Origin of the sequence: Nissabacter archeti, assembly GCF_018257325.1 — a bacterium.
Taxonomy (GTDB): domain Bacteria; phylum Pseudomonadota; class Gammaproteobacteria; order Enterobacterales; family Enterobacteriaceae; genus Chimaeribacter; species Chimaeribacter arupi.
The window spans coordinates 1-57671 of the sequence record NZ_JAERKB010000014.1; the positions used below are offsets into that span (position 1 = coordinate 1).

General features: G+C 59.6%; 49 protein-coding genes (1 of these 49 running past the window's edge). 27 read left to right on the top strand and 22 right to left on the bottom strand.

Annotated elements, in window-relative coordinates; genetic code table 11:
- The first annotated feature begins 285 nt into the window (after positions 1-285).
- Together fadD and rnd are read left to right on the top strand one after the other, a co-directional pair.
- Positions 286-1974 carry a long-chain-fatty-acid--CoA ligase FadD gene (gene fadD, locus JK232_RS18350; RefSeq protein WP_072930033.1) on the top strand — a complete coding sequence of 563 codons (1689 nt, stop codon included), beginning with the start codon at positions 286-288 and terminating at the stop codon, positions 1972-1974.
- Positions 1975-2055: 81 nt separating this feature from the next.
- Positions 2056-3177: a ribonuclease D gene (rnd, locus tag JK232_RS18355; RefSeq protein ID WP_072930031.1), complete on the top strand. Its 1122-nt coding sequence runs from the start codon at positions 2056-2058 to the stop codon at positions 3175-3177.
- A gap of 271 nt (positions 3178-3448) precedes the next feature.
- Here rnd and minE read toward each other — a convergent pair whose 3' ends face one another.
- Genes minE through minC form a run of 3 tightly spaced genes read right to left on the bottom strand, consistent with a single transcriptional unit; the run spans position 3449 to position 5244 of the window.
- The gene (gene minE, locus JK232_RS18360) at positions 3449-3718 is read right to left on the bottom strand and encodes a cell division topological specificity factor MinE (protein ID WP_072930029.1); all 270 of its coding nucleotides are present in this window, start codon (positions 3716-3718) and stop codon (positions 3449-3451) included.
- A 3-nt stretch (positions 3719-3721) separates the two neighbouring features.
- A complete protein-coding gene (gene minD / locus JK232_RS18365) occupies positions 3722-4534 on the bottom strand; it encodes a septum site-determining protein MinD (protein WP_072930027.1) in 813 nt (270 codons plus the stop codon).
- 23 nt (positions 4535-4557) lie between these two features.
- Positions 4558-5244, bottom strand: coding sequence for a septum site-determining protein MinC (gene minC / locus JK232_RS18370; RefSeq protein WP_072930025.1), 687 nt, complete (start codon positions 5242-5244; stop codon positions 4558-4560).
- Between the two features lie 135 nt (positions 5245-5379).
- Between minC and JK232_RS18375 the strand changes: the two genes are divergently transcribed.
- The 11 genes from JK232_RS18375 (at position 5380) to JK232_RS18425 (ending at position 14046) form a co-directional block, all read left to right on the top strand.
- Positions 5380-5652 carry a YcgL domain-containing protein gene (locus JK232_RS18375; RefSeq protein ID WP_072930023.1) on the top strand — a complete coding sequence of 91 codons (273 nt, stop codon included), beginning with the start codon at positions 5380-5382 and terminating at the stop codon, positions 5650-5652.
- Between the two features lie 140 nt (positions 5653-5792).
- Positions 5793-6884, top strand: a complete 1092-nt coding sequence (locus JK232_RS18380) for a lytic murein transglycosylase (RefSeq protein ID WP_072930021.1) — start codon at positions 5793-5795, stop codon at positions 6882-6884.
- Positions 6885-6951: 67 nt separating this feature from the next.
- Positions 6952-7608, top strand: coding sequence for a fumarylacetoacetate hydrolase family protein (locus JK232_RS18385; RefSeq protein ID WP_072930019.1), 657 nt, complete (start codon positions 6952-6954; stop codon positions 7606-7608).
- Between the two features lie 92 nt (positions 7609-7700).
- Entirely contained in the window at positions 7701-8147 is a 447-nt protein-coding gene (locus tag JK232_RS18390) for a YcgN family cysteine cluster protein (RefSeq protein WP_072930017.1), read from the top strand.
- 430 nt (positions 8148-8577) lie between these two features.
- A complete protein-coding gene (locus JK232_RS18395; RefSeq protein ID WP_072929916.1) occupies positions 8578-9066 on the top strand; it encodes a hypothetical protein in 489 nt (162 codons plus the stop codon).
- 479 nt (positions 9067-9545) lie between these two features.
- The gene (locus JK232_RS18400) at positions 9546-10322 is read left to right on the top strand and encodes a glycosyl hydrolase (RefSeq protein WP_212589562.1); all 777 of its coding nucleotides are present in this window, start codon (positions 9546-9548) and stop codon (positions 10320-10322) included.
- 352 nt (positions 10323-10674) lie between these two features.
- Positions 10675-11190 carry a hypothetical protein gene (locus tag JK232_RS18405; protein ID WP_072929911.1) on the top strand — a complete coding sequence of 172 codons (516 nt, stop codon included), beginning with the start codon at positions 10675-10677 and terminating at the stop codon, positions 11188-11190.
- 192 nt (positions 11191-11382) lie between these two features.
- Complete coding sequence (locus JK232_RS18410; protein WP_101828437.1) at positions 11383-11613, top strand: YebO family protein; 231 nt, start codon at positions 11383-11385, stop codon at positions 11611-11613.
- Between the two features lie 277 nt (positions 11614-11890).
- A complete protein-coding gene (locus JK232_RS18415) occupies positions 11891-12055 on the top strand; it encodes a hypothetical protein (RefSeq protein WP_165698441.1) in 165 nt (54 codons plus the stop codon).
- A gap of 300 nt (positions 12056-12355) precedes the next feature.
- On the top strand, positions 12356-13213 hold the full coding sequence (locus tag JK232_RS18420) for a manganese catalase family protein (protein ID WP_072929907.1): 858 nt from the start codon (positions 12356-12358) through the stop codon (positions 13211-13213).
- Positions 13214-13614: 401 nt separating this feature from the next.
- A complete protein-coding gene (locus tag JK232_RS18425; protein ID WP_072929905.1) occupies positions 13615-14046 on the top strand; it encodes an OsmC family protein in 432 nt (143 codons plus the stop codon).
- 63 nt (positions 14047-14109) lie between these two features.
- Here JK232_RS18425 and JK232_RS18430 read toward each other — a convergent pair whose 3' ends face one another.
- From JK232_RS18430 to dsbB, 3 genes are all read right to left on the bottom strand, one after another.
- A complete protein-coding gene (locus tag JK232_RS18430; protein WP_072929903.1) occupies positions 14110-14358 on the bottom strand; it encodes a hypothetical protein in 249 nt (82 codons plus the stop codon).
- A gap of 213 nt (positions 14359-14571) precedes the next feature.
- Positions 14572-16530, bottom strand: a complete 1959-nt coding sequence (locus JK232_RS18435; RefSeq protein ID WP_101854448.1) for a methyl-accepting chemotaxis protein — start codon at positions 16528-16530, stop codon at positions 14572-14574.
- 918 nt (positions 16531-17448) lie between these two features.
- Positions 17449-17979: a disulfide bond formation protein DsbB gene (dsbB, locus tag JK232_RS18440; protein WP_072929899.1), complete on the bottom strand. Its 531-nt coding sequence runs from the start codon at positions 17977-17979 to the stop codon at positions 17449-17451.
- 281 nt (positions 17980-18260) lie between these two features.
- Here dsbB and fadR point away from each other — a divergent pair, with 281 nt between their 5' ends.
- Positions 18261-18983 (top strand): fatty acid metabolism transcriptional regulator FadR, encoded by a 723-nt coding sequence (gene fadR, locus JK232_RS18445; protein WP_072929897.1) that lies wholly within the window; start codon positions 18261-18263, stop codon positions 18981-18983.
- 69 nt (positions 18984-19052) lie between these two features.
- Here fadR and JK232_RS18450 read toward each other — a convergent pair whose 3' ends face one another.
- Positions 19053-20582: a SpoVR family protein gene (locus JK232_RS18450; RefSeq protein ID WP_394853970.1), complete on the bottom strand. Its 1530-nt coding sequence runs from the start codon at positions 20580-20582 to the stop codon at positions 19053-19055.
- A 109-nt stretch (positions 20583-20691) separates the two neighbouring features.
- Between JK232_RS18450 and JK232_RS18455 the strand changes: the two genes are divergently transcribed.
- From JK232_RS18455 to dadX, 3 genes are all read left to right on the top strand, one after another.
- On the top strand, positions 20692-21060 hold the full coding sequence (locus JK232_RS18455) for a hypothetical protein (RefSeq protein WP_212589563.1): 369 nt from the start codon (positions 20692-20694) through the stop codon (positions 21058-21060).
- A gap of 103 nt (positions 21061-21163) precedes the next feature.
- The gene (locus tag JK232_RS18460; protein ID WP_072929891.1) at positions 21164-22468 is read left to right on the top strand and encodes a D-amino acid dehydrogenase; all 1305 of its coding nucleotides are present in this window, start codon (positions 21164-21166) and stop codon (positions 22466-22468) included.
- 81 nt (positions 22469-22549) lie between these two features.
- Complete coding sequence (gene dadX / locus JK232_RS18465; protein ID WP_072929889.1) at positions 22550-23623, top strand: catabolic alanine racemase DadX; 1074 nt, start codon at positions 22550-22552, stop codon at positions 23621-23623.
- Between the two features lie 30 nt (positions 23624-23653).
- On the opposite strand, the gene JK232_RS18470 is transcribed toward dadX, so the two are convergent.
- Positions 23654-24874, bottom strand: coding sequence for a multidrug effflux MFS transporter (locus tag JK232_RS18470; protein WP_212589564.1), 1221 nt, complete (start codon positions 24872-24874; stop codon positions 23654-23656).
- Positions 24875-24991: 117 nt separating this feature from the next.
- Complete coding sequence (gene nadE / locus JK232_RS18475; protein WP_072929886.1) at positions 24992-25822, bottom strand: ammonia-dependent NAD(+) synthetase; 831 nt, start codon at positions 25820-25822, stop codon at positions 24992-24994.
- Between the two features lie 392 nt (positions 25823-26214).
- Between nadE and JK232_RS18480 the strand changes: the two genes are divergently transcribed.
- Entirely contained in the window at positions 26215-27021 is an 807-nt protein-coding gene (locus tag JK232_RS18480; RefSeq protein ID WP_072929884.1) for a hypothetical protein, read from the top strand.
- A gap of 67 nt (positions 27022-27088) precedes the next feature.
- On the opposite strand, the gene JK232_RS18485 is transcribed toward JK232_RS18480, so the two are convergent.
- The 3 genes from JK232_RS18485 to JK232_RS22960 form a co-directional block, all read right to left on the bottom strand.
- Positions 27089-27943, bottom strand: coding sequence for an SDR family oxidoreductase (locus tag JK232_RS18485; protein ID WP_072929882.1), 855 nt, complete (start codon positions 27941-27943; stop codon positions 27089-27091).
- 50 nt (positions 27944-27993) lie between these two features.
- A complete protein-coding gene (gene katE, locus JK232_RS18490) occupies positions 27994-30270 on the bottom strand; it encodes a catalase HPII (RefSeq protein ID WP_101834133.1) in 2277 nt (758 codons plus the stop codon).
- Between the two features lie 153 nt (positions 30271-30423).
- Complete coding sequence (locus JK232_RS22960) at positions 30424-30552, bottom strand: hypothetical protein (RefSeq protein WP_276327358.1); 129 nt, start codon at positions 30550-30552, stop codon at positions 30424-30426.
- A 74-nt stretch (positions 30553-30626) separates the two neighbouring features.
- Between JK232_RS22960 and JK232_RS18495 the strand changes: the two genes are divergently transcribed.
- Positions 30627-39203 carry a glycoside hydrolase family 94 protein gene (locus JK232_RS18495; protein ID WP_212589565.1) on the top strand — a complete coding sequence of 2859 codons (8577 nt, stop codon included), beginning with the start codon at positions 30627-30629 and terminating at the stop codon, positions 39201-39203.
- 321 nt (positions 39204-39524) lie between these two features.
- Entirely contained in the window at positions 39525-40292 is a 768-nt protein-coding gene (locus tag JK232_RS18500; protein WP_072930056.1) for a DUF481 domain-containing protein, read from the top strand.
- A 170-nt stretch (positions 40293-40462) separates the two neighbouring features.
- Here JK232_RS18500 and JK232_RS18505 read toward each other — a convergent pair whose 3' ends face one another.
- Positions 40463-41740: a YeaH/YhbH family protein gene (locus tag JK232_RS18505; protein ID WP_072929878.1), complete on the bottom strand. Its 1278-nt coding sequence runs from the start codon at positions 41738-41740 to the stop codon at positions 40463-40465.
- Positions 41741-41793: 53 nt separating this feature from the next.
- A complete protein-coding gene (gene yeaG, locus JK232_RS18510) occupies positions 41794-43728 on the bottom strand; it encodes a protein kinase YeaG (RefSeq protein ID WP_072929876.1) in 1935 nt (644 codons plus the stop codon).
- Positions 43729-44370: 642 nt separating this feature from the next.
- On the opposite strand from yeaG, the gene JK232_RS18515 reads away from it, so the two are divergent.
- Positions 44371-45084, top strand: coding sequence for a MipA/OmpV family protein (locus tag JK232_RS18515; RefSeq protein WP_072929874.1), 714 nt, complete (start codon positions 44371-44373; stop codon positions 45082-45084).
- A gap of 124 nt (positions 45085-45208) precedes the next feature.
- Positions 45209-46060 (top strand): aldo/keto reductase, encoded by an 852-nt coding sequence (locus JK232_RS18520; RefSeq protein WP_072929872.1) that lies wholly within the window; start codon positions 45209-45211, stop codon positions 46058-46060.
- A 62-nt stretch (positions 46061-46122) separates the two neighbouring features.
- Here the strand turns inward: JK232_RS18520 and JK232_RS18525 are convergent, their stop codons facing one another.
- Both JK232_RS18525 and gapA read right to left on the bottom strand, forming a co-directional pair.
- Positions 46123-47004 carry a D-hexose-6-phosphate mutarotase gene (locus tag JK232_RS18525; RefSeq protein ID WP_101828441.1) on the bottom strand — a complete coding sequence of 294 codons (882 nt, stop codon included), beginning with the start codon at positions 47002-47004 and terminating at the stop codon, positions 46123-46125.
- Between the two features lie 100 nt (positions 47005-47104).
- Complete coding sequence (gene gapA, locus JK232_RS18530; protein ID WP_072929868.1) at positions 47105-48100, bottom strand: glyceraldehyde-3-phosphate dehydrogenase; 996 nt, start codon at positions 48098-48100, stop codon at positions 47105-47107.
- Positions 48101-48447: 347 nt separating this feature from the next.
- Here gapA and msrB point away from each other — a divergent pair, with 347 nt between their 5' ends.
- Positions 48448-48861 (top strand): peptide-methionine (R)-S-oxide reductase MsrB, encoded by a 414-nt coding sequence (gene msrB, locus JK232_RS18535; protein WP_072929865.1) that lies wholly within the window; start codon positions 48448-48450, stop codon positions 48859-48861.
- 70 nt (positions 48862-48931) lie between these two features.
- Positions 48932-49207, top strand: coding sequence for a YeaC family protein (locus JK232_RS18540; protein WP_072929863.1), 276 nt, complete (start codon positions 48932-48934; stop codon positions 49205-49207).
- A gap of 80 nt (positions 49208-49287) precedes the next feature.
- Here the strand turns inward: JK232_RS18540 and pncA are convergent, their stop codons facing one another.
- From pncA to sppA, 3 genes are all read right to left on the bottom strand, one after another.
- The gene (gene pncA / locus JK232_RS18545) at positions 49288-49926 is read right to left on the bottom strand and encodes a bifunctional nicotinamidase/pyrazinamidase (RefSeq protein WP_072929861.1); all 639 of its coding nucleotides are present in this window, start codon (positions 49924-49926) and stop codon (positions 49288-49290) included.
- Positions 49927-49992: 66 nt separating this feature from the next.
- Positions 49993-51009, bottom strand: a complete 1017-nt coding sequence (ansA, locus tag JK232_RS18550; protein WP_072929859.1) for an asparaginase — start codon at positions 51007-51009, stop codon at positions 49993-49995.
- Between the two features lie 101 nt (positions 51010-51110).
- The gene (sppA, locus tag JK232_RS18555) at positions 51111-52967 is read right to left on the bottom strand and encodes a signal peptide peptidase SppA (RefSeq protein ID WP_101857688.1); all 1857 of its coding nucleotides are present in this window, start codon (positions 52965-52967) and stop codon (positions 51111-51113) included.
- Positions 52968-53139: 172 nt separating this feature from the next.
- Here sppA and JK232_RS18560 point away from each other — a divergent pair, with 172 nt between their 5' ends.
- The 3 genes from JK232_RS18560 to JK232_RS18570 all read left to right on the top strand — a co-directional run bounded on the left by JK232_RS18560 (position 53140) and on the right by JK232_RS18570 (position 56161).
- A complete protein-coding gene (locus JK232_RS18560) occupies positions 53140-53691 on the top strand; it encodes an NAD(P)H nitroreductase (RefSeq protein ID WP_072929854.1) in 552 nt (183 codons plus the stop codon).
- Positions 53692-53915: 224 nt separating this feature from the next.
- Positions 53916-55844, top strand: coding sequence for a DNA topoisomerase III (locus tag JK232_RS18565; protein WP_072929852.1), 1929 nt, complete (start codon positions 53916-53918; stop codon positions 55842-55844).
- A 77-nt stretch (positions 55845-55921) separates the two neighbouring features.
- Entirely contained in the window at positions 55922-56161 is a 240-nt protein-coding gene (locus tag JK232_RS18570; RefSeq protein ID WP_079205272.1) for a DUF1496 domain-containing protein, read from the top strand.
- A 15-nt stretch (positions 56162-56176) separates the two neighbouring features.
- Here the strand turns inward: JK232_RS18570 and JK232_RS18575 are convergent, their stop codons facing one another.
- The 3 genes from JK232_RS18575 to JK232_RS18585 all read right to left on the bottom strand — a co-directional run.
- Positions 56177-56575, bottom strand: coding sequence for a pyrimidine (deoxy)nucleoside triphosphate diphosphatase (locus JK232_RS18575; RefSeq protein ID WP_101828445.1), 399 nt, complete (start codon positions 56573-56575; stop codon positions 56177-56179).
- A 45-nt stretch (positions 56576-56620) separates the two neighbouring features.
- Positions 56621-57427, bottom strand: coding sequence for an exodeoxyribonuclease III (gene xthA, locus JK232_RS18580; RefSeq protein ID WP_101828446.1), 807 nt, complete (start codon positions 57425-57427; stop codon positions 56621-56623).
- An 80-nt stretch (positions 57428-57507) separates the two neighbouring features.
- On the bottom strand, positions 57508-57671 hold the 3' portion of the coding sequence (locus tag JK232_RS18585; RefSeq protein WP_072929844.1) for an LOG family protein. It continues 409 nt past the right edge of the window; 164 of the gene's 573 nt are visible here — the last part of the coding sequence; the start codon falls outside the window, past its right edge; it ends in the stop codon at positions 57508-57510.

The window sequence follows — 57671 nt, forward strand, 5'->3', positions numbered from 1 at the left end:
GTAGAAGCCCGGCCCCGGCTGGGGGCCGGGCTTCTACGGCGGCGGAGGCTGGTACTCCCCGGCACCTGCCCAGGTGCAGACGGTAGTCACTGAATAGAGAACAGACTTTCAGGCGGCGCAAGCCGCCTTCTTTTTTGCCCCGGCGGGGGGCCTCAGCAAATTAGTGACCCGGTTCGCAACATGGAAATTGTTTAAAAACTAACTGGTAAGCTGAGTTAAAATATTGTTAAACCGACGATTCAGATCGGCAGACACGACGACACATAATGATTCAGGAGTAATACCTTGGAAAAGGTTTGGCTAACACGGTATCCCTCTGACGTTCCGGCCGAGATTGACCCGGATCGCCACGGCTCATTGATTGAGATGTTTGAAAACGCAGTGCTTCGCTACGCTGACCAACCGGCGTTTATCAATATGGGGGAGGTGATGACCTTCCGCAAACTGGAGGAGCGCAGCCGCGATTTTGCTGCCTATCTGCAACATGACCTGAAGCTGAAAAAAGGCGACCGCGTCGCCCTGATGATGCCCAACCTGCTGCAATACCCGATCGCCCTGTTCGGCGTACTGCGGGCCGGGATGGTCGTGGTCAACGTTAACCCGCTCTACACCCCGCGCGAACTGGAACACCAGCTCAATGACAGCGGTGCCAGCGCCATTGTGATTGTCTCCAACTTCGCCCATACGCTGGAAAAAGTGGTCTACAACACCCAGGTGCGGCATGTGATCCTGACCCGGCTGGGCGACCAGCTCTCGGCGGCCAAAGGCACGCTGGTCAACTTCGTGGTGAAATACATCAAACGGCTGGTGCCGAAATACCACCTGCCGGATGCCATCTCGTTCCGCACGGCGCTCCAGCGCGGCCGCCGGCTCGAGTATGTCAAACCGGACATCACCAACGACGATCTGGCGTTCCTGCAATATACCGGCGGCACCACCGGCGTGGCGAAAGGCGCGATGCTGACCCACCGCAATATGCAGGCCAACCTGGAGCAGTCGAAAGCCGCCTACGCGCCGCTGTTGCGCGCCGGGCATGAACTGGTGGTGACGGCGCTGCCGCTGTACCACATTTTCGCCCTGACGGTGAATTGCCTGCTGTTTATTGAGCGCGGCGGCAGCAATCTGCTGATCACCAACCCGCGTGACATTAACGGGCTGGTCAAAGAGCTGGCGAAATACCCGTTCACGGCGCTGACCGGCGTCAATACGCTCTACAATGCGCTGCTGAATAACCCGGAGTTCCAGACGCTCGACTTTTCCACGCTGCGGCTCTCGGTCGGCGGCGGCATGGCGGTGCAGCGCGCGGTGGCGGAGAAGTGGGAGAAACTCACCGGCAAGCACCTGCTTGAAGGCTATGGCCTCACCGAGTGTGCCCCGCTGGTGACCGGCAACCCTTATGACCTCAAACACTACAGCGGCAGCATCGGCCTGCCGGTGCCCTCTACGGACATCCGGCTGGTGGATGACCAGGGGCGGGATGTGCCGATGGGCGAGCCGGGCGAGCTGCTGATCCGTGGCCCGCAGGTGATGCGCGGTTACTGGCAACGGCCTGATGCCACAGCAGAAGTGCTGAAAGAGGGCTGGCTCTCGACCGGTGATATCGTTACAGTGGATGAGCAGGGCTTTTTGCGGATTGTGGATCGCAAAAAAGATATGATCCTGGTCTCCGGGTTCAATGTGTACCCGAATGAGATTGAGGATGTGCTGATGCAGCACCCGAAAGTGCTGGAAGCCGCTGCCATCGGCGTGCCCAGCGAGGCCTCCGGTGAAGCGGTGAAAGTCTGTGTGGTGCGCAAAGAGCCGTCCCTGACGCAAGAGGAGCTGCTGGCCCACTGCCGCCGCCACCTGACCGGCTATAAAGTGCCGAGAATTATTGAATTCCGTGATGAGCTGCCGAAATCGAATGTCGGTAAGATCCTGCGCCGTGAACTGCGCGACGAACATGTGAAAGCCAGGCAGAATGCCGCCGCCTGAACGGGTTTGTCATCCATCCCACAACGCCGGCCTGTGCCGGCGTTGTCACGTATCATCCTTTAGCCGTAAGAGAGTGACGTTTTGAATTATCAGTTGATCACCACCAATTCTGAGCTGGAAGAAGTCTGCCTTCATGCCCGCCAACATGCGCGCATCGCCCTGGATACGGAGTTTATCCGTACCCGCACCTACTATCCGCAACTGGGCCTGATCCAGCTGTTTGACGGTGAGCGGCTCTCCCTGATTGATCCACTGACCATTACCGGGTGGCAACCCTTCCGTGACCTGCTGCAAGATGAGCAGGTGATTAAATTCCTGCACGCCGGCAGTGAGGATCTGGAGGTGTTCCTGAACGCCTTTAACGCCCTGCCGACGCCGATGATCGACACCCAAATTCTGGCGGCCTTCACCGGGCGCCCGCTCTCCTGCGGCTTTGCCAAGCTGGTGGCGGAGTACATGGGCGTGGAGCTGGACAAGAGCGAGTCCCGCACCGACTGGCTGGCACGGCCGCTGAGCAGCCGCCAGTGTGATTACGCGGCGGCCGATGTGTTCTATTTACTGCCGATGGCGCTGCGTCTGGAGCAGGAGGCAAAAGACGCGGGCTGGCTGGAGGCGGCGCTGGACGAGTGCCGCGCACTCTGCCGCCGCCGCAGTGAGGTGCTGGCGCCGGAACTGGCGTACCGTGAAATCAGCAATGCCTGGCAGCTGCGTACCCGCCAGCTGGCGTGCCTGCAAAAACTGGCAGCCTGGCGCCTGCAACAGGCCCGCCAGCGCGATTTAGCCGTCAACTTTGTGGTGCGTGAGGAGAACCTCTGGCAGGTAGCGCGTTACCAGCCCACCTCGCTGGCCGAGCTGGATACCCTGGGGCTGAGCGGCCCGGAGATCCGTTACCACGGGCGGACGCTGCTTTCCCTGGTGGAAGAGGGCAATGCTGTGCCGGATGAGGCATTACCGCCGCCGGTCACGAACCTTATCGATCAGCCGGGCTATAAGCGGGCCTTTAAAGAGCTGAAAGCGGTGATTCAGGAAGCGAGTGAAACCAGTGGCCTGAGTGTGGAATTGCTTGCGTCGCGGCGGCAAATTAACCAGTTGCTGAATTGGCATTGGGGCTTAAAACAAGGTGACAATCAACCTGAATTAATGTCCGGCTGGCGGGGCGCATTATTGGCTGAAAAATTATCAGCGGTATTAAAAGATTTTTAATAATTAAGCAGGCTGAAAGGGAAGGAGACTTTTTGGCCGCTGAAAAAGGGCTCACGGAATAAATTTATTCTGAATAGGCGGCGAAGGTAAGAATAACGCAGCAGGATGCCAGCGTATTTGAGATAAGTCTTAATGGGTCGCCGCCCTATTATTAAGGGTCGTTATCACCGGATGCTGTTATTTGCTGGATGTCCGTACAGTAATATAACAGGATAAGCCAGACGGGTGACCGCCCCCTGCATCAACACAGGGGGAGATTAACCCGCTTCACTCATTTCGGTGGTTCTTCTGTATCCGGCAGAGTGACGTTTAATTCCAATACCGAAATATCGTCGCCTTTTTGCTCAAACTGAACGTGCAGCATCTCAGGGTCGATTTGGATATATTTACAAATCACCGCCAGAATATCGCGCTTGAGATCCGGTAAATACGGGGGCTCAGAGTCCCCGCGGCGGCGTTCAGCAACGATGATTTGCAGCCGTTCCTTGGCTATATTGGCTGTCGATTTTTTGCGGGACAGAAAAAAGTCTAACAATGCCATGATTTATCCCCCAAAAAGGCGTTTCAGGAAGCCCTTCTTCTCTTCTTCAACGAAACGGAAAGGACGCTCCTCGCCCAGCAGGCGCGCCACGGTGTCATCATATGCCTTACCGGCGTCCGATTCCTGGTCAAGGATCACCGGTTCGCCCTGGTTGGACGCACGCAGCACGGACTGGTCTTCCGGGATAACGCCCACCAGCGGAATACGCAGGATCTCCAGCACGTCTTCCATGCTCAGCATGTCACCGCGGTTCACCCGCCCTGGGTTATAGCGCGTCAGCAGCAGGTGCTCCTTGATCGGCCCCTGGCCCTGTTCGGCACGGCGGGATTTGGAGGAGAGAATGCCCAGGATGCGGTCGGAGTCACGCACGGAAGAGACTTCCGGGTTAGTGGTGATGATCGCCTCATCCGCGAAGTAAAGCGCCATCAGCGCACCGGTTTCGATACCGGCCGGTGAGTCACAGATGATGAACTCAAAGTCCATTGCCACCAGGTCGTTAAGGATTTTTTCCACGCCTTCGCGGGTCAGGGCATCTTTGTCGCGGGTCTGTGAAGCAGGCAGGATGTAGAGCTGTTCGGTGCGCTTGTCTTTGATCAGCGCCTGGTTCAGCGTCGCATCGCCCTGGATAACATTGACAAAATCATAGACCACGCGGCGCTCACACCCCATGATCAAATCAAGATTACGCAGCCCGATGTCAAAGTCGATGACAACGGTCTTTTTCCCTTTCTGGGCTAAGCCGGTAGCAATGGCCGCGCTTGATGTAGTCTTGCCAACGCCCCCTTTACCCGATGTAACAACAATAATGCGTGCCATGAAAAGATTCCTTGTAAAAGGGCTTAGTTTAAAGGTTGTATGGTTAACACGTTCTCTATCAGGCTGAGGCGCGCTGCCTGGCCGGCATATTCCGGCGGGATCTGGTCACTCAGCCAGTACTGCCCGGCAATAGACACGAGCTCAGCACTCAGATGCGTGCAGAAAATCTGGCATTGCGCGTCGCCTGACGCGCCCGCCAGTGCGCGGCCGCGCATCATTCCATAAACATGGATGTTGCCGTCGGCGATAAGTTCAGCCCCGGCACTGACGCTGCTGGTGACGATTAAATCACTGTTACGTGCGTAAATCTGTTGCCCGGAGCGGACAGGGGTATTAATGATGCGCGTTTTTGCCGGCACATTCTCCGGCACGGCGGGGGCCGGTGGCGGCGCGGCTTTCTGGCCCTTGCCTTCACTCAGTAGCGGCAACCCGGCGCGCGTGATGGCGCGTTTTAACTGCTCATCTTTACAGCCGCTGATGCCGACAACACGCAGACCTGCAGAAGCAACAGCCTGTTGAATCTCTCTCCAGTTAACCTCACCGCTCAGGGAGGCCACGTTGATGACAACAGGGGCATCCTTGAGGAAAGCCGGGGCCTGATCGACTTTATCCTGTAGTGCCTGACGAATAACCTCAGGCTGCGAATGGTGTAAGTGAACCACCGACAGGGTAAAACTGCTGCCTTTTAGCTCAATGGGCGATTGTGACATCTATCCTGACTCAGTTTCAGCAACGTAAATCCCCGGAACAGCACCCGGGGGGCGATATTCCGATGTACGCTAAGCATGTTATAGTCACCGGTATATCTAGGCAAGACACCGCCCCCATTAAAAAGAGTTAAAAAAATGCTTTGCATGATTTATAGAAGTTCAAAACGCGACCAAACTTATCTTTACATCGAAAAAAGAGACGATTTCTCCCGTGTGCCGGAGGAGTTGATGAAAAGTTTTGGCCAACCTCAGTTTGCGATGACCATCAATCTGGCGAATCGTCAAAAATTAGCCAACGCGGATATTGAAAAAGTCCGCGAGGCATTGGCAGAGCAGGGCTATTATTTGCAGTTGCCGCCGCCGGTTGAATCATTATTGAAACAGCCCCTGGATAATAAGCCGGAATAATGGGCAATAAGCAGCTTGCAGTGTAATTTCTGCGGAAAATGTGAACGGTGACGCATTGAGCGATCGCACGCGGCACATTTCCGCAGGGCCGGCACTGGTCTATCCTGAAGGATCAGATTGGCATAAAAAGGACGACACGTATGAAACAGAGAGCTGTGGCCGCGCTTATCGGCGCACTGACCCTGGCCGGTTGCGCCGGTAAGAACCACGCTGCCCCGGCCGCTGCTCCGGCGGCAACACCGGCCGCCCAGCCGGCTGCCCCCTCAGACAGGATGCTGGCCCCGAAAGCGGCCACGCAGACCACGCTGGCCGCCCAGGGGCGTGACCCGGCAGAATTCCCGGCCTATGTCGAACAGCTGAAACAGCAGGCACGGGCGCAGGGCATCAGTGAAGCCACCCTTGAGAGCGCCTTTGCCAACATCCATTTTGTTGACCGGGTGATAAAATCCGATCGCAATCAGCTGGAGAAAAAAGTCACCCTGGATGATTACCTGGCCCGCGTGCTGCCGGCCTGGAAAATTGAGCAGGGCAAAACCCAGTACCATGACCACCAGGCGCAACTTGATGCCGCCGCGCAACGCTACGGCGTGCAGGCGAACTATATTGTGGCGCTGTGGGGCATGGAGAGCAGCTTCGGCAAAATCCAGGGCAAAGAGGATGTGATCTCCGCCCTTGCCACCCTGGCCTTTGAGGGGCGGCGCGAAGCCTTCTTTACCAAAGAGCTGATGGCCGCGCTGAACATTATCCAGCAGGGCCACATTGCCGCCGATCAGATGAAAGGATCCTGGGCCGGGGCGATGGGGCAGTCACAGTTTATGCCGACCTCGTTTTTGAATTACGGCGCGGACGGCGACGGCGACGGCCGCATCGACATCTGGAATGACCCAAGTGATGTGTTTGCCTCGGCCGCCAATTACCTGGCGACCGAAGGGTGGAAACCGGGGCAAAGCTGGGGCCAGGAGGTGCGCCTGCCGGCGGGCTTCAGCGCCGATCTGGCCGGGACAAAAACGAACCAGGCCAAAAGCGTGGCACAGTGGCAGCAACTGGGCGTCACCCCGGCGGACAGCAAAGCGTTACCGGGCAACACCACCCGCGCCTGGATTATCACCCCGGATGACCTGCAGGGCCGGGCATTTATGGTTTACGATAATTTCCGCACCATTATGCACTGGAACCGCTCGTACTACTTTGCCATCAGCATCGGCATGATGGCCGACGGCGTGGCCGGGTAAATCCGGAACTGTCTGCCCGGTGGGCCGGGCGGGCCTCATCATGAACGCGTTTACGCAGGAGAAGGGCATGTATCAACATCGTGACTGGCAGGGTTGCCTGCTGGACTACCCGGTCAGCAAAGTAGTCTGTGTTGGCAGTAACTATGCGAAACATATCAAGGAGATGGGTAATCAGGTGTCGGCTGAGCCGGTGGTGTTTATCAAGCCGGAAACTGCGTTGTGTGACCTGCGCCAGCCGTTGTCGATCCCGAAAGAGTTCGGCTCGGTGCATCATGAGGTTGAGCTGGCGGTGCTGATTGGTTCGCCGCTGAAGCAGGCGAGTGAGGAGCGGGTCGCCAATGCTGTCGCCGGTTATGGCGTTGCGCTGGATCTGACCCTGCGCGATCTGCAGGCGGAGTTCAAGAAAGCGGGCCAGCCCTGGGAGAAAGCCAAAGGGTTTGATAACTCCTGCCCGGTCTCCGGTTTCATTCCGGTGGCGGAATTTGGCGATCCGCAGCAGGCGCAACTGAAACTGACCGTCAATGGCGAGGTACGCCAGCACGGCAGCACCGCCGATATGATCACCCCGATCCTGCCGCTTATCAGCTATATGAGCAAATTCTTCACCCTGCGCCCCGGCGATATCATCCTGACCGGCACGCCGGAAGGGGTCGGGCCGATGGCCGGCGGCGACACGCTGGAGATTTCCCTGAACGGCCAGACACTGACCACCCGCGTCCTGTAACCCGCCTCCGCCCGGTGACCGGGCGGAAAACTTGCATCTGCCGGGTAAAAGGTCTATACAGGCTGCGTCTTTTTACTTATCAGGTATCGCATATGTCCCAACTTCCCTTTTGGCAGCAAAAATCCTTGTCTGAAATGTCGGACGACGAATGGGAATCGTTGTGTGACGGCTGCGGGCAATGCTGCCTGCACAAGCTGATTGATGAAGACACGGACGAAATCTATTTCACCAATGTGGCCTGTAACCAGCTCAATATTAAATCCTGCCAGTGCCGTAACTATGACCGGCGTTTTTCCCTGGAAGAGGACTGCATCAAACTGACGCGGGAAAACCTCACCACCTTTGACTGGTTACCGCCCACCTGCGCCTATCGCCTGATTGGTGAAGGCAAAAAGCTGTTGCCGTGGCACCCGCTGTTAACCGGCTCTAAATCAGCCATGCATGGCGAACGTATCTCGGTGCGGAATATTGCCGTGCGCGAAAGCGATGTGGTGGACTGGCAGGACCATATTTTAAATAAACCGGATTGGGCGCAGTAAGCGACGCACCTTGTCAGGGGTGCGCCTCTTCTTCTCCGGCGGCAGCGGTGCGGATACGCTGTCAATATGCCCCACGATAAACGGCCTCTTTACCTGAGGCCGTTTTGCTTTCTGGGAAATATTCGCCAAAAAAATAATGAATTTATATAAATACGTTTTATAAATGATTCCCTACAGCACGCGATGACATACAGGCAACATTTGCATGATGTTGTCTTATTTTATGGCTGACATCAGCCCGATTTTCTTTTTTATCATCCCATTTGGTACAGAACTTTCTTATCTCTCTGCACCTGACCGCTGCCAAAAACTTTTTTAAGTCTGAATTATTTTTACCGGCGAGTGAGAGTGGTAAATTAACCGGCAGTTTTTTAGTGAGCAGGTTGCATAACGGGTATCGGATAAACAGAGTCAGAACAAGGAGGGAAATATGTCAACCAAAGCGCGTTTTTTTAAAAAGGTGCAACAAAACAGCACGATTACCGTGTCGGATGAGCGCTCTGTAGAAGCAGATATTCAGGCGTTTTGCCGGCGGATGGACGCGCTGGCCCGGCAAGTGCGCCAATGGTTTGAAGGCTCCGCGATTGAAGTGATTGTCTCGCAGAAATATCTGCATGACCTGAGCACCATTGGATTCAGCCTTAACAGCGGCTCTGTCTGTTATGAAATCACCACGATCACACTGCGGCATGGGCTGCGGAGCGTCACCATTATGCCGGAACAGCTCTGGCGGGCGGGGGACAAAGGCTGTGTGACACTGACCATTGACACCGCCGCAGGCGCAGCCGGTAAGCAGAAATTCTGTTTACGCATGGCGCCTGAGAGCGGCTGGCTTATCCGTGATGCGTCCCAGGCTTCAGCCGACAGTATCCCCCTGACGGAAGAGGTATTCTTCCAGACCATCGAAACGCTGGCCTGAAAAGCCAGGTGCTGATAAAGGCCGGCAGGCCATTGCCATTGGCTGTGGCGGCGTCATCTGATACCGCCGGGCACTATAAAACGGCAACGGACGGGATGCCGGCCTTTGTCATCAGGGTAACCGCCATAACACCGCGCCCTTATACCCGCAGGCCCTTATAGATTCCTGTCTCTTTCCCCCTGACCCTGTACCCCACCCGTAAGCCGCACTGTCAGATAATACCCCCGGCCAGGGGGTAATTGATTAAGCCTCCGGCAGGGTTTTTCTTTTTTAAAAACGTCGCTGGGACGCCTCAATAATGCTAAATGATACGGCTGAGGAAATATCATCTGCCGAAGACGTCACGGATGATAAATAGAGAATAAAAAAGATTAGGGATTATCCCGGCCATAACAAAATAATTTCCTCGCAGCCGGGTGATGACCGTCAGGGATAACCGTACATGATGGCCGCCCGTTTATCGCAGAAGGAGTTCCATTATGGTATCTAAAAGTCAAAAGCGCGGCATTGCTTACGATCTCTCATCAGTTAACGATCTCAAGGCTATTTCGGCGGGGATTTCCTGGTATTACAACTGGGGGGCCTCTCCCCATAGCAGCCTGCCATTTTCCCTCTCCGCCGTGCACGGCGTTGACTATATTCCGATGCTGTGGAATGAGAATTTCCATGAGGCATCGGTATTACGGTTCTTCAGGGAAAACCCCGGCATAAAATATATGCTGGTGCTGAACGAGCCTACCATCGGATTACAGGCCTATACTGAGCCGCAACGGGCGGCGGAGCTTTGGCCCCGGTTTGAGAATATCGCCCGCCAGGTGGGGGTGAGCATCGTTGGCCCGCAAGTGACCTGGGGAACCATGCCGGACTATCAGGCACCGGCTGACTGGCTGGACGCCTTTATCGCGGCCTATATCACCAACAACGGCAAACCGCCGCAAATCGATTTTCTGGGCTTCCACTGGTACGACTACGGGCTGGAAGACCAGCTGAACCTGCTCGCCCGGTTTGGGAAGCCGTTTTGGGTCACGGAATTTGCCAACGCCCACAGCCGGCAGGATGGGGCGCAGATCGACTCGCTGGAAAAACAGAAAGCCCAGATGAGTGAGATGGTCGCGTTATGTGAGCGGCGGGAGGATGTGTTTCGCTATGCGTGGTTCACCGGGCGGGTCAATCCCGATCCCCATTTTCAGCGCTTGTTTGAGGGCGACGGTGAGCTGTCTGCGCTGGGGCAGTACTATATTTCCTTACCCCACTAAAAACCGTGCCCTGCTGGCAACACGCCGCACCCGGCAAAAACATCGCCCTGCCGCTGGGTGAGAGCGGCAGGCCAGAGAATACCGGCAACGTGAATCACAAAAAGGCTGCCCCCGGCGGCCTTTTTTACGTGCTGAAAAGACACAGATCAGCAAACGCAGATTAACTGCTTGTTAACAGTAAAACGCACCCCTATTATCTTATGCACATTACGGTTAGGGATAAGCGACGGAAAAACGTCGATTAATTTCAAAAAAAGCGCTGTTAACTTCCATCGCCGGTGCAAAAGCGTGCCACACGGCGGGCCGTTAACAAAATCACTATACCGCCATTGCTGGTAAGGAAGACGTGACGATGAAATGCTCTTTTGTCAGGCTCATATCGCTCGCTGCTGTTTTTTGCCCCGTATCAACCTCGTTTGCCGACGATCTGGATCTTTACTCCATCCATACTGCCTCCTTTGTGTATCACGCCTTTGCCCCCAAAGATCGTTATGAGCAATTTTTCAAAAATGAGCTGTTCGCCGTTGAACGGCGCATGGACAGCACCTCAGACTACAGCCTCTACGCCGGCACCATGATCAACAGTGAAGGTGACCGCTGCGTTTTGCTCGGGGTCGATAAAAAGTGGGCGGAATACAATAACTGGACGGTTGAGGGAATTTACCTGTATGCCGGGGAGTTCTTCTTTAAATCCTTCTCACACTGCGGCGATTCCGGTGCCTATCACGATATACAAAAGGTCACGGGCGTCGGCTTTGCCCCCTACATTTATCACGGGGTTAAATACAACGTTAACCGTTATGTCGGCCTGCGGGCCGGGTTTATCCTGCCGGTAATTACCGTGCTGAGCGTACAGATTAATTTCTAAGGCAGAAAGGGGCAGGGCAGCGCCCCGCTTTTCCGCTGACGGCGCAGTCACAGGCCATCATGCCGCGGTGGCTGAGGCCACGCAGCCCTAAAAAATCTCATAAAGAGAATATGGCCGTTTGTGATGTACCAAAAATAGCGCCTGGTTACCCGCTTGCTATCATCAGGTTGTCTTATATAAGCAGGGGGTTTTATGACTGGAAACGGCTTTTTAACGGTACTTTCATGGGTGGCACTTCTTTTCACGGTATTTTATTTGATTCGCGCGGCAGTGCGTGCCAATCAACATATGGAATTACTGAAACAGATGGTGGAAAACCAGGAGACGCTTATTTTCATGCTCTCCAAAACACCCAATGTTTACCCTTTCACCACGGCATCGGTGGCGAAGAAAAGGGGCGAGACGCTTAAGGACGAGAAATAACGCTGTACAGCGAACCGCTATTAACCCGCTCCGGCGGGTTTTTTATCGCCGCAACGCGGCCTGGGCCGGCCATTTAAGGGTGTGCGGGGCGGTGTATCACCAGAATAATTCATGTGTTTTCGGGATGATGCCGCTATTTTTTATAATAAGAAAACTCAACGAGACTGCCTATAAAATATCAAGGATAAATACGGTGAAATAATGAGGTTTTTTATATTGCTGAGTTTATTGGCGTTGCTACGCTATCAATGCGTTCGCGATATTATCAGGAGGTCTTATGACAAGTTTCTTAGTAACGGCAATCATCTCCTGGCTTATCTCCTCAGCGGTTATTTATCAGGTCGTTAAAGGGGTAGCCGGTGAAAGCGGTACAGCATTCTGGATAACGACGCTTATTTCCTGGGGGTTTGGGGCCTTTATTCTTTTCAATGCCGTTCTATGATCCCTGTCGGGCGGAAACATGAATAAAGGGTAATGTGATTCAGGCTGAAAACATCAAATGGAATAACCTATCAGGAGGGCTTCTGTTTCCCCGTGTTGCCGGCGCTGCGTTGGCGGCGTAACAAGCGGCCTGCCTCTCAGTCTGCAAAGCCGCCCATCCCTGTTTTTCTTGTCAGAACAAGGCGCTGGCATCACATAATAAATCTCAATGAGAATCTTTCTCTTTTATTTTTGCGTTTTTTCACATCCGCTTCCATGCTTGTTGTGCAACATTCAATCAACGCAACGAGAGGAGGTTGGTATGTTTCACCATTCATCGAAGCTGCAATATCCGGTACGCGTAGAAAAGCCCGATCCTGAGTTTGCCATGCTGCTGCAACAGGCTATTGGCGGGGTGGAGGGGGAAATCCGCGTGGCGATGCAGTATTTCTTCCAGGCGATGGGTGCCCGTGGCGACGCCAGAATCAAAGATTTATTGATTTCGACAGCAACCGAGGAGTTAGCCCACATTGAAATGCTTGGCTACGCTGTCGCATTAAATCTTGAAGGCGCGCCGCTCTCTTATCAGGAAGCCTCAGCCCAGGACCCGGTGGTTAACGCCATTCTGGGCGGCATGAACCCGCGCCATATCCTGTCTTCCGGGCTGTCAGCCATGCCGGTTAACGCCAATGGCGTTCCTTTTGATATGAGCCATATCTATGCGTCAGGCAACGTGGCGGCTGACATGCTGGCCAACGTTACCGCTGAGGCCACCGGGCGGGTACTGGCGACCCGGTTGTATAACATGACGGAAGATAAAGGGATGAAGGATTTCCTCTCGTTCCTGATTGCCCGTGACACCATGCACCAGCAGCAGTGGCTGGCGGTGATTGAGGATATGGGCGGCATTGGCGCGTCATTGCCGATCCCGAACAGTTTCCCGCAGGAAGGGGAGGCCACCGAGCACTCTTACTACTGCCTGAATACCTCGCTGGACAAACCTCTGCCGGAAGGCCGCTGGAGCCAGGGGCCGTCTTACGATGGGCGTGGCCAGTTCACGGCCAAACAGGAACCGGAACTGCTGGGCGACGAGCCGCTGCTGGGCAATGCCCGGCCGGGTTCCGGCGCACAACAGGAGCAGATGAGCACCACCGGCCTGCCGCCGGACCAGCCGGTATAAGGCGGCGGTGTGCCGCTCCCGCCTCAGGCCGCGCGATAGCGTGGCCTTTTTTATTTCCGGCGTTTTGCCATAAAAAAAACCGGCGCGAAGACCGGTCAGGTGGTTGCTATCATCATTTTATAATTAGACGAGGCGCCGTAGCGCTGCGGCAGAATAGGCACTGTGCATGACAGCCTGATGACAAGCTGCAAAAAAGTGCGCATCACGTCTGGGCGGTGGGCTGTTTACGTCTTGTTGCATTCTTATTCTACCCGGCGCAGGGCGCGCCGGCCGCGGCATACCGGGCGCTGAACCGGGCAGGGGCCGCGCTTTTTTGCCGTGCTTCCGGTACAAAGGGGAAAATTAACTATACTTATCACCTGTATACACTTTATTTGCGTATCACACACCGGAGGATAACGATGACGATTCATAAGAAAGGTCAGGCACACTGGGAAGGCGATATCAAACAGGGTAAGGGGCACATCTCCACGGAGAGCGGGGCGCTGAATCAGCAACCCTACGGCTTCAATACCCGTTTTGAAGGAAAAGCCGGGACCAATCCGGAAGAGCTGATCGGCGCAGCACACGCGGCCTGTTTCTCAATGGCGCTGTCACTGATGCTGGGGGAAGAGGGGTATACGCCAAAGAGCATTGATACCACCGCAGACGTCTCCCTGGACAAAGTGGGCGGCGGCTATGCGATTACCAAAGTGGCGCTCAACAGCAACGTGACGCTGCCGGGGATTGAAAAAGAGACATTCGATAAAATCATCAACAAAGCCAAAGCGGGCTGCCCGGTTTCCCAGTTAATCAGCGCCGAGATTACGCTGGATTACCAACTGCAAAACTGAGTAGCGTGAACCCCGCCCGCCGGGCGGGGTGTTCAGCCGGCCCTATTTACGCCTTTCCCCGCGTTACCACGACGCCGTTAACTTATCGACAACCACCCGCCCCTGGGCATCATGCTGGGTAATCCGGCAATCTGCCGGGTAAGAGCGGCGCGTATTCAGCTTATCAAACACAGACACTTTCCCTTTCACAACGCCATGCCGATCGGTTATCTGGTAGACCCGGATCTCTTCCTGGCCCTGGTTCGCCAGCCGGACATAATCAATTTGTTCAAGGGTATCGCTATCGGTTAATTGCAGGTGATCTCTTAACATTTTTATTACCTCTTGTTAGGTAGGGGGGAAGTATATGCCTGATATTTATGGTTTCAATCGAATATTTGATTTGATCAATCCGGCAGGCAGGCGTAAAGGCTTGGAAAGATAAACTTTGAAATTCAATGGGTTAAGAGTAAAGGCTTAAAAAGCACCGGGCGGGGAAGGCGGGCATAAAAAAACCGCCGGAGGGCGGTTTTGGAAAGGTCATGCTTAGCTGGAAGCCAGTTTTTGCAGCAGGGTAAGTTGGGTGACGGCCTCATCCATGGCATCCATCCCTCCTGCCAGCGTTTTCAGCTGCCCCAGGTTAGCGGCAATGTCATGGCGTTCACGGCCGGTATCGGCACTCATGGCGGCAATCCGGTCGGCGGCGGAAATGCTCTGGTCCGCCATCCCCTGGGTGGTTTCCACCGTGGTGGTGGCCACGGAACGGATATGGGAGATGGTCACTACCGCCTCATTGATATGCTTGCGGGTGGCATCAGCCTGCTCTTTGGCAGACTGCGCCAGCCGCCGCACCTCGCCCGCCACTACCGCAAAGCCGCGTCCGGCCTCACCGGCACGGGCTGCCTCGACGGCCGCGTTCAGTGCCAACAGGTTGGTCTGGAACGCAATGGTACTGATGCCGCCGGTGATGGTGGTGATCCCGGCTGAGATCTGCTCGAGAGAGTCCAGCCCGCTCTCCAGCCGGCCTTGCGCCTCGCGGCTTGCAATTGCCGCATCACTGATGGCGCGGATGCTGCTTTCTGCCAGCGACAGTGTCTCGCTCTGGCTGACGGTGGCCTGCTCCAGTTGCGGCAGCGTGGTCATCAGCGGGGCCAGCCCATGCTGGTACTCCACCACCCGGCCAATCACTTTTGACTGGATCCCATGCAGCGCCTCCCAGCGGCGCAAGGCGCGCTGGGTATAGTGCGCCGCAAAGTTGGCGTACTCAATCGGGAAACGGGTCATGGCGTTGACCTGGTGATCGAAGAACACCAGCGCCGAGAGCGTCTGGTTGATCGGCACCCCGAGGATCTCACCAAAGCTTGAGAACCCGGCCGCCGGCACCCCCTCAAAGAAGCGTGCGCCGGGCAGCTCCGCGGTGTTGCCGACCCGCCGCAGGATGCAGTCATTCAGCAGCATGGCGGAAGGTTTGCCGTGCTGGGTGACAAACGCCTGCCAGTCGCGCCGGGTGGTGCCTTTGAAATCCGTGGCCTTGAGCAGGTAGAGCCGGTCACCAAATTCCAGATCGCAGAAAAAGGTGAGATGGTCCGGCTGGAAGGTGGCAACTGAACGGATGAAGTATTCATTGTCGACCTTCACCGCAAAGGTCAGCCCGGTAAGCCGTTCGCTGACCTGGTGCGGCGCACAGCGCAGGTAGTTCGCCAATGCCTCCAGGATCGGTTGCGGGCGGCCGTTGGCATCAAACACCGACGTCAGGGTGCGGGCTACCGGGTCCGCCTGGGCCACCAGCCAGCTTTGCGCGGTCGGCTCAAAGTTCTGGCTTTTGAACGGCGCAAAGGATTTCCCCTCGGCCATCTCGCAGAACACAATCACCGCTTTGCCCTGCAACACCGCGTCACCGGTGCCGATATAGGTGCCGTCAAACTCCAGCGAGCCACCGGCCGAGCCGCCGATCGCCAGGCATGGGAAACGGCCGGACGCGTACCAGGCCTGCATCAGGAAGCCTTCCGAAGCGGAGAGGCCGTCGCAATACACCATCGCGAACGTCCGGTCAGCCGAGAGCGGCATACTGACGCGCAACCGATCCAGCTCGCCACGGATGGCCGCGACCCGTTGCTGGGCAGACATCCCGGCGCGCACCTGTAAATCCACCACATGCACTTCATGGCGGGTAATCAGGCTTTGCGGCAGCCAGAGCCAGCTGCCCTGGCGGCTGTTCTGGTCACAATAGGTGGAGCCTTGCGCCTGGTTGCCGAGCGCCCCGTAAGAGGAGAGGGCCAGCACAGTGCGGTTGGCGGAGGCCAGGCGTTGCCAGGCCGCATTGACGCGGTGGAAATCCGCGCCGGGTGGCGTAAATGCCATTAACAGGCCGCCTTTATTCGGCAGGCCCAACGCACTGAGTGAGGCGGGTAACGCGCCGCAATCAAAAACACCGCTGGCCGGCCGGCTGCGCCCGAAGGGCAGCATTGAGCCAAAAAAATCAGAGCGGGTGCGGGGTGTCGGCATAATGCCCATGGTGTTACCTATTTTTAGTAAAGCGCAAAAAAAGAGAGCAAATCCTTACCGAATACAGTGTCTGTCTCTCGGGATACCCGTAAAGCCGGCGGCGCCTTGCGGACACAAACGCATCCTTTCTTCGCCGGCAATACGTACTCGTCATGGCGTCATCCTTACAGGTGACAACAGGGGTATCGGCGAAATAGTTCAGTAACGTGAGTAAAATTTGCGTCGGCAGGCGATTTATTTTCGTATGTTAAGTGTTTGTTTAGAAAGCTTTGCACGCTGGCAGGGGAATTTGGATTAAGGGCCAAAAGCGGAGGAATATTTCAGCAGGCTCGCCACGTTTTTCAGGCGAAAAAAAGCCCACAACGGAGAGCGGGCGTAGGGATAGTACCGATCATTACTGTGGATCTGCGCCCACCCCATTGATAGTAGTCAGCTTACCCTGAGATTGGAACTGGTAGAAATCTCAAAAAAAAGCCCGCCACCAGGGCGGGCCGGAACGTTATCCGCTACAAGAGGCTCCTATAGCGTGATTATCAAAAGGGGTAATAATCACTGCGAAATAATAACGCATGTCATTTTTAAATCAATAACCTTTTGAAAATAAAAGTCTTTTAGGAAAATTCCGGCTTTTTTTTGCCCATTCCGGCCAAAAATAGGCTGACCGGGCAGAAATAAAAGTAAAAACCCGCTCATCGGCGGGTTATTGTTTTTATGGTACTGCTTTTTTTAAAACCTGGTGTGGTGCAGACATCGCGTGTTCTGGTTGTCTGGCACTACAATCGCATATTGCCCGGTGGGGCGTAAATCGGTTCACACTATTGATTTAATAGGCTGAGTGAATCAGCGCCCAGCAGGGCGAAAAACAGCCGTAACAAAAACGGCACCCATAGGGTGCCGTCATTGTGCTGTTTTTGGGGCTTAGCGGCCAAAAAGGTCACGTTTACGCGGCCGGAAGAACTGGGCCAGCAGCACCAGCAGCGCGACCAGCAGGTAGCCCGCCGAAATGACCACCAGCCATTGCGGCATACCGAGTGACAAAAATTCCCACTGTTTCTCCGCGCAGTCGCCGGTGGCGACAAACATGCCCGGCACCCATTTGTCCAGCGGCAGCCAGCTGGGGAAGCGGGCGGCAAAATCACAGGTGGTGAACGGGGACGGGTGCAGCTGGATCATCGTATGCTCCCAGGAGAGGCGCAGCCCTTCCCAGGCGCTGTAAATCCAGCCGAGCAGCGCCACATAACGCAACGGCGTGGCCGGGGCCAGCGCACCCACCACCCCGGCGAAGAAAACCCCCAGCAGGGCGCAGCGCTCATAAATGCACATGACGCAGGGTTTCAGCAGCATCACATGCTGAAAATAGAGCGCGGCCAGCTCCAGGGCCAACGCCGTCAGTGCCAGCAGTAACCAGGCACCGCGCCCGCGTGAGCATTGGTTAAGAAATTGCAACATATCGAGTTTATCCCTGCAGTAAATGCCTGAGCGGCAGTGTAAACCAATTCAGCGGCGCTGCCAGCTACCGCAAAGCAAATATGCGTAAAAAGCGGGGGGACATAGCCGTGCGGGAGGGGCAGGAGGGCGCGCCACGGAAAGCGGGGCTGGCCGCACAAAATCGGGCAATGGCTGCGCAGGTTACCTGAATGTTAGCTTTTGGTGCTATAACCTGCTAAAGACGTCTGGTATGATGAGCTGAATTTTATGGCTTACATTCGTCGCTACGGAACGTTAAACACATGGTTATTAAGGCGCAAAGTCCTGCCGGTTTCGCGGAAGAGTACATTATCGAAAGTATCTGGAATAATCGCTTCCCCCCTGGCTCTATTTTGCCCGCGGAGCGTGAGTTATCAGAGTTGATCGGGGTGACCCGCACCACGCTGCGTGAAGTTCTGCAACGCCTGGCCCGTGATGGCTGGCTGACCATTCAGCACGGCAAACCGACCAGGGTCAATAATTTCTGGGAAACCTCCGGGCTGAACATCCTTGAGACGCTGGCACGGCTGGATCATGACAGCGTGCCGCAACTGATTGATAACCTGCTGGCGGTGCGCACCAATATCGCCTCGATCTTTATCCGCACCGCCGTGCGCCAGCACCCGGAAAAGACGCTGGAGATCCTGGCGCAGGCCGGTCACGTTGATGACCACGCTGACGCCTTCAGCGAGCTGGATTACGGCATCTTCCGCGGGCTGGCCTTTGCCTCCGGCAACCCGATTTACGGCCTGATCCTGAACGGGCTGCGCGGGCTGTATATGCGGGTCGGCCGTTACTACTTCTCCAACCCGGATGCGCGCAAACTGGCGCTGGCGTTTTATGCCCGGCTGGCCGAGCTGAGCCAGGACAAACTCTACGATCAGGTGATGGAGTGTGTGCGTAACTACGGCAAAGAGAGCGGGGCGATCTGGCACAGTATGCAGGGCACCATGCCAAGCACGCTGACCACCGAAACCCGCCGCTGAGCCGCCAGGCAAACAGCGCAGCAAAAAGGCACCCCCAGGGTGCCTTTTTTTATGCCGCGCGCAGCCGGCTCACAGCGGTGTGGTGCGTGCCGGGCAGCGCTCCAGCAATTCGATGCTGCCGTCTTCGCTTTTCTGCTCCATATAGACATCAAAGCCCCACAGGCGATGGATATGTTTCATCACCTCGCGGCGGCTCTTGTCCAGCGGCGCGCGCTCATGCGGGATGTAACGCAGCGTCAGCGAGCGGTCACCGCGCAGGTCAACGTTCCAGACCTGGATGTTCGGCTCGTGGTTGCTGAGGTTGTACTGCGCCGACAGCTCCTGGCGGATGGCGCGGTAGCCCTCTTCGTTGTGGATCGCCGAGATCTCCAGGAAGTTGTTGTGGTCATCATCCAGCACGGTGAACAGGCGGAAATCACGCATCACTTTTGGCGACAGGAACTGGCTGATAAAGCTCTCGTCCTTGAAGTCACGCATCGCAAAATGCAGCGTGTCGAGCCAGTCAGACCCGGCGATGTCCGGGAACCAGTAGCGGTCTTCCTCGGTGGGGTTCTGGCAGATCCGCTTGATGTCCTGGAACATCGCGAAGCCCAGTGCATAAGGGTTGATGCCGCTGTAATAAGGGCTGTTGTAGGGCGGCTGGTAGACCACGTTGGTGTGGCTGTGCAGGAACTCCAGCATAAAGCGCTCCGTCACCAGCCCCTCGTCATACATGTGGTTAAGGATGGTGTAGTGCCAGAAAGTCGCCCAGCCTTCGTTCATCACCTGTGTCTGTTTCTGCGGGTAGAAATACTGGCTGATTTTACGCACGATGCGCAGCACCTCACGCTGCCACGGCTCCAGCAGCGGCGCATTCTTCTCCATAAAGTAGAGTAAATTCTCCTGCGGCTCGGCCGGGAAGCGGCGCGCCACTTCCGGCACTTCCTCACGCTCACGGCGCGGCAGGGTTTTCCACAGTGAATTCACCTGGCTTTGCAGGTACTCCTCACGGCTTTTCTGCCGGGCGCGCTCCTCCTGCAGGGAGACTTTCTGCGGCCGTTTGTAGCGGTCAACGCCGTAGTTCATCAGCGCGTGGCAGGAGTCGAGCAGCTTCTCCACCTCCACCGCGCCGTAACGCTCCTCGCACTCACTGATGTAGTGGCGGGCAAACAGCAGGTAATCGACGATGGAACCGGCATCGGTCCAGCTGCGGAACAGGTAGTTGTTTTTGAAGAAGGAGTTGTGGCCGTAGCAGGCGTGGGCCATCACCAGCGCCTGCATGGTCATGGTGTTCTCTTCCATCAGGTAAGCGATGCACGGATCGGAGTTAATCACGATCTCATACGCCAGCCCCTGCTGGCCATGTTTGTAGCGCTGTTCTGTCTCGATGAATTTTTTGCCGAACGACCAGTGGGTATAGTTGATCGGCATCCCGATGCTGGAGTAGGCGTCCATCATCTGCTCAGAGGTAATCACCTCAATCTGATGCGGGTAGGTATCCAGCCGGTAATGTTTGGCTACCCGGTCAATCTGCTCGAGATAAGTCTGGAGCAGTTCAAACGTCCAGTCCGGGCCATCACTCAGGCGTTCCTGCTTAATCTGCTCTTGCGTCATAGTCATCAGCGCACCCTCATTGTTGTCAGGCCTGATCGTTCCGGCCTCCTATCAATCGTAGCTCAAACTTTATGCATCGGGCAGGCCGCCTGCCGCTAAACCGGCGCGCCGGGGCGTGATTGCCGTGCAAAAGCAGCCATTTAGTGCGGCGGCAGCGGCGGCACCCACGGCGCGGCAGCCCGCACCCGGACGGGCCAGAGCCTATCCTACGCCCTCTGCCGGCGGGGTGCCCAGCCTCTTTGCTGCGAAGTGTGAGGGATTAACGGATAAGCACAGGATTTTCGTCTGCGATAAACGGCCTGTTCAGGCACGATATGTGGCGAAAGAGGGGGCGGCGCATGGCGATCTGTTTGTCGACAGCAATGCTGTCATTGCTGTCAAAATGCGGGCTTTTTTCTGCCTGAATGGGCAGTTCACGGGATCTTATCGCTATTTCGTTGCGCCTATTGAAAAAAACCGGGGGATAAAGGATAAATATTTGTGAAAATTATCACGACTATTGCGGATATTGTTGGACGGTCATTTCTGTTGGGTTAATTTAACGTTAACAGAAGATTGTGCTTTTAATACCTTGAGGTGGAGTCGCTATGCGGGTTTTGGTATTGGGAAGTGGCGTAGTGGGCGTGGCCAGCGCCTGGTATCTGGCGAAAGCAGGGCATGACGTCACGGTGGTGGATCGCCAGCCCGGCCCGGCAGAAGAGACCAGCGCCGGTAACGCAGGCCAGATCTCCCCCGGTTATGCCGCACCCTGGGCTGCCCCCGGCGTGCCGCTCAAGGCCGTCAAATGGATGTTCCAGCGCCACGCGCCGCTGGCCATCCGCCTGGACGGCAGCAGCTTCCAGCTGCGCTGGATGTGGCAGATGCTGCGTAACTGTGACATGCGCCACTACCAGACCAACAAAGGGCGCATGGTGCGCCTGTCCGAATACAGCCGCGACTGCCTCAAAGCCCTGCGCCGTGACACCGGCATCCGCTACGAGGGGCGGCAGGGCGGCACGCTGCAACTGTTCCGCACCGCCCAGCAGTATGAGAATGCCGCCAAAGATATCGCGGTATTGCAGGACGCCGGGGTGCCGTACCAGTTGCTGGAATCCGCCCAGCTTGCCGGCGTGGAACCGGCGCTGGCCGGGGTGGCGCACAAGCTGACCGGCGGCCTGCGCCTGCCGAATGACGAAACCGGGGATTGCCAGCTCTTTACCCGCCAGCTGGCGGAGATGGCGAAGCAGGCCGGGGTCACCTTCCTGTTTAACCGCAGTGTGGATCGCCTGCTGGTGGAGGGAAACAGCCTGCGCGGCGTGCAGTGCGGCAATGAAACCCTCACCGCCGACAGCTATGTGGTGGCGTTTGGTTCCTATTCCACGGCGTTGCTGGAAGGGCTGGTGTCTATCCCGGTTTACCCGCTGAAAGGGTACTCGCTGACCATCCCGATCACTGACCCGGCGGGCGCGCCGCACTCCACCGTGCTGGATGAAACTTACAAAATCGCCATTACCCGCTTTGATAACCGCATCCGCGTCGGCGGCATGGCGGAGATTGTCGGCTTCAACACCGGGCTGGCGCAGGCGCGGCGCGACACGCTGGAAATGGTGGTGAAAGACCTCTACCCGCACGGCGGCAACGTGGAGCAGGCCACCTTCTGGACCGGCCTGCGGCCGATGACGCCGGACGGCACGCCCATCGTCGGCAAAACCCCGCTGAAAAACCTCTACCTCAACACCGGCCACGGCACCCTGGGCTGGACGATGGCCTGCGGCTCCGGCCAGTTGCTGGCGGACATCATCTCCGGCGTGACCCCGGCTATCCCGTATGAGGATCTCTCGGTGGCGCGTTACCAGCAGGGCTTTGCGGCCAGCCCGGCCCACGGCCGCCCGCGCATCCACCCGGTCAGCTGAACCGGCACCCTGCCGCGCGTGCCCGCGCGCGGCGATGTACGCCCTTTTATTCATTGAGCAGTGTTAACCGAGAGCTTTGCCATGCCCCGTCCTATCGTTGCCACCGTGCACCTTGATGCCCTGCGCCATAATCTGTCCGCCGTGCGCCGCCACGCCCCGTCCGCCCACCTCTGGGCGGTGGTGAAAGCCAATGCGTATGGCCACGGCCTGCAACGGATGTGGCAGGCGTTTGATCAGGCCGACGGCTATGCGCTGCTCAACTATGAAGAGGCCGTCACCCTGCGCGAGGCGGGCTGGCAGGGGCCGATCCTGCTGCTGGAAGGGTTTTTCCATGCCGGGGATCTGGCGCTGCTGGACCGTTACCGGCTCACCACCGCCGTGCACAGCGCCTGGCAGATTGAGGCGCTGGCCGCCGCCCGGCCGGATGCGCCGATCGACGTCTACCTGAAGCTGAACAGCGGCATGAACCGCCTCGGCTTCCCGCCGGAACAGCTCACCGCCGCCTGGCAGCAACTCAGGGCGTTGCCGCAGGTCGGCACGATAACGCTGATGAGCCATTTCGCCGTGGCCGACGGCCCGGAGGGCGTCAACCAGCAGTACGCGGTGATTGAGCGGGTGGGGGCAGAGGTGCCGCTGCCGCGCTGCCTCGCCAATTCAGCCGCCACCCTCTGGCACCCGCACACCCACCACGCGGCCGTGCGGCCGGGCATCATCCTGTATGGGGCGTCACCGAGCGGCGTGGCGCAGGATATCGCCCCGGCCGGGCTGAAAGCGGGCATGAGCCTCACCAGTGAGATTATCGGCCTCCAGCAGTTACGCGCCGGTGACCGCGTCGGCTATGGCGCGACGTACACTGCCGCCGGCCCGCAACGCATGGGTGTGGTGGCCTGCGGCTACGCGGACGGTTACCCGCGCCATGCCCCGACCGGCACCCCGGTCTGCGTGGGCGGCGTGATGACCCGCACGCTGGGGCGCGTCTCGATGGATATGCTGGCGGTGGATCTCACCCCGTGCCCGCAGGCCGGGATCGGCACGCCGGTCGAGCTGTGGGGGGCGCAATTGCCGGTGGATGAGGTGGCCGCCGCCGCCGGGACATTAGGTTATGAACTGCTGACGGCGGTGACGGCGCGGGTGCCTTTCCGCTACGAAAACTGACGCAGGCACCCGCTGAGGGAGAGGGCGCGGTTACGCGCCCTGATCTGGGGAGGTGTTTTTATTCAGGGAGGTCAGGGTACCGCGCAACTGCTTGCTCAGCAGGCGCGCACGCAGCGCCAGCAGGCAACCCGCCAGCATCATCACCGCCAGCGACAGCTTGGGTGACAGCGGCAGCGCCATCGCCGCCAGCCCCAGCACCGAGCCTCCCGCCATCTGCACAAAGCCCACCAGCGCCGAGGCAACCCCGGCCTCACTGCCGTACGGCTCCAGCGCGTAGCTGGTGGCCGGGCCCATCATAAACGCCAGCCCGGCACAGGCCGCGGCCACCGGCAGCATATAGACCCACCAGTGCGGCTGCACCGCCTGCGGCAACAGCAGCACCCCTGCCACCAGCCCCAGAGCGCCCAGCAGCATCAGCAGGCTGCCGACAGCCAGGCAGACCGGGCGGCCGAGTTTATGGATCACGCGGTTGGCAAAGAAACTCACAAACAAAATCCAGAAGCCGTTGGCCCCGAACGCCAGCGAAAAGTGCAGCGGCGACAGCCCGCCGGTGCCCATCAGCACCGTGGGGGCGAGCGACACATAGGTCAGCGCCATGCCCATCGCCCCGGCGTTCACCAGGCTGAAGGTACGGAAGCGGTGATCGCGCAGGATGGCACCGTATTGCCGCAACGGCAGGCCGCGCACCGGCTGGGTGTCTGCCGGGCGGGTTTCCGGCAGCAGCGTGGCGATCACCACAAACACCACGGCGGCATAACCGGCCAGGAACCAGAAGGGCGCGCGCCAGCCAAAGGCCTCGGCCAGCAAGCCGCCCAGCAGCGGGGCCATCGCCGGCACAATGTTCAGCGTACCGTTGAGGAAACCAAAGGCGCGGGCGGCCTCTTCGCCGTTCATGCGGTCACGGATGCCGCTGAACGCCACCACGGCGGTACAGCAGACCGCCAGCCCCTGCACCAGGCGCGAGGCAATAAACATCGCCGGGCTGACGGAGAGCGCCGCCAATACCGCCCCGGCCAGATAAAGGGCAATCCCGGCCAGCGCCACCGGTTTGCGGCCGTAGTTGTCCACCAGTGGCCCGGCCACCAGCTGCCCGGCACCCAGCACCAGGATAAACAGGGAAATCGTCGCCTGGATCACCGCCTGCGGGCTGCCCAGCCCGGCAGCAATGGCAGGGATGGTCGGCAGGTAGAGATCAATGCCCAGAGGGCCAAGCAAGACAATAGAAAGCAACAGCAGTAAAAAGGTTCGCATAGTGTACGAGTAACATCCTCATGACGATCGTGCCGTAACCGGCAAAAGAAACGCGCCGCCTAACAGGCGGCGCGTCAATCACAGAGCGGGAGGGTGCCGGGCGGCGGCACCGTGCGCTTACGTTGTTTTCCAGAAGTCGTCAAATACCGTGACCGGCAACTGACGCTTGTGTTCGGTGCGGGTGTACCAGCGTTCAATAATCTCCGCCACCTTCGGCTCCGCCGGTTTGCCTTCCAGGTAGTCGTCGATCATCTCGTAGGTCACGCCCAGCGCCACTTCATCCGGCAGGCCGGGGCGATCCTCTTCCAGGTCCGCCGTCGGCACTTTCTTGTACAGGTGCTCCGGGCAGCCCAGCGCCGCCAGCAGCGCCTTACCCTGGCGCTTATTAAGGCGGAAAATCGGGTTGATGTCCGTGCCGCCGTCGCCGTATTTGGTGTAGAACCCGGTAACGGCCTCGGCTGCGTGGTCAGTGCCTACCACCAGCCCGCGCGTCATCCCGGCGATGCTGTATTGCGCTTTCATCCGCTCACGCGCTTTTTCATTGCCTTTGACAAAGTCGGACAGCTCAATGCCGGCCTTGCGCAGGGCGGCTTCACTGGCGACCACCGATTCCTTGATGTTCACCGTCAGCACGCGGTTGGGCTGGATAAAGGCGATGGCGTCCTGGCAATCGGCTTCATCCGCCTGGTTGCCGTACGGCAGGCGCACGCCGATGAATTCGTAGCTGTTGTCGCCGGTTTCCTCACGCAGCTCGGTGATGGCCATCTGGCTGAGTTTGCCGGTCAGGGTAGAGTCCTGGCCGCCGCTGATGCCCAGCACCAGCGTGCGCAGCGCCGGGTTAGCCTGAAGATATTCCTTCAGGAAGTCAACGCTGCGGCGGATCTCCTCCTGCGCGTCAATCTGTGGTTTTACCTTGAGTGCCTCAATAATCTCTTGTTGCAATGCCATTGCCACGCCTCCTGAGTGCCGGTTAACTGCGGATATCTCTGTTAATTCTAGACATAAAATCATTCATCCCGGAGATAAAACTACCCCGGCGGGGGATAAAGGACAAGGCGTGATCGCGTGTCAGGCGGTTGAGCGCGTGCGCATTGAGCAGAAAATCCGCCGTTTATCCAGACAGTTAGCTATGCTTAACCGGGGCCGGCCCGTGGAGGGCGGCCATTTCCGGATTAATCCGGGGCAACCCCGGCCGGTTTCCGGCGTCTCACTGAGGGGTGATGACACGATCGCCCATGATGGGGCCAGACAACCTGATAACAAGGAGGATTTATGCAGAGAGCGTTACCCGCGCCATTTGACTCACCGGTTCGCGCCGGCAACGGGGAGGGCGCGTACTGATGGCAACGGCAATTTTTATGGTATTGATGGTGTGCGGCTACTGGTACACCACCCGCGATGTCTCCTCGCGTTTCAAACTCAAGCGCACCTTTGGCTGGGACGTCTATTTTGTGGTGGCGTTGTACGGCTGTATTTTCGTGTTGCAGGGGCTGTTGGTGATCGCCATCGTCTACCTGGTGCTGTGGGGCTTCTCCGGGCTGATGAACCAGTTCCCGTGGATTATCGGGCATGACCTCCAGCTGCAACGGGACTTCATTATGTGGAGTTTCTTAGGCATCCAGGCCCCGGTGGTGATCATGCTGGCGGTGTCGGTGCTGTTGTGCCTCTCCTGCACCTCCTGGTCGCGCAATATGCAGCTTGACCCGGCCGGGCGCAAAAGCCTCTACCAGCAACTGACCCGCTCCAACGGCGTGGAAGGGCTGCTTTATCAGTGTATGGACCAGGGCGATCTGGTATTTGTCACGCTGCGCTCGCGCCGCGTCTACATCGGCATGGTGCATACCCTGCGCTGCGAAAGCGGCACCACGGACAACGTCGTGCTGATCCCGATGGTCAGCGGCTACCGCGACCCGGAAACCCAGAAGATGCAAGTCGAGCATAACTACGCCAGTTACTACCAGCAGCACGGTATTACGCCCACCTCAGAACCGGTTTCTGCGCTCTATTTCCGTAAGGTGATCATGCTGAACCAGATCGAGACGCTGTCGCTGTTTGACCCGGCCACCGCCACGGCCTTTGAGGCGCTGGCCGAGCGCGAGCGCAAAGAGGATGAGCAGGACGAGGCCCTGAAAAACCGCATTCCATAATTTGCGGCCACAAAAAAGCCGGGCAACGCGCCCGGCTTTTTTTATGCCTGCGTCAGCCGTCCGGGGGTTACCCGTTGATCACGACGCCGCCGTTGATGTGGAGAGTCTGGCCGCTGACGTACGAGGCGTCTTTGCAGGCCAGGTAAACATAGGCCGCCGCCAGTTCCGAAGGTTGGCCGGGGCGTTTCATCGGCGTCTCCAGGCCAAATTTCGAGACGTGATCCTCATCAAAGGTGGACGGGATAAGCGGCGTCCAGATCGGGCCGGGGGCCACAGAATTGACGCGGATGCCGCGCTCCAGCAGGTTGGTGGAGAGCGAGCGGGTAAAGGCGGTGATCGCCCCTTTGGTGGAGGAGTAATCAATCAGGGTCGGGTTGCCGCGGAAGGCGGTAATGGAGCTGGTGTTGATGATCGCGCCGCCCTCCGGCAGGTGCTTCAGCGCTGCCTGCACCAGGTAAACCATCGAGAAGAAGTTAGTGCGGAAGGTTTTCTCCAGCTGTTCTGCACTGATCTCTTCCGGCGTCTCTTGCGGGTGCTGCTCCCCGGCAATGTTCACCAGCACATCCAGCCCACCGAAATGGGCCGCGGTTTTCTCCACGGCCTCCGTGGCAAATGCCTGATCGCCGAGATCACCGCGTATCAGCAGCGGCTCCGGGCCATACTGGGCCGCCAGGCGCTGGGTTTCGCGGGCGTCCTCATCCTCCTCCAGGTAAACAATCGCGACCTTCGCCCCCTCTTTGGCGTAAGCAATGGTCACGGCGCGGCCGATGCCGCTGTCGCCGCCGGTGACCAGCGCCACTTTCTCCTTCAGCTTGCCCGCGGCGCAGTAGTCCGGATCGTCATACAGTGGTTTCGGCTCCATCGGGGCCTCGCGGCCGGGTTGCTGGTCCTGGTGCTGTTTGGGCAGGGTCTGTTCGCTCATGGTTCCTCCTTAAAGAAATAAACGGGGAGGGCGTGCCTCCCCGGTAACAATCAGGCCGGGACGGCGGCGGCCTTGGTGCTGCGTGACCAGATGCGGTGCTGTTCCAGGGCGTCGAGGAAGGTTTGCAGCAGCACCCCTTCGGCTTTGGCCCCTTCCGCAATGCCTTCTTCCGTGGCGCTGTCATCAATGCCGAGCAGCGGTTTGACGCGGGAGGCGTCACCGCTCAGGCCAATCACTTTCAGGTGCTTGTACGCTTCCAGCAGGAAGTGGCGGGCGTCGCCGTCCAGCAGCAGCGAGTCGATGTTGCCGTTCGGCACCAGCACCGCATCCACCGTCACCGACGGCGTGTTGCTGAAGGTGCCGTCCACCGGCACGGAGGAGCCGTCATCCGCCAGCACTTCGCCCATATGGCGGGCCAGCAGTTTCGGGTGAACCCCCTCGGTTTTCAGCGCCTGGAGGATCTCCAGCACGTCCGCCGCGTGTACGCCGTCACTCAGCATCACCGCCACGCAACGCCCTTTCAGCACACCGTCCCCGGTGGCATAGAGGCTCAGGGTCTCATCCTTTTGCAGGCCGTTGACGCTGTGCGGCAGCGGGTATTTTTTCGCGTCATCCGGCAGCCGGAAGCCGAGGTTTTTACCGACCTCTTCCGCCAGGTTGATGTCCACGCGTGCCAGCAGATCCACCACCCGCTCACGGATATAGGTGCGGCCCACCTTGCTCAGTTCAAAGGAAAACGCCCCGATGATGTGCTCCTGCTCCACCGGCGTCTGGCTCATCCAGAACAGGCGCGGCTGCGAGTAGTAATCCGCGAAGGATTCACTGCGTTCGCGCACTTTATGGCCGTCGATGCGCTCGTAGTGGCTCTCAAACCCGCCGCCCGAGGCTGCCGGCGGGGTTTCGCGCGGCCAGTTGTTGTTGATGGAGTTCGGCTCGTAGCTGGCCGGGTTGGTGTCGATGTCCATCCGGTGCATGCCGTCACGCTGGAAGTTGTGGTACGGGCAGACCGGCCGGTTAATCGGGATCTCATGGAAGTTCGGCCCGCCCAGGCGGCTGATCTGGGTATCGGTGTAGGAGAACAGCCGCCCCTGCAACAGCGGGTCATTGGTGAAGTCGATGCCGGGCACCACGTGGCCGGGGTGGAAGGCCACCTGCTCGGTCTCGGCGTGGAAGTTGTCCGGGTTACGGTTCAGCACCATCTTGCCGATGATCTCCACCGGCACCAGCGCCTCAGGGATCAGTTTGGTGGCGTCGAGCAAGTCGAAATCGAACTTGAACTCATCCTCTTCCGGGATCAGCTGCACGCCCAGCTCATATTCCGGGTAGTCCCCGGCCTCAATCGACTCCCACAGGTCACGGCGGTGGAAATCGCTGTCTTTACCGGCCAGTTTCTGCGCCTCATCCCACAGCAGCGAGGCTTTGCCCGCCAGCGGTTTCCAGTGGAAACGCACGAAGGTCGATTTCCCCTCGGCATTGATAAAGCGGAAGGTGTGGATGCCGAACCCTTCCATGGTGCGGTAGCTGCGCGGGATGCCGCGGTCAGACATCGCCCAGAAGACGTTATGCAGCGTCTCCGGCTGGAGCGAGACGTAATCCCAGAAGGTGTCGTGGGCGCTGGCACCCTGCGGCATCTCATTGTGCGGTTCCGGTTTTACCGCGTGGACAAAGTCCGGGAATTTATGGGCGTCCTGGATAAAGAACACCGGGGTATTGTTGCCGACCAGGTCGTAGTTGCCCTCGTCGGTATAAAACTTGGTGGCAAAGCCGCGGATGTCACGCACGGTATCGGCCGAACCGCGTGACCCCTGCACCGTGGAGAAGCGCACATAAACCGGGGTCTGTTTCGCCGGGTCCTGCAAAAAGGCGGCTTTGGTGACGTCACTCATTGAGCGGTAGGGCTGGAAGTAACCGTGGGCCGCCGAGCCGCGCGCATGCACGATGCGCTCCGGGATACGCTCGTGGTCAAAGTGGGTGATCTTCTCCCGCATAATGAAATCTTCGAGCAGCGTCGGGCCGCGGACGCCGGCGCGCAGGGAGTTCTGGTCGTTGGCAATTTTGGTGCCGTGGTCGGTGGTCAGCGGCTGGTTGGCCCCTTGCTTGCGGTGGATCTCCAGCGCATCGATCTTGGCGTTGTGGATGTCCGGGCTTTTCTGGCTGCCGGGGGCAGTCGGTTCCTTGCCGGGCGGTGTCGGTGCAGGGGAGGGCTGATGCGAATTATCTGCCGGGGCAAGATCTCCCAGGCCGGGCTGGGCAGCTTTGCCGTCCGTGGCCGGGGCCGGGTGAGAGGCGGTTTTCAGGGTTGTCTGATGACCTGTTATTTTCGACATTGAGCAATACTCCTCGGGGCGACGCTCTTATCATTGAGCTTTTGGGTGACCTTCAGATGGTGCAACCACTAACTATAGGACATCATGCCCACTTAACCGGAATTCTCGGACAAATCATGTTATCTTATAGGTATGGTTAATTTTTAATCACCCTTATCCCGGCTCGCCCGGCCTGCTTTCTGACCGTTCACCTTTTTTCACGCCGCTCCCCCCGATACGCCGCTGACCGGCAGTATTGCCGGGTTCCTTCAGGGCCAGATGCCCGCTCTTCACCTGTTTCATGGCCGCCACCTTGCGCGGCGCGCGTCTTTTCCCGGCCTGTGGTTACGGCCCGGCGCATCCTGAAAGGAGAAAGTATGATGTTATCCGGATTACTGTTCGCCGGCCGCGAAAGCCGCGGGCCCTGGGACGATCTCCGTCCGGTGCGCGGCGAGATGTTCGGCATTGAACGGCTGGAGCAGCACGCCGCCTCGCTGGCCGCCGCGCAGCCGGTGGCCGCCCGCCCGCCGTCCGTCAGGTCATTACAGGCCCGGCTCGACCAGAACGCCGCCATCCTGCTGTCGGCGTACCGGTCCAGTGCACAAGAGCTGGCGCAGGGGCGTCAGGTCGTGCCGGCGGCGGAATGGCTGCTGGACAACTACCACCTGGTCGCGGCGCAAATCACCGACATTCACCGCCATCTGCCGCCCGGCTATTACCGGCAACTGCCGAAACTGGCAGATGGCCCGTTTACCGGTTACCCCAGGGTCTTCGGGCTGGCCTGGGCCTATGTGACGCACACTGACAGCCATGTTGACCCGGAAACCCTGCGCCGCTTTATCAATGCCTATCAGCAGGTTCAACCCCTGACCATTGGGGAGCTGTGGGCCGTGGCGATCACGCTGCGTATCGTGTTGATTGAGAACCTGCGGCGGCTGGCGGAACAGATAACCCAGGGCCGCCAGGCGCGTAATGAGGCCGACCGGCTGACCGCCCAATTGATGACCCAGGAGGATGCGCTGATGGCGCTGGCATCGGCCTCTGCCGCCCTGGGCAATGCCCCGTTGCCGGAGATATACGCCGCGCAACTGGTGAAAAACCTGCGCGGCCAGGACCCGGAAACCACCCCGGCGCTGAGCTGGCTGGCGCGCCGCCTGCAACAGCAGGGCACCACCCCGGATGAGGTGGTGCTGCATGCCCAACAGCGGCTGGGGGCATCGAACGTGTCGGTGCGCAATGTGATAACCAGTATGCGGATGATCTCCGATCTCGACTGGGCCGTGATGTTTGAGAGCGTGAGCCTGGTCGACCGCACCCTGCGGCAGGCCGGGGCGTTTGCCGCGATGGATTTCCCGACCCGCAACCGCTACCGCGGTGCGATTGAACAGCTGGCCCGCGGTGCCGGCCGGCCGGAGGGGGAGGTGGCGGCTGAGGCGGTGGCGCTGGCCACCGCGCCCGGCGACGCGCGCTTGCCGCAGCAGAACGAGCCGGGTTACTACCTGATTGACCACGGGCGCCATCAGCTTGAAACCCGGATCGGCTTTACCCCTTCCCTGACGCTGCGGCTGCAGCGCGGCTTCCGGCGGGTCGGGCTGACCGGCTACCTGCTGGCGCAACTGGCGGTCACCCTGGCCGGGGCCGCCGCCCTCTGGGCCGGGCTGGCCGCGCTGATGCCCGGCGGTGTCGGCGCGGCGGGCTGGGCGGCCCTGTTGCTGAGCCTGTTCCCCCTGAGCGGGCTGGCGGCGGTGCTGGTCAACCGGACGATCAACAGCCTGTTTGCCGCCAAACCGTTGCCGGCGATGTCGCTGGAGCAGGGGGTACCCGCCGCGCTGCGCAGCATGGTGGTGGTGCCGACCCTGCTGACGCGGGCAGAGGACATCAATGAGCAGATTGAACAGCTGGAAGTGCACTACCTGACCGGTGTCTCCGGCGATCTGACTTTCGCCCTGCTTACCGACGGCATAGACGCCGCGACCGAAACCACCCAACAGGATGCCGAGCTGCTGGCGGGCGCCCGCCGGGCGATGGCGGCGCTGAATGCACGTTACGGGCCGGGCAGCCACGGGCCGCGTTTCCTGTTGTTGCACCGCCGCCGCCATTACAACCCGGCTGAAGGGGTGTGGATGGGCTGGGAGCGCAAACGCGGCAAACTGCATGAGCTGAACCGGCTGCTGCGCGGTGCCACAGACACCCATTTTATGGCAGAAGAGGGGCAGGCCCCCTGGGTGCCGCCGGATGTCCGCTACGTCATCACCCTGGACGCAGATACCCACCTGCCGCGTGATGTGGCGCAAAAACTGATTGGCAAAATGGCCCACCCGCTGAACCAGCCGCGCTGGGACGCCGGGAACACCTGGCTCGTCTCCGGCTATGCGATCCTGCAACCCCGCGTCACCATGGCGCTGCCGATGGGCCGTGAGGGATCACCTTACCAGCGTATTTTCTCCGGGCAGGGCGGCATTGATCCCTATGCGGCGGCCGTGTCCGATGTTTACCAGGATCTGTTTGGCGAAGGCTCCTACACCGGGAAAGGCATTTATGACGTGGATGCCTTTGAGCAGGCCCTGCACGGGCGGATCCCGGAAAACACCCTGCTGAGCCATGACCTGTTCGAAGGGGCGTGCGCCCGCGCCGGGCTGGCCTCAGATGTTGAGCTGGTCGAGGCACCGCCTGCGCGCTATGACGTGATTGCCCGCCGCCAGCACCGCTGGACGCGCGGTGACTGGCAGTTGTTGCCGTGGCTGGTGGGTAACGGCCCGGCCGGGGCAGAGACGCCTGACGGCCGGGGCGGGCTGGATGCGGTCGGCCGCTGGAAGATGACCGACAACCTGCGGCGTTCGCTGGTCAGCCCGGCCTTGCTGCTGGCCCTGGCCGCGGGCTGGACACTGCCGGCGGCGGCGGCCTGGCTGGTGACCTTATCGCTGCTGGCTACCCTGCTGTTAACCTCCATTGTCCCGCCGTGGTGGGAGGCGCTGTTGCGCAGCCGCCGGCCGGCGTTATCCGCAGCGGATAACCTGCGGTTAATGAAGCAGGAGGGGCGCCTCTCCTGCCAGCAGGCGTTACTGACCCTCTGTTTGTTGCCGGATAATGCCTGGCGGATGCTGGATGCGATTGTGCGCACCCTTTATCGCGTGACAGTGTCACGCAAACACCTGCTGGAGTGGGTGCCGGCCGCGCAACTGGCCGCCAACCCGTCACCCACCTTTGCCGGTTTTTACCGGCTGATGATGCCCGGCACCCTGCTGGCGCTGGCGCTCTGCCTGCTGGCCGGTCTTACCGCCCCCTGGAACAGCGGGCTGGTTCTGCTGTTTGGTGCGCTGTGGCTGGCCGCCCCGGCGGTGGCCTGCTGGGCCAGCCGTGAACCGGCGCAGGCCCGGCGGCAGGCCCTCAGCGCGCCTGACCGCCACGCGCTGCGCCTGATTGCCCGCCAGACCTGGCGCTACTTTGAAACCTATGTCACGGCCGCAGAGCACTGGCTGCCGCCGGATAATTTTCAGGAGCAGCCTAAGCCGGTGATCGCCCACCGGACCTCACCCACCAATATCGGCCTCTATCTGCTCTCCACCCTGGCCGCACGTGATTTCGGCTGGACCGGGCTGGCGCGCACCGTTGCGCGGCTGGAAGAGACTTTCGGCACACTGGTGCAGATGCCGCGCCATAACGGCCACTTCCTTAACTGGTACGGCACCCGTGATTTACAGGTGCTGCAACCGGCGTATGTCTCCGCCGTGGACAGCGGCAACCTGGCCGGGCATCTGCTGGTGGTGGCGGCAGCCTGTGAGGCCTGGTGCCACCAGAATGAGGTGCAGGACCCGTACAGTGCGGTTGACGACCACCTGCGGTTAATGGAACAGGCGTTGGCGGCGGCCCCGCTGCCTGCCGGCAGCCCGGCGGAGACGTTCCATTCCCGGCTGGCGGAGCTGCGCGCCGATGTGGCGCTGGCACAGCCGTGGCCGGCGCTGTTGGCGGCGTTGCTGCCGTTAAGCGAACCGCTGCTGCAGGCGGCGCGCCAGGCCGCCCCCGGCACGCCGGACGGTGAGGAGCCGGCGTTGCTGTTTGCCTGCCGGGCGCTGCATGGCATGCTCCAGGAACACGACTACGATCGCCGCCATCAGGACGGCCCAGGCTGGCTGGCCCCGCGTTTGCTGCGCCTGGCGCAACAGGCGCGCGATCTGGCCTATGGCATGGATTTCCGTTTCCTGGTCAACCCCGAACGCCAGCTGTTGTCCATCGGTTTTTCCGTGGCGGATAACCAGCTAGACGGCAGTTGTTATGACCTGCTGGCCTCCGAGGCGCGGCTGGCCAGTTTGTTTGCCATCGCCAAGGGGGATATTGCCACCCGCCACTGGTTCCGGCTGGGGCGCAACACCGTGCGGTTGCAGCACCAGGCGGCGCTGCTCTCGTGGTCCGGGTCGATGTTTGAGTATCTGATGCCGTCACTGGTGCTGCGTGCGCCGGAAGAGAGCCTGCTGGCGGAAACAAACCGCCTGGTGGTGGCCCAGCAACAGGCCTATGGCCGCCGCCTGGGCATTCCCTGGGGCATCTCTGAATCCGCCTATAATGCACGGGATCTCGAGTTTACTTACCAATACTCCAACTTCGGCGTGCCGGGGCTGGGGCTGAAACGCGGGCTGGCGGAAAACACCGTGATCGCCCCCTATGCCAGCGGGCTGGCGTCGATGGTCGACCCGGCCGGGGCCGCGGAGAACTACCGGCGCATGGCGCGGCTGGGCGCTTATGGCCGCTACGGCTTTTATGAGGCGCTCGACTTCACCCCGAGCCGCCTGCCGCGTGGGGAGCGCGTCGCCGTCGTCTATAACTACATGGCCCACCACCAGGGCATGACGCTGGTGGCATTGGCCAACGTGCTGCACGACGGGCTGATGCGGGAACGCTTCCACCGGGAACCGGCCATCCAGTCCGTGGCGCTGCTGCTGCAGGAGCGCCTGCCGCAGGCACCGGCACTCGTCCGGCCGCTGGCGGATGAAGTGCGCGCGTCCGCAGGCAGCAATGAGGAAGAGAGCGGGGCGTATCGCCACTTTACCGGCACGCCGCCGGGCGCACCCGTCACCCATCTGCTCTCCAACGGTAACTATGCGGTGATGATCTCCGCCACCGGCGGCGGTTACAGCCGCTGGCACGACATCGCCGTCACCCGCTGGCGTGAGGACAGCACCCGTGACAACTGGGGATCGCTGATCCTGCTGCGCGATCTGCGCAGCGGCCGCATCTGGTCAGCCTGTGCAGCCCTGCAATCCCCGGAAGAGGCGCAGCGGGAGGGCGGCCGCCCGGCGCGTGTGCTGACGCCGTCACGCCGGACGCAACAGCTGGATAAACACCATGCGGTGCTGTTTGGGGAGGATCATGCGGCCTTTACCCGCCACGAGCAGCGGCTGACGTCGCGGCTGGAGATGCTGGTGTCCGGTGAGGATGACAGTGAGGTGCGGCGCATCACCCTGACCAACCGCGGGCGCCGGCTGCGTGAGCTGGACTTTACCTCCTATATGGAGCTGGTGCTGACCCAGGCCGCCACTGACAATGCCCATACCGCCTTTGCCAGGATGTTTGTGCAGACGGCGTTCCTGCCGGAGTATGGCGCGCTGATCGCCACCCGCCGCCGCCGCACGCCGGATGAACCGGTGATTTGGGCCGGGCATTTTGTGGTGGTGGAGGGCGATACGCAGCATGAGATTGGCTATGAGAGCGACCGCGCACGCTTTATCGGCAACGGCTTTTCGGTGTTTGAGGCGCAGGCGATGCAGCCGGATCAGGCGCTCTCCGGCACCACCGGCACGGTGCTTGATCCGATCTTTTCCCTGCGGCGCAAGGTGAGGATCGGGGCCGGGAAAACCGTGCGGGTGGCGTTCTGGACGGTGGTCGCCGGTTCCCGCGACGCCCTGATCAGCCTGATTGACAAGCACCATGACCGCCACGCCTTTGACCGCGCCAAAACCCTGGCCTGGACGCAGGCGCAGGTGCAATTACGCCACCTGGCGGTGAAACACAGCGAGGCGGCCGATTTCCAGCGGCTGACCGCGCCGCTGCTGTATGCCGATCCGCGCTTTGGCGCGCCGCCGGCGGAGATCATCCGCGGGGCCGGGCCGCAGTCTGACTTGTGGCCGCTCGCCATCTCCGGCGATCTGCCGATCGTGCTGCTGCGTATTGATGACGCGGCGGATATTGCCCAGGTCAAACAGCTGCTGCGCGCGCATGAATACTGGCGGCTGAAGTTGTTGAGCGTTGATCTGGTGATCGTCAACGACCGCGCCTCCTCCTATATCCAGGATCTGCAAATCGCCATTGATACCGCGGTGCGCAGCAGCCAGTCACGGCCGCGGTTGGGGGCGGTGGTGCAGGGGCAGGTCTATACGCTGCGGGCCGATCTGATGAGCAGTACGGCCCATGCGCTGCTGGCCTCGGCGGCGCGGGTGGTATTGCATGCCCGTAACGGGCCGCTGGAGCGCCAGCTGGCCTTTATGCCGCCCCTTGCCACAGAGGCGTATGCAGAAACCGGGACGTACCACGGCCAGCCTGATCCCCTGCCGGAGGAGGAAGCCCTGGAGTTTTTCAACGGCATCGGCGGTTTTGCCAACCAGGGGCGGGAGTACGTCTGCCGGCTGGAGGGCCGCAAGATGACGCCGTTACCCTGGATCAATGTGGTGGCCAACCCCGCCTTTGGCTTCCAGGTGTCGGCACGCGGCAGCGGCTACACCTGGGCGGAAAACAGCCGGGATAACCAGCTCACCCCCTGGAGCAACGATGCGGTCTGCGATCCGTCCGGCGAGGCCTTCTATCTGTTTGACCGCGAAAGCGGGGCCTTGTGGAGCCCGACCGCGCAGCCGATTGATGACGGCGGGCGTTATGAGTCGCGCCACGGCTGGGGGTACAGCAGCTTCCGCCACCGCGCCAACCAGATTGAAACCACGCTGTTGCACTATGTGCCGCTGGCGGATGCGGTGAAAATTTCGCGGCTGACGGTGCGCAACCTCAGCCAGCGGCGGCGTGTCATCCAGGTCACGGCTTATGCGGAATGGGTGCTGGGCAGCCAGCGGGGGGCCACCGCGCCGTTTGTGATAACCGACCGGGATGCCCACAGCGGGGCCATCCGCGCCCGCAACCTGTGGGGGATGCAGTTCCCCGGCCGGGTGGCATTCGGCTGCCTGCGTGAACCGGCAGAGGCCTCGACCGCCAGCCGCCGGGAGTTTCTCGGCCGGAACGGCCATACCGGTGAGCCGCTGGCGTTAATCAGCGGCACGCCGCTCTCCGGGTTTACCGGCGCGCGCACCGATCCCTGCTGTGCCTTGCAGCACTCGCTGGATCTGCCGCCGGGCGGCAGTGCGGAGGTGGTGTTCCTGCTCGGCCAGGGCAGCAATGAGGAGGACGCCCAGCGGCTGATTGCCTATTACCGGAAAACCGATCTGGATGCGGTACTGCGGGAGGTCACCGCACACTGGCTGGAGGTCACCCAGGCTGTGCATGTGCAGACCCCCGACCGGGCCATGGATATTCTGCTCAACGGCTGGCTGCTCTACCAGACGCGTGCCTGCCGCATCCAGGCACGCTGCGGCTTCTACCAGACCAGCGGGGCCTACGGCTTCCGCGACCAGTTGCAGGACGGCATGGCGCTGACCCTGACACGGCCGCAGGAGACCCGGTCGCACATTCTGCGCGCGGCCGGGCGGCAGTTCCCGGAAGGGGATGTGCAGCACTGGTGGCTGCCGCATTCCGGCCAGGGGGTGCGCACCCGCATCTCTGATGACCGGGTCTGGCTGGCCTTTGCCACCGCCACCTATCTGGGCGTGACGCAGGATGAGGCGATCCTGGATGAACGCCTGCCGTTCCTCGACGGGCCGCCGCTGGCGGAGGGCCAGCATGACGCCTTCCTGCAACCCGGCCTCTCGGCTGAACAGGCGTCGCTGTTTGAACATTGCGCCCGCGGGCTGGACCAGTGCATCACGCTGACCGGCCAACACGGCCTGCCGCTGATCGGCACCGGTGACTGGAACGACGGCATGAACCGCGTGGGCGAGCAGGGCAAAGGGGAGAGCGTCTGGCTGGGGTGGCTGTTTATCCGGGCTGTCGCGCTGTTTGCGCCTTATGCCCGCCGTTACGATGCCCCGCGCGTGGCGCGTTGGGAGGCCCATGCGCAGGCGGTGCTGCAGGCGATTGAAACCCATGCCTGGGACGGCGAGTGGTACCGCCGTGCCACCTTTGATGACGGCACCTGGCTGGGCAGCCGGCAGAGTGAGGAGTGCCGCATCGATGCCATTGCCCAGAGCTGGGCGGTGCTCTCCGGCAAGGCTGACCCGGCGCGGATGCGCCGCGCGATGGCGTCGCTGTCGCAACAGCTGATCCTGCCGGATGCGGGCCTGTCATTGCTGTTTACCCCGCCGTTTGACCAGACGGCGCACGACCCCGGTTACATCAAAGGGTATCCGCCCGGCCTGCGGGAAAATGGCGGGCAATATACCCACGCCGCAATGTGGAATATCCTGGCTTATGCGGCGCTGGGCGACAGCCAGCGCGCGGTCTCCCTGTTCTCCCTGCTTAACCCGATCCACCACAGCGCCACCGCGCAACAGGTCGCTACCTATCAGACCGAGCCGTATGTGATGGCGGCCGATGTGTACTCGGTGGCACCGCATCAGGGGCGGGGCGGCTGGACATGGTATACCGGCTCGGCAGGCTGGATGTACCGGGCGGGGCTGGAGGGCATTCTCGGGCTGACGCGGGCAGGGGATACGCTGGTTCTCGCCCCTTGCCTGCCCGTGGCCTGGCCGGGGGTCACGCTGATGGTGATGCTTGGCGGGCGGCATTGCCGGATCACGCTGCATAACCAGCGGCATGGGCAGCACCATGCCACGCTGGATGGGGGGCTGCTGGCCTGGCCCGCCGGAGAAAAACTGCTGATCCCGCTGACTGACGGCGATCACCAGGTGGAGGTTTTTCTGTAACCCGCTAAGGCAGGCGTGAATTACCGTAGAAAGGGCAGGGGGAATATCGTCCCGCTGCCCTTTATTATTGGGCAGGCAACCGGTAAGTGTGTTTGTTATTTAACCAGTCAAGAGCAGGGCGTGTAAAAATTAAGTCAAATTTGGCCCAGGAAAAGGCGGTTAATTAAGATTAATCTAAAAAGAACCGTTATTTACATTATTCGGTCTAATCTGCGCTATATTCCGCCATTGACTTTATCGGGGCGAAAATTTGAAAATACGCGCCGCGCAGGCCGGGCCTGCAAATATATTTTGATACTGCGTTTTTTTATTGGGGAAGACATGATTGCCAGTCGGGTTTTACGTGCATTACCACGCTACGCCTTAGTGTGTGGTGCCACACTGTTCAGCGTTAACAGCTTTGCGGACAACACACTCTTTACGGCGCTGGACGATCCCTCCACCGCGAAAAAGAGCTTTGAAGGCAACGTGCAGGCGGGCTACAGCGCCCAGACCGGCAACACCAAAAACTCCGTGCTCAGTGCGGACACCACCATGACCTGGTTCCACCCGGACACCGCCTACAGCCTGTGGGGTTCGGCGCGTAACGCCTCCTCCAATGATGAGCGCTCCTCCGAGAAATACCAGATTGGCGGCCGTACCCGCTATAACCTGTCCGCCGACAACTACCTGTTTGGCCAGGCGAGCTGGCTGAGCGACCGTTACAACGGCTACCGTTCCCGCAGTGTGGCGACCCTGGGTTACGGCCGCCAGATCCTGAACGGCCCGATCCATACGCTGCGTATGGAAGCCGGTCCGGGTGTGCGCCATGACGAATTCCAGCAGGGCGGCAACCAGACCCGTGCACTGGCCTACGGCGCGCTGACTTATGACTACCAGCTCTCTGACAACGCCAAGTTCACCCAGGCCCTGTCAGTGCTGGCGAACGACGAAACCACCTTCAACTCCGAAACGGCGCTGAACGTGGCGATCAACAAATCGTTCGCGCTGAAGCTGGCGTATAACGTCACCTACAACACCGAGCCGCCGGCCAGCGCCCCGGAAAAAACCGACACCACCACCACGGTATCGCTGGTGTATAACCTGTAATGCCCGTCAGGGGATGACCGGACAAACCGCCGCGCAACACCGGCGGTTTTTTTATGGCCGCTCACCGCCATTCAGCAAAATAGCCGCCGCCGGATGGCCCGCAAAAAATAAAAAAACCGGCGTTTGTGCGCCGGTTTTTAATGGCTAACCCGTTGGCCGGGCGGTAAAAATCAATTATCGACCGTCTGGCGGTGGAACAATTCACGGAACACCGGGTAAATATCGGACTGCTCACGGATGTGCTGCATGGCGAAATTATCAAACTTCGCCTGCAATGCCTCATATTCCCGCCATAACGTCTGGTGGGCGCGGCGGGTTATTTCGATATAGCTGTAATAACGCACCATCGGCAATATTTTCTTCGCCAGCAATTCATGGCAGAGCGGGGAGTCATCGGCCCAGTTATCGCCGTCTGACGCCTGCGCCGCATAGATATTCCACTGGGCCGGGTCGTAACGCTCCTGCACCACATCATCCATGAGTTTCAGGGCGCTGGAGACAATGGTGCCGCCGGTTTCCTGTGAGTAGAAGAACTCCTGTTCATCCACCTCTTTGGCCTGGGTATGGTGGCGGATGTAAACCACATCCACGTTTTTATACGTCCGGCTCAGGAACAGATAGAGCAGGATATAAAAGCGTTTTGCCATGTCCTTGGTGGCCTGGTCCATTGAACCGGAGACGTCCATCAGGCAGAACATCACTGCCTGGCTGGAGGGTTCCGGCCGTTTTTCGTAGTTTTTGTAGCGCAGATCGAAGGTGTCGATAAACGGCACCCGCTCGATCTTCTGGCGCAGCTCCGCGATCTCCTTACGCAGCCGCTCCTCCTCCAGCAGCTGTACCGGCTCCTGGTTTTCCAGCTCGCTGAGATCGGATTCCAGCGCCTTCAGTTCACGGCGTTTGCCGGCCGTCATGGCGGTGCGGCGCGCCAGTGAGTTCTGTAACGAACGCACCACGCTGATGTTGGCCGGCACCCCGTTGGAGGTGAAGCCCGCACGGTGGGTTTTGAATTCATTCAGCTGCTTATACTGATTTTTCTTCAGGTTCGGCAGGGCCAGATCCTCAAACAGCAGATCGAGGTACTCATCTTTGGAGATCTGGAAAACGAACTCATCCTGGCCTTCGCCGTCCTGGCTGGCATTGCCCTGGCCGCTGCCGCCGCCACCCCCGCCTCCCTGCGGGCGTTCGATGCGGTCATTCTGTACAAAGTGATCGTTCCCAGGGTGGACGCGGTGGCGGCGGCCACCCCGTCCCTGATGGAACATCGGCTCGTTGATATCATCCGTGGGGATCGAGACGGACTCCCCACTCTCCACGTCGGTTACCGAACGCTTGTTGATGGCTTCGGCAATCGACTGTTTGATTTGCGACTTATAGCGGCGTAAAAAGCGCTGGCGGTTCACCATACTCTTGTTCTTGCCGTTCAGCCGTCGGTCAATAAAGTAGCCCATAGCTCCCCCAAACGACGTTGCCCTGCCTCTTCACGATGAAGCGGCCGCTGCGGTTATGATGACTTCCTGACCCGCAGATACCATTCGCACAGCAGACGCACCTGTTTGCGCGTATACCCTTTCTCCATCATCCGGTCGACAAAGTCATCGTGTTTTTTCTGCTCATCGGTCGAGGTTTTGGCATTGAACGAGATAACCGGCAGTAACTCCTCAGTATTCGAGAACATTTTTTTCTCGATAACCGTGCGCAATTTTTCATAGCTGGTCCAGTTCGGGTTGCGGCCGCTGTTGTTGGCGCGGGCGCGCAGCACAAAATTGACGATCTCATTGCGGAAGTCTTTCGGGTTGCTGATGCCCGCCGGTTTTTCAATTTTCTCCAGTTCGGCATTGAGGGATTCGCGGTCAAACAACTGGCCGGTATCCGGGTCACGGTACTCCTGGTCCTGGATCCAGAAATCAGCATAGGTGACATAGCGGTCAAAGATGTTCTGGCCGTACTCAGAGTAGGACTCCAGGTACGCGGTCTGGATCTCTTTGCCGATGAACTCAGCATATTTCGGGATCAGGTAGCCTTTCAGATGCTCCAGGTATTTCTCGGACTGATCCTGCGGGAACTGCTCGCGTTCGATCTGCTGCTCCAGCACATAGAACAGGTGCACCGGGTTGGCCGCCACTTCCGCATGGTCAAAGTTGAAGACCCGCGAAAGGATCTTAAAGGCGAAACGGGTCGAGAGGCCGTTCATCCCTTCATCCACCCCGGCGTAGTCGCGGTACTCCTGGTACGACTTGGCTTTGGGATCGGTGTCTTTCAGGCTTTCGCCGTCATAGACACGCATTTTGGAGTAGAGGCTGGAGTTTTCCGGCTCTTTCAGGCGCGACAGGATCGAGAAGCGTGCCAGCGTCTCCAGGGTGCCCGGCGCGCACGGCGCGTGGGTCAGCTCACTGTGGTTAAGCAGCTTGTCGTAGATTTTGATCTCTTCCGAGACGCGCAGGCAGTAGGGCACCTTAACGATATAGACGCGGTCGAGGAAGGCTTCGTTGTTCTTGTTGTTGCGGAACTGTACCCACTCCGATTCGTTGGAGTGCGCCAGGATAATGCCGTTGAACGGCAGGGCGGAGATCCCCTCCGTACCGTTGTAGTTCCCTTCCTGGGTGGCGGTCAGCAACGGGTGCAGCACCTTGATCGGCGCCTTGAACATCTCCACGAACTCCATGATGCCCTGGTTGGCACGGCAGAGCGCACCGGAATAGCCATAGGCATCAGGGTCGTTCTGGGCATGGTTTTCCAGTTTGCGGATGTCCACTTTCCCCACCAGCGCGGAAATGTCCTGGTTGTTCTCATCGCCCGGTTCCGTCTTGGCGATGGCGATCTGCTCCAGAATGGACGGCCAGACTTTTACCACCTTGAATTTGGTGATGTCACCGCCAAACTCATGCAGGCGCTTCGCGGCCCACGGCGACATGATGGTGCCGAGGTAGCGGGTCGGAATGTTGTACTCTTTTTCCAGAATATTGGCATCTTCCTGTGGGTTAAACAGACACAGGGGATGGTCGTTGACCGGGCTGCGCTCGCCATTGGCACTGAGCGCATAAATAGGAACCCGTTGCATCAACGCTTTCAGACGCTCAGCCAGTGACGATTTACCGCCACCCACCGGCCCCAATAAGTAGAGGATCTGTTTTTTCTCTTCCAGACCCTGTGCGGCGTGTTTGAGGTAAGAAACGATTTGCTCAATCGCCTCTTCCATTCCGTAGAACTCTTCAAACGCCGGGTATCGCGCAATCACACGGTTGGAGAACAGGCGGGATAAGCGTGACTCAAGCGCGGTGTCTACCATGACTGGTTCACCGATGGCCATGAGCAGGCGTTCCGCCGCGTTGGCATAAGCACTGCGATCTTGCCGGCAAATGGTAAGAAATTCCTGCAGTGTGAACTCTTCGTCCTTGGCAGCTTCATAGCGCTGACGGTAGTGGTCAAATATGTTCATAGCGATGCCCGTCCTGTTGTTTTGGTTGGGAACAAAAATTAAGAGCTTCTCTTTTTTGAGTAAAATAATGAAACTCTTACCTTATTGTTATGGACGGCTATCGGCTAAAGAGCAAGTGGCTTTTCTGGCGATAAAGTAGGCGTGTTGCCGATTAAATCAGCAAAAAATGGTCAATAAAGCTGCAATGCGGCAGGGTTTCAGAGAATAGCTCCGTAATATCATCCTTATTTATGGAAATACGCTGACCAATCGAAAGATTTTTTCCTACGTAAATTTTTCCCCGGACACCAGTTTAGCGGCCTCCATCACACCCGGTTTGCAGTGCTTCCGTTTAGGATTCTTCTTAGGCCCGCGTTCCGCTTATCCGGGCCAAGCCAAGCGGCACAAGGGCTTCAGGCATACCGCGTTCTGCGGATGACCGGTTTACCGGCAGGGTGCAGGCTATAACAGCCGGGTGACAACCTGATGACACCGTTTTTACTGCTTTTTTGCACCGGCCCATCACGTTTTTTTAGTAAAGGGTGCCGTGAAGGGCATCCTCTGTTCGCACACTCATTCAGTTTGGCTTAAAATCCTCAAGGATTTATTGATAACATTAATGGATGAAGTGTGAAAATTACTCGTTTAGCCTTGTTACCCCTGATGACCGGCCTCTTGTGCAGCCAGATGGCGACCGCCGGTACTTTCTCCCTCGGTGCCGGTGCGCTGGTCAGCCCTGATCCTTACCGCAGTGAACAGGACCGCGTAACCCCGGTGCCGGTAATCAACTACGAGGGGGAGAATTTCTTCTTCCGCAGCCTGATGGCCGGTTACTACCTGTGGAAAGATGATACCCACCAGCTCAGTGTCAACGCTTTCTACTCGCCGCTGCATTTCTCCCCGGATGACAGCGACAATGAAGAGATGGAGCGTTTGAACAAGCGCCGCAGCACCGTGATGGCCGGACTCGGCTACACCTACAACGCGCAGTGGGGCAGCATCCGTACCCTGTTCTCCGGCGATGTGCTGGACAACAGCAACGGCCTGGTAGGGGACGTCGCGTACCTCTATCGCCTCAAGCAGGACAACTGGAGCCTGACCCCAGGCGTAGGCGTGACCTGGAACAGCAAAAACCAGAACCGTTACTACTACGGCGTCAGCAATGCGGAAGCCCGCCGCAGCGGGCTGGACAGCTACCACCCGGATGACAGTTTCGCCCCGTATGCTGAACTCTCTGCCAACTATCAGTTCGCGCCGCAGTGGAATGCCTTTGCGATGGCGCGCTATGTGCGCCTGGCAGACGAAGTCAAAAACAGCCCGATGGTGGATAAATCCTGGACCGGCGTGCTCTGGGCAGGGGCCACTTACACCTTCTGATGCAGGACGGCATCCTCAGCAGCACAGCAAACGGGGCGCAGGCCCCGTTTTTTATTGCTACGCTTCACCTTTTACCGGCCGCAGGCGGTGGCCGGGCAACTACGCTGAACATGGAGAAGAGGCTATGGCAGAGCACGTGTTATTCCCGGACGGCACCCGCGTCCCGGCTATCGGGCAGGGCACCTGGTATATGGGCGAAGACCCGGCGCAACGTGCCGCCGAGGTCCGCGCCCTGCAACAGGGGCTGGATGCCGGCATGACGCTGATTGATACTGCGGAAATGTACGCCGACGGCGGGGCAGAGCAGGTGGTGGGCGAGGCCATCGCCGGGCGGCGCAACCAGGTGTTTCTGGTGTCGAAAGTCTACCCGCACCACGCGGGCGGCAAAAAAGCGGTCACTGCCTGTGAAAACAGCCTGAAACGGCTGGGCACGGAGCAGATCGATCTCTACCTGTTGCACTGGCGCGGCGGCTTTGGGCTGGATGAGACCATTGAGGCGATGGAAACCCTGCAACGCAGCGGCAAAATTGCGCGCTGGGGCGTCTCTAATCTCGATACCGCCGACATGGAGGAGTTATGGCAACTGCCGGGCGGCGACCAGTGCCAGACCAATCAGGTGCTTTACCATGCGGCCTCACGCGGGATTGAATATGACCTGCTGCCGTGGTGCCGGGCGCACGCCCTGCCGGTGATGGCGTACTGCCCGCTGGCCCAGGCCGGAAAACTGCGGCATCACCTGCTCGACGACAGCACTGTCGCCCGGCTGGCCGCTGAACATGGCGTCAGCAATGCGGAGATTGCGCTGGCATGGGTGACCCGCAGCGGCGGGGTGATTGCGATTCCCAAAGCGGTGCATCCGCAGCATGTGGCGCAGAATGCGCGCGCATTGACGCTGACGCTCTCGCCGGATGACCTGGCGGCGCTCGATCAGGCGTTTCCGCCGCCGTCGCGCAAACAGCCTTTGGATATCGTGTGACATAAAAAAGGAGCCGGGCGGCTCCTTTTTTCAAACGGGTGTAAGGCTTATCAATAACGCCATTACGCCTGATTCAGGGCGCGTACCCGCAGCGTGGTGGCAAGGCGTGCCGGTGCACCCGGTTTGCTGACCTGCGGCGTGCTGACGCAGCCGGTTTCAACACAAACCATGGTTTTATAGCCGTCATCCGTCATGTCACCCATGCTGGTGGAGAGCGCCACACCGGGGTTCCAGGCGATCACATCGCTGTGGTGATGGTGCTCAACCTCAATCTCACGGTTCAGGGTCGGGTCAACAATGGTGCTGACCGCCTGTGGCTGGGTATAGACGCGGTCAGTACGGCCGGTAAACACCAGCTCGCCCTGATGCTCACCTTTTGCGCCATCCAGCACTTTATCCACGTAGTGGCTGCCCAGCCCGCGCACCGCCACGGTGTCGATGTCACCGATCTGGAAGTAGCTGTGCAGGGCGGCGGTGGTGGTGAAATCACCGGTGGACTCCAGCTCAATATGGCACTCCACGCCCAGCGTGAAGCGCGCCACCAGGGTAAAGGCGTGCGGCCAGAGCGCCTGGGTTTGCGGGTTATCCGTCAGGGTAAAGGTCAGCGTCACGCCTTCGTCATTTTCAGTGTGGCCGCTCAATTCCCACGGAATATTGCGCGCAAAACCATGCGACGGCGTACCCGCCGGGCCGAACCACGGCCAGCAGATCGGCACCCCCCCGCGGATGGCGGTGCCTGGGTCATACGCGGTGTTGCCGCTGAGCCAGATGACCGGCTGTTCCCCGGCAGGCTGCCACGCCAGCAGGTGTGCGCCCTGCAGGGTAATGGCGGCACGGCAGGCCGGGTGATCCACCACAATGACCGGTAACTGGCCAATCTGGCGTTCGCTGAGGGTAGGGGTAATCTGTTGTGTCACGGGAAGGGTAAAAATATTCTCATTCATGATCGTGGCCTTCTTAACAGGAAAATGCCCGGTGTGGAAACTGCACCCAATAAAAAAGGCGACTCAGCGTCGCCTTTTCTTACTCTGCTCTGATGCGCACTTATTTAGAGATGTGGGCAATCAGGTCCAGAACTTTGTTGGAGTAGCCGGTTTCGTTGTCGTACCAGGAAACCAGTTTCACAAAGTTGTCGTTCAGGGCGATACCGGCTTTCGCGTCGAACACGGAAGTCAGTTTTTCGCCGTTGAAGTCAGTGGACACCACTTCGTCTTCGGTGTAACCCAGAACGCCTTTCAGCTCGCCTTCTGCAGCCGCTTTGATCGCGTCACAGATTTGCTGATAGGTCGCTGGTTTTTCCAGACGGGCAGTAAGGTCAACCACAGACACGTTGGTGGTCGGAACGCGGAACGCCATACCGGTCAGTTTGCCGTTCAGCTCAGGGATCACTTTACCTACCGCTTTAGCTGCACCGGTAGAGGATGGGATGATGTTCTGAGATGCGCCGCGGCCGCCGCGCCAGTCTTTGTGGGACGGGCCGTCAACGGTTTTCTGGGTGGCGGTGGTCGCGTGAACGGTGGTCATCAGCGCTTCAACGATACCGAAGTTGTCGTTGATGACTTTCGCCAGCGGTGCCAGGCAGTTGGTGGTGCAGGATGCGTTGGAAACGATGTCCTGACCTTCGTAAGACTTGTGGTTCACGCCCATCACGAACATCGGGGTGTTGTCTTTGGACGGGCCGGTCAGCACGACTTTCTTGGCACCGGCGGTGATGTGTTTACGCGCGGTTTCGTCAGTCAGGAAGATACCGGTCGCTTCAGCCACCACGTCGACGTTGACTTCGTCCCACTTCAGGTTAGCCGGATCTTTTTCAGAGGTACAACGAATGGTTTTGCCGTTCACAACCAGGTGACCGTCTTTTACTTCTACAGTCCCGTTGAAACGACCATGAGTAGAGTCATACTTCAGCATGTAAGCCATGTACTCTGCATCCAACAGGTCGTTGATTGCGACGATCTCAACATCAGAACGTTCCTGAGCAGCACGGAAAACAATGCGGCCGATACGGCCAAAACCGTTGATACCTACTTTGATAGTCATATATTCCACCAGCTATTTGTTAGTGAATAAAAGGTTGGTTGTAAAATTACAAAAACCTTATCAAGCGTCAAGCGGAATCGTGTCAATTGTTGCTATAAGTCAAAGCTGCCAACACCAATTGTACGCTTATTACCCATTCCGTTTTCTGCCGTCTCTCTGGTCACATGGGGGCGGTGAACCCCTGTCTAAACCCCACTTGGGCTATATATGTGATCGCTGTCACACAATAGTCAAGCGCGGCCTTTATGGCATCAAGTTTAGGCCAAAATAATCCGCATGGTTGTTAATTTTTTGTTATAATTAAACGTTATTTATTTTGTAACGTCGCCAACGCGAGACCCATGACCATGACGAAAGAGATTGAACGCGCAGAAAATCCTGTACAACTCAACGAGATACAGCGCTACGTCACCCAGGAGCGCGGCACCGAGGCCCCTTACACCGGTAAATTGCTGCACAATAAACGCGAAGGGATTTACCACTGCCTGTGCTGTAATGCCCCGCTGTTTTACTCCGATTCCAAATATGATTCCGGTTGTGGCTGGCCGAGTTTTTACGAGCCGGTGCGGGATGATTCAATAAAATATATTGATGATTACTCCCACAATATGCACCGGATAGAAATCCGTTGTGCGCAGTGTGATGCCCACCTCGGCCACGTTTTTCCGGACGGCCCGCAACCCACCGGTGAGCGCTATTGTGTCAATTCTGCCTCACTCAGCTTTATTGACGGTGAAAACGGCGAAAAAACCGCAGGTTAATTGATAAATTGCGGTTATAGAATCGATTCAGCAAATTATTCATTGGCGCAGCAAAAAGAGGAATAATCCTGTGGAAATAGATGAGCTGATCGCGGTAATGACCCCGGAAATTTACCAGCGTCTGCAGCAGGCGGTGGAGACCGGCAAATGGCCGGACGGCGTGGCCCTGACCGAGGCACAAAAAGCGCACAGTTTACAGGCAGTCATGCTCTATCAGGCGCGTCACAACCATGACGCCCAGCATATGACCATCAATACCCAGGGCCAGATGGTGATGAAAAGCAAGCAGGAGCTGAAGCAGGAATTCGGCATTACCTCGCCGCTGGTGACCCTGAAGCCGCAGTAATCTGTGGGTTGCTGAAGCAGGCTGACATAAAAAAAGCGCGACCGGAAAGGGCGCGCTTTTTTATTGCGTCCGGCAGTGGCTCAGTGTGCGCCCATTTCAAAGGTCTTCAGGGCGATCAGGTGTGCGCCATGCTGCTGCATCTCTTCAAACGCGGCCAGGCTGTCATCTTCCTGCAAATTCACCCCGCGGCACCCGTCGGTGATCACTGACGTGGTATAGCCCAGCGCCAGCGCATCCAGCACGCTGTATTTCACGCAGTAGTCCGTGGCCAGCCCCATCACCACCAGCGTGGTGATGCCGCGCCCTTTCAGCCAGCTGTCGAGCTCCGTCTCAGTGCGGCGGCCGTTATCAAAGAAGGCGCTGTAGCTGTCAACGTCCGGGTTTTGCCCTTTGCGGAACACCTCATCAATGCCGTCCTGCGCCAGATCCGGGTGGAATGCGGCACCCGGCTGCTCCTGCACACAGTGCACCGGCCACCACACCTGCGGCAGGCCGTTCAGTTCGCCCAGCGTGCCCGGTGCCTGGCCGGAATTCACGGCAAAACTGCGATGGGCGGCGGGGTGCCAGTCCTGGCTCGCGACGACCGGCCAGCCGCGGCGGCGGCACACGGCGATCGCCTGATTGGCCACGGCGATCACCTGATCGCCTTCCTGGACGGCCAGCGCGCCACCGGGGCAGAAGTCATTTTGTAAGTCAATCAGTAACAGGGCGGTACTCATGGGCTCTCCTTGATGATTCAGCACAGCGGAAAGGGGCCGGGGCAGCCTCTGCCCCGGTAACAGGGGTTACGGCATATCGGTGAGTTCACCGCGCAGGTTCTGTTGCATCTGCACGCGGATTTCATCGGCAGAAAGCGACAGGCTCAGCAGGAAGTGCAGCTTGGTCAGCGCCGCCTCCACCGTCATATCAAAGCCGCTGATCACCCCGGCGTGGGCCAGCGCGTTGCCGGTGGCGTAGCCGCCCATATCGACCCGGCCGGAGATGCACTGGGTCAGGTTGACCACCACAATACCGCGCTCAGACGCCTGGCGCAGCGCTTCCAGCAGGGCCGGTTTCTGCGGCGCGTTGCCGACGCCGTAAGAGCGCAGGATCAGCGCTTTCACCGGCTGGCGCAGGAAGTTGCCGACCACCTCGCCGGAAATGCCGGGGTAGAGGGTCAGCACGCCCACCGGTTGCGGCGTGATGCGGTGGACCACCAGCGGGGCGGTCGGCACCGGCAGTGACGGCGTCGGCAAACGGCGGATATGGATGCCCGCTTCCAGCAGCGGCGGCAGGTTCGGCGAGGCGAAGGCGTCAAAGCCGTCAGCATGGGCTTTGGTGCTGCGGTTGCCGCGGTAGAGCTTGTTATTGAAGAACAGGCAGACCTCTTTGACCGGGTAGTTGGCGGCCAGATAGAGCGAGTTCAGCAGGTTGGGCTGGCCGTCAGAGCGCAGCGCTTCCAGCGGGATCTGCGAACCGGTGACAATCACCGGCTTGTCCAGGTTCTCCAGCATAAATGAGAGCGCGGAGGCGGTGAACGCCATGGTGTCGGTGCCGTGCAGGATCACGAAGCCGTCATACTCATCGTAATGGGCGCGGATGTCATCGGCGATATGCTGCCAGTCTTCCGGCGTCATGTCGGAGGAGTCCATCAGCGGCGCATACTCCTGGATGGTGAAATCCGGCATTTCCGGGCGGTGGAACTCCGGCATCGCGGCCAGCAGCCGTTGCAGGTGGCCGGAGACCGGGATATAGCCCTGTTCAGAGCGCTGCATACCAATGGTGCCGCCGGTATAGGCGACGTAAATCGATTTTTTATTCATAGGGCAATCTTTATTACGCTTACGGGAATGAACCCAAGTATAGGGAACCGGGCTGCGAAAAAAAGCCCGGTTGCCCGGGCTTATGCAGCAGGAAAACGCCGCTATTTCACCTCACCGCAGGTCAGGCAGAGCGCATAGCGGTTTTGCGGGTCGTTCAGGGTGCCGAACAGGCCCGGCTGATCTTTCATCGACTCGGCCAGCCGGGTCAGCGGGGCGGGCACCCATGCCTGCAACGCCTGCGGCAACGCCGCCTGCACCGAGGCACTCATCTGGGAGAACAGCAGATCGCTGACGCTGGGGTCTTCCACAAACCAGTTAAGCTGCCAGGCCGGCAGTTTCGCCAGCTCCGCCGCTTTCTTCACCGCGTCATCGAAATCACCCAGCTCGTCCACCAGCCCGTTGTTTTTGGCATCCAGGCCGAGCCAGACATGGCCCTGGGCTATCTGGTCAATCTGCTCCGGGGTTTTGTGGCGTGACTGCGCCACCAGGCCCAGGAAGGTGCGGTAACCGTTCTCAATGTTCAGCTGCATCATCTGCGCGAACTCCGGCGGCAGCGCCTTGGTCACCGCCAGATCGGCCAGCGGGGAGGTCGCCACGCCGTCGGTGTGCACGCCGATGCTGTCCAACGAGTTCTCATAAGTATTCACCACGCCGAAGATGCCGATGGAGCCGGTCAGGGTGCTGGGGCTTGCCACAATGTAGTTGGCCGGGGTGGAGATCCAGTAACCGCCGGAGGCTGCCATGCCGCCCATCGATACCACCACCGGTTTGCCGGCTGCGCGTACGGCGGCCAGCTCCTCGCGGATCACCTCAGAGGCGCTGACGCTGCCGCCGGGGCTGTTCACCCGCAGCACCACGGCTTTGATCTTCGGATCGAGGCGCGCCTGGCGGATCTGCGCTGCCGTGGTGTCACCGCCGACCGAACCCGGCTCTTCCGGGCCGTCAATGATGGCACCGTTGGCGAAGATCACCGCAATCTGCGGGTTCTGGTTGGTGGGTTTGGCGGCCGGTTCGTAGTCATAGATGCTGACGGAGTTGAAATCGTTGTCCTGCTTGTTCCAGCCGAACGCCTTGCTCAGCTCCGCTTCCACCTGCGGGCGTGAGGCCAGTGCATCCACCAGTTTGTTTTTCAGCGCGTATTCGGCGGTGTCACCGTTCACGGCCTGCAACCCCTGCAACACCCCTGGTGCGCCGGGGAACAGCTGTTCCGGCGTCAGGCGGCGGTTGGCGGCCACGGTGCTCAGGTAGTTCTGCCACAGCCCGCCGACCCAGCGGCTGTCCGCCTCGCGCGCGGCAGGGGACATATCATCGCGGATCATCGGTTCCACGGCAGACTTATAGGTGCCGACGCGGAAGATATGGGTAGAGACCTTCAGCTTCTCCAGCAGCGTCTTATAGTAGAGCGTGTTGGTGGCAAAGCCGTGCAGATCCACCGTGCCTTGCGGCGAGAGGAAAATTTTGGTGGCGTAGCTCGCCAGGTAGTACTGGATCTGGTTGTAGCTGTCGCCCACGGCGTAGATCGGCTTCCCGGCGTCACGGAACTCCTGCAACGCTTTGCCGATGTAGTTCAGTGAGGTCTGGTCGGTGCCGGTGAAATCATTCAGCGACAGCACGATGCCGGTGATGTTGGGGTCACTTTTGGCGCGGCGCAGCGTCTCCACCAGGTCAAACAGCGAGTTCTCCTGCAAACGGCTGCTGTTTGAACCGAGCAGTTCGCGCCCCCACTGGCGCAGCTTGTTGTTCACGGACGGCTTGTCCACCACCGTGCCGCTGAGGTCAACCAGCAGCGCGCCTTTGGCGGCGGTCTCTGCCGGTTTCGGCTGGAGCTGGAAGTAGATGCCCACTGCGACCACGATCAGCAGGATCAGGAACAGGTTCAGAATACATTCCCGGATAAAATTGAGCAGGCGCCAGGTCCACCGGAACAAACCGGCGATAATTCGCCACAATGTGCGCATGGGAACTCCAAAAAGGGGAAAAAGTGTTGCTATCCTAATGACCCGCCGGAGAAAAGTCAGCTTTAAATCATCTCTTCCTGTTGCAGGGGTGCAGCGAACCGGTGACCGGTGGCAACACGCTTATAACCTATGTTAACGTGACACCCCTGCAAATGGTTATCAGGAGAAACCCATGGATGCTTTAGATCTGCTGTTGAACCGCCGCTCGGCGTCCCGTCTGGCGGCCCCGGCCCCGGCCGGTGAGGTGCTGGAAAATATCATCAAAGCCGGGCTGCGTGCGCCGGACCACGGGGCACTGCAACCCTGGCGTTTTGTGATTGTGGAAAATGAGGGGCTGAGCCGCTTCAGCCAGGTACTGCGCGCTGCCGCCGTGGCGGAAAACCTGGATGAGAAAGGGATTGAGAAGGCTACCCAGGCGCCGTTCCGCGCGCCGATGATCATCACGGTGGTGGCCCACTGCAAAGAGAGCCAGAAAGTGCCGAAATGGGAACAGGTGGTTTCTGCCGGCTGTGCGGTGCAGGCGATGCAGATGGCCGCACTGGCGCAGGGCTTCAACGGCATCTGGCGCTCCGGCCCGTGGACGGAAGATGAGGGCGTGCGCGCGGCCTTTGGCTGTGAAGAGGAAGATGAAATCGTCGGGTTCCTTTATCTCGGCACCCCGCAGCTGAAATCAGCGACCCAGGTCGTCGCGCCGGACAGCAGCCTGTTCGTCAGCTATTTCTGATCCTGCCCGTCCTGGCCCTGCCGCCGGCGGTAAAACCTCTGATAAGCAGGGGTTTCCGCTGGCGAAATGAGCGACCTGTCCCGTGCTTCCGGCTTGCCCCTTACCAACCCGCCTGACAGCCGTTACCATAACGGCCAAGTGACCGATCCTGAAGGAGCTTCAATGACCCTGTCTGCCCTGAGCCTGCCGTTGAAGGCGGCGTCCTGCCGAGTCGCAGGTGCCTGATGCGGCTGTTTATTGCTGAAAAACCCAGCCTGGCGCGCGCCATTGCTGATGTCCTGCCGAAACCGCACCGCCGCGGTGACGGCTATATTGCCTGCGGTAACGATCAGGTAGTGACCTGGTGCGTCGGCCACCTGCTGGAGCAGGCGCAGCCGGATGCCTATGACGGCCGCTACGCGCGCTGGTCGCTGGCGGATTTGCCGATCATCCCGCAAAAGTGGCTGTTGCAGCCGCGCCCGTCGGTAAGCAAGCAGCTCAATGTGATCAAAGGGCTGCTGAAACAGGCGGATGAAGTGATCCACGCCGGTGACCCGGACCGCGAGGGGCAATTGCTGGTGGATGAGGTGCTCGACTATCTGGCGCTGGCCCCGGACAAACGCCGCGCGGTGCGCCGCTGCCTGATCAACGACCTCAACCCGCAGGCGGTAACGCGGGCAGTGGAGCGGCTGCGTGACAACCAGGAGTTCGTGCCGCTCTGCGTCTCGGCGCTGGCGCGCTCGCGGGCCGACTGGCTTTACGGCATCAACATGACCCGCGCCTATACGCTGCTGGGGCGCAATGCCGGTTATGACGGCGTGCTGTCAGTGGGCCGGGTGCAGACACCGGTGCTGGGGCTGGTGGTGCGGCGTGATGAAGAGATTGAGCACTTCGTGCCGAAAGATTTCTTCGAGGTGAAAGCCCATGTGGTGACCCCGGCCGACGAGCGCTTCACCGCCCTGTGGCAACCCAGTGACGCCTGCGAGCCCTATCAGGACGAAGAGGGGCGGCTGCTGCACCGGCCGCTGGCGGAGCATGTGGTGAAACGCATCGGCGGCCAGCCGGCCAACGTCACCGGTTACAGCGACAAACGCGAAGCCGAAACTGCGCCGCTGCCGTTTTCGCTCTCCACGTTGCAGATTGAGGCGGCACGCCGCTTCGGCATGAGCGCCCAGAATGTGCTGGATGCCTGCCAGCGATTGTATGAAACGCACAAATTGATTACGTATCCGCGCTCAGATTGCCGATACCTGCCTGAGGAGCACTTCTCCGGCCGTCAGGCGGTGTTGAAAGCGATTGGCGTGCATGCGGCGGATCTGCTGCCGCAGCCGGCAGTGGACAGCAACCGCCGCAACCGCTGCTGGGATGACAAAAAGGTGGATGCCCACCACGCCATCATCCCGACCGCGCGCAGCAGCGCCGTGTCGCTGAGCCAGGATGAGAGCCGGGTTTACAGCCTGGTGGCGCGCCAGTACCTGATGCAGTTCTGCGCCGATGCGGTCTACCGCAAATGCGTGATTGAGCTGGAGATTGCCGGCGGCAACTTTATCGCCAAGGCGCGTTTCCTGGCCGAGGCGGGCTGGCGGGCGCTGCTGGGGGCGAAAGAGCGTGACGATGAGAACGAGGGCGCGCCGTTGCCGGTAGTGGCGAAAGGGGACAGTTTGCTGTGCGAACGGGGTGAGGTGGTCGAACGCCAGACCCAGCCGCCGCGGCCGTTCACTGACGCGACCCTGCTTTCAGCCATGACCGGCATCGCACGTTTCGTGCAGGACAAAAGCCTCAAGAAAATCCTGCGCGCCACCGACGGGCTGGGCACCGAAGCCACCCGCGCCGGCATCATTGAATTGCTGTTCAAGCGGGCGTTCCTGGTCAAGAAGGGGCGTAACATCCACGCCACCGAGACCGGGCGGGCGCTGATCCACTCGCTGCCGGACATCGCCGCGCGGCCGGACATGACGGCCAACTGGGAAGCGACGCTGACCAAAATCAGTGAGAAGAGCTGCCGTTACCAGGAGTTTATGCAGCCGCTGGAATCGACCTTGCACGCATTGATCCAGCAGGCCAAACAGAATGGGGCATCACCGGCGTTTCGCGGCCTGTCACCGGCACCGTCCGCCGGGAAGGCCCGTAAGCGGCGGGCGGCCAAGCCCGCCAAACCCAAGGAGAGATCATGAAAAACCTCAGCCGGCAGTCTCTTGCCTTCTGTATCGCCGTCAGTGCCGCGTTGGCCCTGCCGGTTCAGGCCCACCGGATGCATGAGCCGGTGCCGGAGACCCAGCCCAGCGGCGGCAATGTGGACGCGATGGTTTCGTTGGATGGCTGGAGCGGGGCAGGCCGCGATACTGCGCCGCCATGCCGCCGCTGCTGCATTTACCAGAATGAGAACTACTCGGAAGGGGCGTTGCTGAAAGTGGACGGCGGCACCCTGCAGTGCACCCGTGACCCGCAGGTGGTCGGCACCAATGACCTGATCTGGCTGCGGGTGAAATAGCCCCCCGCGCCTGAGTCATTTCATGCCGCGTTGCGCCCGGTAGGCGGCCAGCAGCGGCAGGTCCGCCGGCGGCAGGGCGTAACCGGCGGCGGCCTCCGGTGTCACCCACACCAGCGCCTGGTGGCAGGTCGGGCGCAGCTCGCCGCAAAACTGCGGCACGCGCCAGGCGTGCAGCCGGATCAGCCGCTCACCACTCTGCCAGCTCTGGCTCGCGACGAAGCCGCCGATGTCGGCCACAATACCCAGCTCTTCTGCCAGCTCACGCGCCAGCGCCTGCGGCTGGCTTTCACCGGCTTCCACCTTGCCGCCGGGGAACTCCCACAGCCCGGCCTGATCGCGCGAGTCATCCCGCTGTGCCAGCAAAATGGTGCCGTCACGTTCAATGATCGCGGCTACCACATCAATCGGCGTCATGGTGCTCTCCGGGAAAGCCCCGCACCGGCGGGGCAGCAGGCAGGATCAGAGGTCAAAGGTGGCCCAGACCGGCGCGTGGTCGGAGGGTTTTTCCATCGCACGGATCTCATAATCGATGCCGGTGTCGGTGCAGCACGCAGCCAGCGGCGCGTTGGCCATCACCAGGTCGATGCGCAGGCCGCGGTTTTCGTCAAAGCCGCGTGAGCGGTAGTCGAACCAGGAGAAGCGATCGTTCACCTCCGGGTTGGCGGCACGGAAGGTGTCCACCAGCCCCCAGCCGTGCAGACGGCCCAGCCATTCGCGCTCTTCCGGCAGGAAGGAGCACTTGCCGGTGCGCAGCCAGCGTTTGCGGCTCTCTTCGCCGATGCCGATGTCCAGATCGGTGGGGCTGATGTTCATGTCACCCATCACCAGCACCGGGTTTTCACGCGTCAGCTGCTGCTCCAGGTAGCTTTGCAGGTCGCGGTAGAATTTCTCTTTGGCCGGGAATTTGGTCGGGTGGTCGCGGCTTTCGCCCTGCGGGAAGTAACCGTTGATCACCGTCAGCACGCCTTTGCTGGTCTGGAAATCCGCCATGATAATGCGGCGCTGCGCCTCTTCATCATCGGTCGGGAAGCCGCGGCGCACCGCCAGCGGGGCCTCACGCGTCAGCAGCGCCACGCCGTAGTGGCCTTTCTGGCCGTGGTAAAACACGTGGTAACCGTGGCGGCTCACCTCATCCAGCGGGAACATATCGTCATGGACTTTGGTTTCCTGGAGGCCAATCACATCCGGCTGGTGTTGTTGGATAAGGGCTTCAAGCTGGTGCGGGCGGGCGCGCAGCCCGTTGATGTTGAAAGAGATAAACTTCATAGTCGCTGTCGTCTGGTATCAAAAAGTGGCCGAATGGTAGCAGATTGGCGGGCGATGATCACCCGCCGTGCCGCCCGGCATCAGGTCGCCCAGCGATCGTGGTTTTTCGGCTGGTACGCATCCAGGTGGCGCAACAGCACCTCCGGGGATTCGCTCAGGTGCAGCGTTTGCAGGTAGTCATGGCGCACAAACCCCTGTTGCGCCATGTGCAGCAGCAACTGGTTCAGAGGCCGGTAAAACCCGT

Excerpts from the sequence above, each read along its gene's own strand:
- minE (WP_072930029.1), bottom strand. The coding sequence starts at position 3,718 with ATGGCATTGTTAGACTTTTTTCTGTCCCGCAAAAAATCGACAGCCAAT.
- minD (WP_072930027.1), bottom strand. The coding sequence starts at position 4,534 with ATGGCACGCATTATTGTTGTTACATCGGGTAAAGGGGGCGTTGGCAAG.
- minC (WP_072930025.1), bottom strand. The coding sequence starts at position 5,244 with ATGTCACAATCGCCCATTGAGCTAAAAGGCAGCAGTTTTACCCTGTCG.
- JK232_RS18375 (WP_072930023.1), top strand. The coding sequence starts at position 5,380 with ATGCTTTGCATGATTTATAGAAGTTCAAAACGCGACCAAACTTATCTT.
- JK232_RS18380 (WP_072930021.1), top strand. The coding sequence starts at position 5,793 with ATGAAACAGAGAGCTGTGGCCGCGCTTATCGGCGCACTGACCCTGGCC.
- JK232_RS18385 (WP_072930019.1), top strand. The coding sequence starts at position 6,952 with ATGTATCAACATCGTGACTGGCAGGGTTGCCTGCTGGACTACCCGGTC.
- JK232_RS18390 (WP_072930017.1), top strand. The coding sequence starts at position 7,701 with ATGTCCCAACTTCCCTTTTGGCAGCAAAAATCCTTGTCTGAAATGTCG.
- JK232_RS18395 (WP_072929916.1), top strand. The coding sequence starts at position 8,578 with ATGTCAACCAAAGCGCGTTTTTTTAAAAAGGTGCAACAAAACAGCACG.
- JK232_RS18400 (WP_212589562.1), top strand. The coding sequence starts at position 9,546 with ATGGTATCTAAAAGTCAAAAGCGCGGCATTGCTTACGATCTCTCATCA.
- JK232_RS18405 (WP_072929911.1), top strand. The coding sequence starts at position 10,675 with ATGAAATGCTCTTTTGTCAGGCTCATATCGCTCGCTGCTGTTTTTTGC.
- JK232_RS18410 (WP_101828437.1), top strand. The coding sequence starts at position 11,383 with ATGACTGGAAACGGCTTTTTAACGGTACTTTCATGGGTGGCACTTCTT.
- JK232_RS18415 (WP_165698441.1), top strand. The coding sequence starts at position 11,891 with ATGACAAGTTTCTTAGTAACGGCAATCATCTCCTGGCTTATCTCCTCA.
- JK232_RS18420 (WP_072929907.1), top strand. The coding sequence starts at position 12,356 with ATGTTTCACCATTCATCGAAGCTGCAATATCCGGTACGCGTAGAAAAG.
- JK232_RS18425 (WP_072929905.1), top strand. The coding sequence starts at position 13,615 with ATGACGATTCATAAGAAAGGTCAGGCACACTGGGAAGGCGATATCAAA.
- JK232_RS18430 (WP_072929903.1), bottom strand. The coding sequence starts at position 14,358 with ATGTTAAGAGATCACCTGCAATTAACCGATAGCGATACCCTTGAACAA.
- JK232_RS18435 (WP_101854448.1), bottom strand. The coding sequence starts at position 16,530 with ATGCCGACACCCCGCACCCGCTCTGATTTTTTTGGCTCAATGCTGCCC.
- dsbB (WP_072929899.1), bottom strand. The coding sequence starts at position 17,979 with ATGTTGCAATTTCTTAACCAATGCTCACGCGGGCGCGGTGCCTGGTTA.
- fadR (WP_072929897.1), top strand. The coding sequence starts at position 18,261 with ATGGTTATTAAGGCGCAAAGTCCTGCCGGTTTCGCGGAAGAGTACATT.
- JK232_RS18450 (WP_394853970.1), bottom strand. The coding sequence starts at position 20,582 with ATGACTATGACGCAAGAGCAGATTAAGCAGGAACGCCTGAGTGATGGC.
- JK232_RS18460 (WP_072929891.1), top strand. The coding sequence starts at position 21,164 with ATGCGGGTTTTGGTATTGGGAAGTGGCGTAGTGGGCGTGGCCAGCGCC.
- dadX (WP_072929889.1), top strand. The coding sequence starts at position 22,550 with ATGCCCCGTCCTATCGTTGCCACCGTGCACCTTGATGCCCTGCGCCAT.
- JK232_RS18470 (WP_212589564.1), bottom strand. The coding sequence starts at position 24,874 with ATGCGAACCTTTTTACTGCTGTTGCTTTCTATTGTCTTGCTTGGCCCT.
- nadE (WP_072929886.1), bottom strand. The coding sequence starts at position 25,822 with ATGGCATTGCAACAAGAGATTATTGAGGCACTCAAGGTAAAACCACAG.
- JK232_RS18480 (WP_072929884.1), top strand. The coding sequence starts at position 26,215 with ATGGCAACGGCAATTTTTATGGTATTGATGGTGTGCGGCTACTGGTAC.
- JK232_RS18485 (WP_072929882.1), bottom strand. The coding sequence starts at position 27,943 with ATGAGCGAACAGACCCTGCCCAAACAGCACCAGGACCAGCAACCCGGC.
- katE (WP_101834133.1), bottom strand. The coding sequence starts at position 30,270 with ATGTCGAAAATAACAGGTCATCAGACAACCCTGAAAACCGCCTCTCAC.
- JK232_RS22960 (WP_276327358.1), bottom strand. The coding sequence starts at position 30,552 with ATGAAACAGGTGAAGAGCGGGCATCTGGCCCTGAAGGAACCCGGCAAT.
- JK232_RS18495 (WP_212589565.1), top strand. The coding sequence starts at position 30,627 with ATGATGTTATCCGGATTACTGTTCGCCGGCCGCGAAAGCCGCGGGCCC.
- JK232_RS18500 (WP_072930056.1), top strand. The coding sequence starts at position 39,525 with ATGATTGCCAGTCGGGTTTTACGTGCATTACCACGCTACGCCTTAGTG.
- JK232_RS18505 (WP_072929878.1), bottom strand. The coding sequence starts at position 41,740 with ATGGGCTACTTTATTGACCGACGGCTGAACGGCAAGAACAAGAGTATG.
- yeaG (WP_072929876.1), bottom strand. The coding sequence starts at position 43,728 with ATGAACATATTTGACCACTACCGTCAGCGCTATGAAGCTGCCAAGGAC.
- JK232_RS18515 (WP_072929874.1), top strand. The coding sequence starts at position 44,371 with ATGACCGGCCTCTTGTGCAGCCAGATGGCGACCGCCGGTACTTTCTCC.
- JK232_RS18520 (WP_072929872.1), top strand. The coding sequence starts at position 45,209 with ATGGCAGAGCACGTGTTATTCCCGGACGGCACCCGCGTCCCGGCTATC.
- JK232_RS18525 (WP_101828441.1), bottom strand. The coding sequence starts at position 47,004 with ATGAATGAGAATATTTTTACCCTTCCCGTGACACAACAGATTACCCCT.
- gapA (WP_072929868.1), bottom strand. The coding sequence starts at position 48,100 with ATGACTATCAAAGTAGGTATCAACGGTTTTGGCCGTATCGGCCGCATT.
- msrB (WP_072929865.1), top strand. The coding sequence starts at position 48,448 with ATGACGAAAGAGATTGAACGCGCAGAAAATCCTGTACAACTCAACGAG.
- pncA (WP_072929861.1), bottom strand. The coding sequence starts at position 49,926 with ATGAGTACCGCCCTGTTACTGATTGACTTACAAAATGACTTCTGCCCC.
- ansA (WP_072929859.1), bottom strand. The coding sequence starts at position 51,009 with ATGAATAAAAAATCGATTTACGTCGCCTATACCGGCGGCACCATTGGT.
- sppA (WP_101857688.1), bottom strand. The coding sequence starts at position 52,967 with ATGCGCACATTGTGGCGAATTATCGCCGGTTTGTTCCGGTGGACCTGG.
- JK232_RS18560 (WP_072929854.1), top strand. The coding sequence starts at position 53,140 with ATGGATGCTTTAGATCTGCTGTTGAACCGCCGCTCGGCGTCCCGTCTG.
- JK232_RS18565 (WP_072929852.1), top strand. The coding sequence starts at position 53,916 with ATGCGGCTGTTTATTGCTGAAAAACCCAGCCTGGCGCGCGCCATTGCT.
- JK232_RS18570 (WP_079205272.1), top strand. The coding sequence starts at position 55,922 with ATGCATGAGCCGGTGCCGGAGACCCAGCCCAGCGGCGGCAATGTGGAC.
- JK232_RS18575 (WP_101828445.1), bottom strand. The coding sequence starts at position 56,575 with ATGACGCCGATTGATGTGGTAGCCGCGATCATTGAACGTGACGGCACC.
- xthA (WP_101828446.1), bottom strand. The coding sequence starts at position 57,427 with ATGAAGTTTATCTCTTTCAACATCAACGGGCTGCGCGCCCGCCCGCAC.